Source organism: Alteromonas sp. KS69 (assembly GCF_003989595.1).
In the GTDB taxonomy this organism is placed as follows: domain Bacteria; phylum Pseudomonadota; class Gammaproteobacteria; order Enterobacterales; family Alteromonadaceae; genus Alteromonas; species Alteromonas naphthalenivorans.
The window spans coordinates 1-57,671 of record NZ_PYHU01000005.1 but is presented as its reverse complement, the minus strand read 5'-3'; the positions used below and the strand labels follow the sequence as shown (position 1 = coordinate 57,671).

Below are 57,671 nucleotides of genomic sequence, written 5' to 3'. Positions count from 1 at the left end.
AGGTGCGCTTACCGCCATGAATACGGCATCTGCGCATTTTGGGCGAATAGATAAGCTTATTAATAATGTGGGGGGGACCATTTGGGCCAAACCATACGAGCATTATCAAGCTGACGAAATTGAAAAAGAAGTTCGTCGCTCGTTGTTCCCCACGTTGTGGTGTTGTCGCGCAGTATTACCTGCCATGTTAGACAACGGAAAAGGTGCGATTGTAAACGTGTCTTCGGTAGCCACTCGTGGTGTAAATCGCGCGCCTTATGCCGCTGCAAAAGGGGGTGTGAATGCACTGACAGTGTCACTTGCCTTCGAGTACGCGCAGCACAATATTCGCGTGAACGCCACGGCGCCAGGTGGAACAGATGCACCTCAGCGTATTATTCCGCGCAACGAGTCTACACAAAGTGAGCAGGAAGAGATTTGGTATCAGCAAATTGTCGATCAGACCATTGATACCAGTTTTATGTCTCGTTACGGCACGCTAGATGAACAAGCATCTGCCATATTGTACTTAGCTTCAGATGAAGCCAGCTATATAACGGGAACAATTTTGCCTGTTGCTGGTGGAGATTGTGGGTAAGTAAGCCGCGTTCCCAAGCTGTGCTATTCGTAGGCAATTTCTTTCGGGTAGCATACCAACCATTGGAGTGACTTATGCCAAATCAGTCTACTTTCATTTCTTTTCCACCGTTAAAAGATTGGTCGCTGTCTGCAGCGGTAGCGGGGATCCTTGCATCGACAATGGGCTACGCAGGTCCATTGGTTATCTTGTTTCAAGTTGCTGAATCCGCAAATTTAAGCAATGAAGTGCTCACTTCTTGGATTTGGGGGATGTCTATTGCTAGCGGTTTGCTATGCGGTTGGTTTAGCTTGCGTTATCGCATGCCGTTGCTTTTTGCATGGAACGCACCTGGTTCAGCCTTGCTAGTCACCTTAGTGCCGGGTATGCCATGGAGCGATGTAATAGGTGCCTACATTATGTCTGGTGGCATTTTGTTTTTACTGGGACTAAGCGGGACTTTTGAACGATTAGTGAACCGACTGCCTCTAGCCTTCGCTGCGGCACTGTTGGCAGGAATACTAGTTAACTTTTCTCTCGATCTATTTTCTAAGATGACACAAGCGCCATTATTAGGATTAGTGATGTTTGCCGCGTATATTTTATTGCGTCACAAGCTTCCACGTTACGCCATTATGCTTACAGTTGCCATTGGAGTAGGGGTACTGGCATTTAACTATGATTTATCATTTCAACAAGTTGACTGGGAAATATCGACACCGCATTGGTACATGCCGAGCTTCTCACTAACCGCATTATTTAGTATTTCGATACCGCTAATGTTAGTTGCAGTGAGTGGTCAATTTATCACTGGTATTGCCATACTACGGCAAGACAAGTATTCGCCACCGTCAAATCACATTGTTGCAGGTAGTGGGTTTATGAGCATTCTTTTCGCCCCAACGGCGTGTCATGGGGTGAATTTATCAGCAATAACTGCTGCCATTTGCACCGGGCCAGATGCAAACCCCGATCCTAAAAAACGCTATTTTGGGCCTGCTGTCGCTATGCTGTGGTACATCATGTTTGGTCTGTTTAGTGCTGCTTTGGTCAGTGTTATTCAAGCATTTCCCGCTGCATTTATCGCAATGGTGGCCGGTATTGCTCTATTAGGTGCGTTGGAAGGCTCACTGTCTACAGCATTAAACCAGCCAGCAGACCGAGAAGCGGCGTTATGTACCTTTCTTATTACCGCGTCGGATTTGTCGTTATTGGGGCTTTCTTCCGCTTTTTGGGGACTAGTTATTGGCGGCAGCATTATTGTTATTCAGCGCTACCTTAAAAAGTAAACCAATACCACTGCTATTGTCGAGGCTACTAGAATTAACCATCTCTGACAGCGCAATCTAGCGAGCTTATTTCTACTTTTGTTACACCACTCTCAAGCAATTTTGACCCGCCTGTGCGGGTTTTCAGTTAGCATTTTTTATCTTTAATTTCGCGAAGTTTTAATAATAAGTGAATTAATTCACAAATAATGAATTGTTGATGGCAAGTGAATTTTGTCGTCTGACGGTCTCATTGCTATTTTTTTGTTTATTGAAATTATCTATTAATATCAAGTGCTTATGTGTTTTTAAATACTTACAGGTTCAACTTGCATACCTCAAAGCCATACCCGTTAAGTATTGCGAGCCACTCATTTGGTATTGGTTTGTAATTTATCTTCACAGTAAGTTGCTCACTAGGAAACAATTGTATAACACTAAATTTACAAGTTGGGGTTACCTTAACATCAGTTGTTTCTGTTTATCACATACATGCTTGGCACATTTACAACGGAGAACTGAATGAATACTTTAAAACAAAAAACACTCATCAAGCGCCTACTTGCCTTGTCACTATCGGTTGGTTTAGCCCTTGCTACTGGCGCAGAGGCGGCGAACCTAACTGACACCAAAGTGAAATTCTCTGGTTATATTAAAGTTGACGCGATGTATAGCGACTACTCAAATGGTGAAGGTGTCGGCCCTGGACGTGATATCTACGTGCCATCTTTGGTGCAAACGGGAGCTACCGACGATGGTATAGGTGGTCGATTTGATGCACACGCGAAGCAGTCTCGGTTCAGATTTACTACTAATACGCCATTAGACGGTGAAGACGTCATTACCGGTGTGCTTGAATTTGACTTCCTATTGACATCTGATGGTGATGAGAGAGTGAGCAACTCCTATACGCCACGTATGCGACATGCTTACTTAAAATACAACAACTGGCTTATTGGTCAAACTTGGTCAACCATCATGGACTTAGGCGCTTTGGTTGAATCGGTAGACTTTATTGGTACAACAGACGGTGTAGCCTTTACCCGCCAGCCGCAGATTCGTTATTCAAATAACGGCTTTGAAGTGGCGTTGGAAAACCCAGAGACAACAGTTGGGACTACCACTACCGCGCAAATTACAACGGATGACAACTCTGTACCTGATTTAATTGGTACCTATACGATGAAAGCCAGCTGGGGTCATGTGAAAGTGGGCGGTATCTTGCGTCAGCTTGCTTATGAAACCCAAGGCGAAGATTATTCTGACACGGGTATTGCGCTCTCGCTTTCATCGCGTATTAACTTAAGCAATGGCGATGACATCCGCATTCAAGTAGCAAGTGGCTCGGGCTTAGGCCGTTATGTCGGCGTAAATGCTGCTAATGGCGCCTTCCTTGACGATGAAGGTAACTTCGACGCTATCGACGCTACCGCCGTTACCGTAGCTTACCGCCACTTGTGGAGCGAACGCGCTCGTACCAACCTTATTTTCTCTTCATTAGATGTAGACACCGTTGAAGGAATGGTAAGTTCGCGCACACATGATGTCTACAGCACGCGTATTAACTACATCTACAACATTACTAAGCCACTATCGGTTGGCTTGGAATATACCTATGCGAAGCGTGAAACTGTTGACGGTTTCGATGGCGACATGAGCCGCGTTCAAGCAATGGCGAAGTACGCTTTTTAACAATTACCTACCAAAATGTGAGTAACTTTCCATGATATTTAAAAACAAAACGTTTAGAAAAGTCGTCTTGGCCAGTAGTGTGATGGCGACAAGTGTGTTGACAGGTATATCTGCACATGCCGACGAATTACCCATAAAAGTTGGCGTTATGCTGCCATATAGTGGTGTTTACGCTGGGTTGGGGGAGGCAGCTACTAACGGTCTAAAACAAGCCCTAAAAGAAAAGGGCAATACCATTGCTGGTCGTCCTGTTGAATTCATTATCAGTGATACCGAGGCAAAGCCTGCTCGCGCCCCAGAGTTAACTTCTGCGATGACAGATAAAGACAATGCTGATTTCATTATTGGCCCGGTTCACTCAGGTGTAGCGATGGGAATGATAAAATCGGTTAGAAACAAAGATTCTATTATGATAATTCCCAATGCAGGTGCTAATGCCGCAACCGGTGCTTTCTGTCAGCCGAATGTTTTTCGTACGTCGTTTTCGTCTTGGCAAACCGCTTACCCTATGGGTAATCAAGCAATTGAAATGGGCTATAAAAAGGTAGTGACACTCAGCTGGAACTACGGGTTCGGTAAGGAGTCGCTTGCCGCGTTTTCAGAATCTTTCGAATCTGCGGGCGGCGAAGTGGTTAAAGAAATTTTTGTGCCGTTTCCAAAAACAGAGTTTCAGTCTTACCTAACCGAAATTGCTTCAATAAAACCTGATGCTGTGTTTGTGTTCTTTGCAGGTGGTGGCTCTGTCAAATTTGTTAAAGATTACGACGCAATGGGGCTTAGAGGCAAAATTCCACTTATTGGCTCAGGTTTCCTAACCGAAGGTACCATTGAAGCTCAAGGTGAAGCCGCAGAGGGTTTGTTCACCACATTACATTACGCTGACACACTGGATAACCCTAAAAACAAAGCGTTCAGAGCGGAATATTTGTCAATGTACAAGAAGCCTGCTGATCTTTATGCCGTGCAAGGGTATGACGCTGGCCAGTTAATTATTCAAGCAGTGGAAGCAACCAACGGTAATACCGCTGACAAAGCAGCCTTAATAAGGGCTATGGAAAAAGTTGAAATTGATAGCCCGCGAGGCAACTTTCATTTCTCTAAGGCGCACAACCCTATTCAAAATATCTATTTAAGAAAAGTTGAGAACGGTGAAAACGTAGTTGTTAAAACAGCCGCGGCGAACCTAAATGATCCAGCTCGTGGTTGTCGTTTATAAGTTATTTCAAGTAGGGAAGCCCTTGGGCTTCCCCATAGAGGTATAGAAATGGAAATGTCGCTTTTCCTTGTGCAATTACTAAACGGTATACAGTATGGACTGTTACTTTTTTTGGTTGCATCAGGTCTCACATTAGTTTTTGGCGTTATGGGTATTTTGAATCTTGCTCATGGCTCTATGTATATGATTGGCGCTTATCTTGTGTATTACTTTGCCGCCATTACAGACAGTTTTTGGCTGGCGGTGATCATTGCTTGCAGTATTGCCATGATTATCGGCGTTATTATAGAACGCTTTTTGATAGTGCACCTTTATAAGCGCGATCACCTCGATCAGGTACTGTTAACGGTTGGTTTAATCTTTATTTTTAACGCCGCACAAAGCTTCATTTGGGGTAACGATCCACTAGGTGTTGATGTACCTGAACTGCTGTCATCGTCTATTCAAATTACCGATATTATTGAGTATCCGGTATATCGCTTATTTCTCTCGGTACTGTGCGTGGGTATTGCCGTTGGCATGTATTACGTCATCAACAATACCAAACTTGGCATGATGATACGTGCAGGTGAGTCTAATCGTGAAATGGTTGAGAATTTGGGCGTAAATATCGGTACGTTATTTACCGTTGTTTTCGCGGTTGGCGTTACCTTATCTGCCTTGGCCGGGATTGTTTCTGCACCAGTGGTGAGCTTAGTGCCAGGAATGGGCGAGCGCGTACTGATTTCATGTTTTGTTGTTGTGGTCATAGGAGGAATGGGTTCAATAAAAGGGGCCTTTGTGGCGGCCTTGTTAGTGGGCATTGTTGATACGTTCGCATCTGTGTTGTTGCCCAGCATGTCGAGCATGACAATTTACTTGCTAATGGCACTTATCCTTATTTTTAAACCACAAGGGCTTTTCAAAAGTTAAGGTTGTACGATGACTGTATTTTCTAGCAAAGCTGAAAAGGTATTTATTTTCGCGTTTTTCTTTATTGCCTTGGGTATTCCCTTATTTCTTAATGAGAACACGTTTTACGTAAACAAAATCTCCACTATGCTGATTTTGTCTATTTTTGTTATGTCTTTAGACTACTTGGTAGGAAGAGCTGGCCTCATCACGCTTGGTCATGCCATGTTCTACGGCTTGGGAGGGTACTTATTTGCCATCATGATACCCGAATACGAAGTGGTTAACTTTTGGTTGTATACCTTTTATGTCATGGCCGCCAGCAGTGTTATTGCACTTATTGTTGGCTTTATTGTGCTAAGAACCAGTGGCATTTATATGATCATGATCACATTGGCATTGGCGCAAATGACCTTCTACTTCTTTGCCGACTCAACAGAATATGGCGGCTTAGACGGGTTATTTATTTATCTCAAACCCGAAACCAGCATTTTTGGTTTAAATTTTTTAGATTTAGATAACGAAAACCATTTCTACTACCTGTGTTTGCTGTCGCTATTTAATTGCTACGTATTTTGTAAAGTTAGTTTGCACTCTCGTTTTGGTCGTGTGATTGATGCGATAAAAGCAAATCCTGAGCGAGCCACTGCATTGGGCTACAACATCTTTCACTTCCGTTTAGTGTCGTATGTATTGTCTTCCTCATTAGCTGCGTATGCGGGCTATTTGTTCTCACTTCAATACGGTTTTGTTAATCCAACCATGATGAGCTGGGAAGTCTCCGCTTCTGCGTTAGTGATGGCTATTTTAGGTGGTCTGGGCACTATCTATGGGGCAATCTTAGGTGTGTTCGTTTACGTAAGCTTGCACTACGGTATTGAGCATATAACCCAGTATTGGATGTTCTGGATGGGTTCGCTCATTATTTTAATGGTACTGCTACTAAAAAGCGGCATTGCTGGGCTAATTGAGCAGTTGGTTGTGAGGAAACGTAAATGACTGAATGCATATTACAAGCTGAAAACCTCTCAAAACATTGGGGCGGGTTAAAGGCGCTAAACGAATTTAATATTAAATTCTACGACAAGTCACTACATAGCATAGTGGGCCCTAATGGCGCGGGCAAAAGTACTATGCTGAACATATTGTGTGGTACATATCCGGCAACTAAAGGTGTAATTCTGTATCGTGGTGAAAATATCACGGGACTCAAGAGCCACCAATTTTGCCGTAAAGGAATAGGGCGAAGCTTTCAAAAAACCAATATTTTCAAAGACGCAACATGTTTGGAAAACTGTTGTATCGCCGCCCAGCAACGAGTGGGTAGCAGCTTTAATATGTTTAAGTCAAAGCATTCAAGCAATCATGTAACCTCTATTGCCAAAGAAGCCCTTGAGCAGGTGGGGCTAATGAAACAAGCCAATACCAAAGCCAGAACGATTAGTTACGGCGAGCAACGTCAGCTTGAAATAGCCATGGTATTGGCGACAGACCCTCAAGTGTTATTACTTGATGAGCCAATGGCGGGTATGGGCCATGAAGAATCCCTGGTCATTGTAGATTTGCTTAAGTCGTTAAAACAGCGCTACTGCATTGTGCTGGTGGAACACGATATGGATGCGGTTTTTGAGCTGTCTGACTTAATGACAGTGATGGTGGATGGGAAGCATTTGATAACCGATGTGGTGGACAACATTCGAGCAAACCCTTTAGTTCAAGACGCCTACTTGGGCAACGATGACGAGGTATTTTAACGTGACAGACAATATTTTAGAGGTAAAAGGTATTCACACCTTGTACGGGGATAGCCATATTTTGCACGGGGTATCTTTTGCCATCAAGAAAGGGCAAACCGTAAGTGTTATGGGCCGTAATGGCATGGGTAAGTCCACTACGTTGAAATCTATCTTAGGTATAGTAAAACCACGCAGTGGCGTAGTGCTGTACAAGGGCAATGAAATTGATGCGTTACCCACGTGGAAGCGCATGCGCAACGACATTGCTTACGTGCCCGAAGGGCGGGGCATGTTTCACAATTTAACTGTGAAAGAGCACTTGCAAATGGCCGCGCGCAAAAATTCACGAGGTGAAGCGCACTGGACCTATACCAAAGTACTTGACTTGTTTCCTCGTTTAAAAGAGCGCATAACCAATAAAGGGACTCAACTCTCTGGTGGTGAGCAGCAAATGCTTGCCATAGGCAGGGCGCTCTTAACAAATCCAGATTTGCTAATACTCGATGAAGCCACTGAAGGGTTAGCACCGCTTATTCGTAAGGAAATTTGGGACGTTATTCGAAAAATTAAAGAAACCGGTGTGTCGACCATTATTGTGGATAAAAACATTAAGGTCTTACAGACGCTGTGCGATCAGCACATTCTTATTGTGAAAGGGAAAGTGCAATTTAACGGTGACTCGCAAGCTCTTGAGGAAAATCGCGCATTTATCGAAACTAATCTTGCGGTTTGATTGCGCTGTAATACGTAGGGAAGCTTGGGTACCATAACCCCCACTTGGAAGAGGTAGCAGTACAATGGATGACGACAAAGTAATTGCAACTCGAAAAGGCATTGGCTCCCTAGAATTAGGGCTTGAAGTGTTGGAGTTAATTTCTGAGCACTGCGGCCCTATCTCACTGACCAAGTTATCTGAGCTGGCAAAAATGAGCCCCAGCAGGCTTCATAAATACTTGGTTAGTTTGACCAAGCTTGGCTATGTGTCGCAATTAGACAATTTCAAATATATGCTTTCAAACAGCAGTATACGGTTGGGGATGTCGGCATTGAAACACTCAAACCCCGTTCAAGTGGCCTTTGAATATGCAGACAAACTTCACCAAGAATTAGATAAAACCATTACTGTAACCATCTGGAATGGTGATGCACCGCTAGTGATAAAATGGTTAGATTCTAGCCACTTTTTAGCAGTGAATATCCGTTTGGGCTCAAAGTTGTCACCGTTTACTTCTGCCGCCGGGCGTGTATTTTTGTCTCATCTACCCAAATTGCGCTGTAGGGAGCTAGTTGAACATTATTATGATTCGCCTGCACCTATGCCTCGCCACATGGGAAAGCCAATAAAAAAAGCAGTGTTTTACGAATTACTAAAAGACATTAAACAGAGCAACTTGTGTTGTTTTAAAGAAGACTTCTTGCCCGACATTAATGTAGTAAGTGCTCCTATTTTTAGTTTGGACGGCTCAGTAAGCACAGTTATTAGCTTGTTGGGTAATAGCAAAGTAACGCCGGTAAGTGCGAAAAGCATATACGTCCTAGCGGTGAAGAAGGCCAGCATAGAAGCCTCCCGTAAATAACGGAGTATTCTAATTGCATTATCTATTGATCGTCCTAATTCATGTCCTACTACACATTGATTTCATGTGCCCGAAATTTGAGATAAGCATGCTCGATGCAGCAGATACTCAGGCAACAACCCTAGCACTCAAATTCGCAAACATCTCGCACACGACTATTATGGGCGAACACCCCGTGAGAACGAGTAAGATTCAATCTACGTTGTGGCACCAACGTTGCTAGTTTAGTCACAAAAACCAACGGGCCGAAAAACATGTGAGCTGAGCGGTGACCGCGTGCCATTGCTGTAGAGTATCTTGAGTATATAACGCCCATAAGTAAGTATTAGCCGTTGATAGCTTGACGTTATTGCCGTTCTAACACAGGCGCTTGAGCGGCAGCAATTGACGGTCATACTGTCACACTCTTTTATCCCCCTCGAAACTTAGCCCTAGCTTATACTTTAACGGCTAGTCCACAAGGAGGTGTAGACATGATCATGACAACGTTAAAACAATTCAACCTGCTCCTATGTGCTTTTAATCTCGTTGTTATCAGGAACCCGTTGCAAGATATCACTTACGTCACAATTAAAGTAATCGCAGAGCTTATCAATAATATTAGTGCCAACAGCATAACCTTGTTGATTAGCTATGCGAGTTAGTGTCGCTCGCCCAATCCCTGTTTCTTCTGCCACTTCATTGATCGTAATTTTCCGATTTTCGTTGAATCTCTTGTCATCTAAAAGCTTTACAAATAATACTCTAATCATAGTCATATATGCCCATTAAGTTGCACGAACAATAACATAATAATCAAATATGATTAAATGGAAACTTGACAGCTAATCAGTAAAGATGATCTAATCAATCTAGTGATTAAAAATACTCAAATAAGAGCAGTTAGTCATTGGGGTTGTCTAATACCAGGCAACTTGACACTAGAAAATTTGGAGAACTTTTCATGATAACTTCTGATCTATCAAGCGTTGAACTTGCCAAGGATTATGATAGTAGAGTCGCACTTATGCGGGTGGTTTTTGCAGATGCAGAGCTCAATAAAGACAACATTATTCTTGATGATGGCATGGGATCTAAAAACTTTGATGGAAGTGCGTTGAACCGCAGGTTCATCAAAATGAACAAGCTTTATCAGTTTAACTATGGTGTGGCGATATCGAAGGCGGCTAGTCGGAATAAGGTAAAAAATTGTTGTCAGCCAACTCTGAGACAAGTAGCTGAATTCCACGGCTACGAATTTTCAGGCAAAACGGTTGGAGGAAGCTACAGCCGTTTTTGGGCTGAACCTATCGTCAATATAGAATCAACGGCGCTCTTTGATATGGTTGCTAACATTCAAAAGTTGCTAGCTCATTGCAATAAATTCCTTGAGGACGGGCAGTTTTGCGTTGCTAAACCATCGTTCTTTTGTGACTTTAGCGGTATATTAAACGCGGTAGATAGTACCCAATTCAAGAGCCGCTACGACAAAGATATTGCCATCGCTGGAGCCTATTTATTTTGCATGTATCGTTCATATTTTGCCGTTAGAAGTGAAGGGGGTGACGTCACTAACTTCGATCATGATATCTTACGATTCATCAACGGTAGGTTGAATAAGTTATCAAAGTTGGATACTGTTCTAGGTGAAAAGTTAAGACAGTTCACTAAGATCGCCGAGCTAAATCCAGAAGATAAACTCTCTGAATTCTGCAGCGAAGCGCTACTTGTGAAGGATTTTTACGACGTACTTCAACCCACGCTTGATAAAGAAAGACATATTTGGAGGCAGCGTATCGCGATGGGCTTAGAAGATTATTAATGTTTTTTAACTTCATATGTCTCTCGTATTTTAGATGCTGAGGCATCGGTGGTGTAATATATTATTAAAAGAGACGCATTACGGCTAAAGGTGCCGTAATGCGTAAGATTCTAAAACTGATACATCACTGTAGCACGAAGGGTACGAGGTTCTATCACGTGATAGTGAATATCGTCGGTTTCAGTGTCTTGGGCGTCGGTTGAAAGGCGAGACGCATAATAGTAATCAATGTCGTGAGCATCGCTGTCAGTGAGATTAAGTACATCTAACTGTAAAACCCATTTATTCATTTTGTAGCCTGCGCGTAAATTAAATACGGTACTTGCGTCTGAAGTGATACTGTTATCCTCAATAAGTGGGCGTTCACCAAAATGTCGGGCCCTTAGGCTACCAAATAGGCCGTTGTCGAATTGAGCAGACACCCCAGCTTGTACCACGTTTTTGATCGCACCTGGAATGTGAGCGCCTTCAGAAGATGCATCGGTAAAGGCCGCATCTGTGTAGGCATATTCAAGGTCGATAGACCAATTTTGGTCGAGCTGATAGTAAAGTGCGATTTCCGCCCCCTTACGTTTAGATGCGCGGCTGGCTTCAGTATTGCCTGCATCACCTACAAATAGCAATTCACTGTCTAAGGACAACTGCCACACTGACAACGAGGCATTCAGCTTTTCATCAATAAAGCCCCGCAAACCGGCTTCAATACCCGTTGAACGAACCAGCGGGTCTACCGCGTCAACAGCGTCGCCGGAACTGGGATCTATTTGAATGGTGGTACCTCTAGCATCATTAGAATGTAGCCCTTGCCCAGCGGCTCCATACAATTCCCATTCAGGGGAAATTGTGTATACCACACTCGCTTTTAACGACGTGATGTCATCACTAGACGCACCGCTATTTGGCGATAAATCGATGCTATTTGCATTAACACCGGCTAAGTTTCGGACGTCAAAATCAAAATAATCGTAGCGCAGGCCAAGCACTGTGCGTAAGCGTTGCGTCCAATAGGTTTCGTTGTTCACATAGGCACCCACACTCGACTCTGTTACCTCGTCACTACGAATTACGCCCAAACGCTGACGGGCTTGAGTGTGATATAAACCCACTTCATCGATATCGTCTATACGAAATTGCGTGCCAAACGTGGTGGTAGATAGCTTACCTAACAATGAGTGTTCGTACCTATAACTGGCTTCACCGCCATATACTGTGCGGTCGTCGACTTGTTCAAATTGGTCGCCATTCTCAGGATCATCAAGAAAATAAGTAAAATTGGACCACAAGTTCATACTGTACGACATCACATAAGCGCTTGCGACCAGGTTTTCGGATCGCCAGTTCGCGCTAAGACTATAACGATCAGACTGACCGCCAACTGTGGTATCTAATGACCCTAATTCATCAATTAACCCGCTTTCTATCGCGCGCTTGGGGATTTGATCTGCGCTGTTCCAACTATTGTCATAACCCATAAATGTTAGGCTGAATTCGGCCTTATCTTGCTTATTCACCCATTTAGCTAACACATTGGTTTTATCTAGGTCTTCGCTAATGTCGCTCCAAGGGCCATCGTAGGTATTGTGTTCACCTGCCAAAACTACTCGGTTTGTGTCATTAATTGTGACACCACCTAAACCTACTATTCTTAGAAAGTTATTTTTTCCAACAGTAGCGCTAACTAATGGAGTCGAGGCACTGTTGGTAGTATTTAACATTGCACTACCCGCGCCACTGAAATCGCTTATATCAGCGTAGTACACACCTTTTTTATAGTTCAGAGACTGCACCGATTCTGGGATAACAAAGTTAAGATCGGTGTAGCCTTGCCCATGACCATGGGTGCGCATATTCACCGGCATGCCATCAACAAAAGTGGCAAAGTCAGTACCGTGATCCAAATTGAAACCACGTAAAAAGTATTGGTTCGCTTTGCCCGTCCCACTGTGTTGCGTGACGACCATGCCCGGAATGAATTCCAGTATTTCACCTGTACGTAAAATAGGGCGTAGTCGAATTTCTTCCTGGCCTACTATCCCTTGTGATGCTGAAATAGCTTCTCCTATTAAGCTGACTTGTCTACCAGACACTGTGACTTTTTCAATATCATGGCTGTCGTCTTCTTGAGCGTTAGCTTGTAAAGCGGCTAGAACAAGCAGTGCTATGAGCGTTTTTTTCACAATAGTTCCTTAATAGCTATACGTTAAATGGGCACTTTCTGGTAACGTGCATTTTTGTATTATTAATGCCTTTACTAAAACCTATAAGAGGTCGGTGTTCGTGAAAGAGCTTTATCGGGGATTAAGTCAGTGGCTAGGCGGAAAGCCTTCGCAACAAAATCTCCCTGCATTAGGTGGGCGTGAAATAGAAGTACTTAAGGTGTTGTGGCAACACGGAGAGTTAAGTGCTCAAGAGGTGCTTTCCTTTTTTGCTAATGAGCAACTCTCGCTGAGTACAATGCAAAGTACGCTTGAACGCTTATTCCGTAAAAACATGCTTACCCGTTATAAGCAGGGGCGCTCGTACCAATATGCTCCAGCATTATCTCAAAGCACGGTGGTCAGTCGTTTAATGGGGGAAATTGCCGACCAGTTGGGTGACGGTGAATCCCAAGTTATAGTCAGTGGTTTTATGTCCTATATTGAAGGGAATACGTCAGACAACGAGGCAGAAAAGCTCTCAGATTACCTTCCTCCCCATGAGGAGAAGGATGACTGATACGAGTTTTCTAGCGCTTCTTGCCTCCTGGTTATTGCTGTCATTACTCTTATCTTGGTGCGTGGCCGGATGTTGGCGGGTAGCAAACACACAACGTGTGCCGTTTTCACCAGATGTACAAGTAAAATTGCTTTTTACTTTGGTGTGGCTTCCCTTTGTTTGTGCGGCATTTAGCCTCATTATTAACGAACTTCCCCCTATAAGCCGCTATTTTGTGGGTGAACATTGCCATGAAAGCCATTGTGGGCCTCATGACTTATACATACCTACATCATCTACTTTAGGTGCTGGAGTATTAGCCTTTGCCGTTGGTTTGCTGTGTGTCACTATCGCAATGATAGCGCGCCAATTGTACCTGAATAAACGCTTTCACCAGTTATTACAGCTTGCCAGTGCCAGAGGCCCACAGGCTGATATGAATCAAATTTATCAGCGAGTAAACAGTCAGGTTCCTTCTGCTTGGTGCGCGGGGTTGTTGCGCCCACAAATTTACGTGTCCCAGGGGTTAGTGGAAAATTTGACGAACAATCAGCTTAACTTGGTGCTGTTGCATGAGTTTAATCACGTACGCCATTTAGACAATATTAAGCTAATGTGCGTACGTTATTTTATGATCCTGTGGCCAAAACGCTGGCGCACGGCCTATCGTCATGCCTTAATTAATGGGCTAGAACTTAGATGTGATATGTTCGCTTTAGACAATGCGGGGCACGACACTACCCTTGCCGATTTACCCCTATGTGCTTGCCAACAAACAGGAGAGCAGGGCGCAAGCGGTGAAAGGCGCGAGCGGTTGAATCAGCTATTAACCCAGCCCCAAAGTACGTTGATACAGTATGCGGTAAGTTATATCTCTTTGTTAGTCTTTGGCATGTTACTCACGTTGATTGCTGTCGCCGTGGGTCATCCGCTTATGGAATTTCTATTGCAGTAATTTCATGTTGTTTTAATTGGTGTGAGGAAAGACAGAGGAAAAGCTAAACTAACGCTACTTTTAAGGTTCAAAATACGCAAAATACCCCATTCTTATTACCGCTATATATGTTTATACTGAGATATTAACCTTTAGTATAATCAGCACGTTTAAGTTAGTTGGATGGCGTTTATGTACACGGTGTTAGTTGTTGATGATTCACCCGATTCCTTAAGCTTAATTAACGATATTCTTGAAAAGGAAGGGATAAGTACACTTGTGGCATTAGAGGGTAGCCAAGCTATCACCATTGCTGAACAAATCAAACCAGACATCATTTTACTTGATGCCATGATGCCCAAATTAAATGGGTTCGAAACATGTACAAGGCTGAAGCAAAACAGAGAGTTACAGCATATTCCCGTTATCTTTATGACAGGCTTGACTGACTCTGAAAGCACGTTGAAGGGGTTAAATGCTGGTGGTGTGGACTACATTGTCAAGCCGGTAAACCCCGATGAACTGGTGGCGCGTATAAAAATCCACGCGAATAATGCGCAAATCACATCTAGCGCACAGCAAGCGTTAGATTCTATGGGCCAAAACTTATTCGCTGTTAATCACGCGGGAGAACTTCTTTGGGCTACGCCTCAAACTCACGACTTTTTATCCAATATCCCCTTCGCTGATGACTGGTTTAATGACAGTTTAATTCCTGCGGTGAAGCACGTTTTGCTAACACCTGGGCAGAATGACGTTGTGTACCAGGTATCCTATGAGGGTGGCGAATGTGAACTGGCATTGGTGTCTCAACGGGAAAACGGAGACAGTATATTTCGTGTTAATCATGCTGTAAAAGCCATGTCGGGCGAAGAAAAGCTGAAAGCGACACTTAACTTAACCGGTCGAGAATCAGAAGTACTTTACTGGTTGTCCAACGGTAAGACGAATAAAGAAATAGCACAAATTCTCGATATTGGTCCGCGAACGGTGAATAAACATTTAGAGCAAGTATTCGCTAAGTTAGGGGTAGAAAATAGAACCACAGCCGCAGGGATAGCGATCCGTGCGCTGTCAGTGAACTAGCAAATGACTATGTCAAAGCCTTATACCAGTAGCCCGTTACAACAGGCGTACTCTCATTTTGAAAAGGGTGACGTTAAACAAGCACATAAACAGTGTGTGTCTTTAATTCAAGCGGGCGAAAGGGTCGGTGAAGCGTATCAGTTACTGGCGCAAATCAATGTCAGTGTAGGGCAGCTACATAAAGCGGCAGAGCTCTGTAAGCACGCCATTGCATATAAGAACGTAGTCGAATTTCGTGTTTTGTTGTGCCGGATTTATGCTCTACTGGGGCAAACCGACGGTGTTATTGCTATAGCCAATACAGTGCAAGTCGATGATATTCAAACTCCTATTCAGGCTGATACCCTAGGCGTAGCCCTATCTACGTGTAACGAACATGCTCGGGCGCTGGTGTATTTTTCCGAGGCGGTTAACGCCCTAAATCCTACGCCAAGTTTTCTTTACAACTATGCGGTTTCAAGTAAGTTCTGTGGTGAGCTTGAACAAGCAAAGAAAGCCCTTTGGCGAGTGCTAGATTACGATCCGACCTATTATAAAGCGCATTTTGCGCTGTCTGAATTGACCAAGGGCGATGAAATACGCCGTCATTTAACGCAATTAAAGCAAAAGCTAGACAATGATACTCAATCCCTTGAAGCGCGGCTGCATTTAAGCCACAGCCTAGCGCGGGAATTAGAAAAACAACGCAATTATACCCAATCGTTTGACGTATTAACTCAGGCGAAGCAAGAGAAGCAGAAACACCTACCTTATAACGAGTTTGCCGACAGGCTGCTCTTTGATTATTTAAAAGCGGCCTTTGCGTCAAACGCGCATATTTCGCCCTCGTCACCCTCTTCACAAAGCAGCACTCGACCAATTTTTGTAGTAGGCATGCCGCGGTCTGGCACGACCTTGGTGGAACGAATCTTAAGTAGCCATCAGAAGGTCAGTTCCGGTGGTGAATTGCAGGATTTTAGTACCCTTTTAAAGCAGATGTCGGGTAGCGAAAGCGTTAACGTTTTAGACGTTAACACGTTAAAAAAAGCTGAAAGTATCGACTACAATAAACTTGCGCAGGCATACCTTGCGCGAACACAGCACATAGGTAATAGTGCTCACTTCGTCGATAAGCTCCCGTTTAATTTCTTCTATCTTCCCTACATTCGTCGAGCTTTTCCCAATGCAAAGATTATTTGCTTGCAGAGAAATCCAATGGATACCTGTGTGGGGAATTTTCGGCAGTTATTTAGTATTCACAACCCTCATTATTATTACACCCACAGCCTAGTTTCCTGTGCGTCTTTCTACCGCCAATGCATGGACTGGGTAGAACACTGGCACGTCATAGATGATGATAACTTTATGCTGTTGAACTACGAGGCCTTGGTATGTAATCCAACACGACACATCGCCGATTTACTCGCGTTTTGTGAATTATCGTGGGACGAAAGTTGTTTACACATGCAAGGGAACACCGCACCTGTGTCAACGGCGAGTAAAATGCAGGTGAAAATGCCCATCAACCAGCACTCGATAGGACGTTGGCAACATTACAAGCCCCACACCAATGACTTAGAGGCTATCTTCAATCAATAAGTTAAATTCTGCGACATTTGTTTAACAATAATTTAACTATTTGATTTGGCAGAGAAAGTGCGTCAAATGACGTAGTCGAAATAGGAATAATGCCAGTACTCGTTGCAACCTAGCCAGCACATAATAATCCTGCAAATAAAATAAGAACCCATCGCAAATTGATCATCCAATGCAGCGTCCAGCAGTTTTCTGCATGTCAAACGAGGGTAAAGTTCACAGGCAATTACGAGTACACCACTATGAAAAGCATTGAACGAAATAAAAAGAATCGCATAGCTGCAGCAATCACCGCCGCATTAGTGCCAATGGCATCTGCTATTGTAGTGCCTAGTGTAGCGGCACAAGAAGTGAAAGAGGCGGAAAAAGCTGTTGCACTAGAAACCATAGAAGTCACGGCAACGCGACGCGCAGGATCATTGCAAGAAGTCCCTATTAACATTTCTGCCGTTACAAACGACCTAATGGAGCAACAAGATTTAGAAGAGCTCGAAGATATTGCGCGATGGGTGCCTGGTTTAACGGTAAACGATCAAGGTGGTCGTTCAGAGTCGCCTATTATCGTTCGAGGCCTTAACACCAATTCATCTGGCCCAGGTTCAAATGGTGGAACGGTAGCTACCTACGTTGGCGAAATTCCTTTGTTCATGAATTTACGTTTACTTGATATTGACAGAGTAGAGGTATTGATTGGGCCACAAGGCACCTTGTATGGAGCTGGAACACTCGGTGGCGCAATACGTTATATTCCTAAAAAAGTAGATTTAGACTTTGTTTCTGGGTCGGTAAATGGCGACCTGTATCAAACTAGTGAAAGCGAAAGCATGGGGGGAGAGGCAGGTTTTGTATTTAATGCGCCTATTATGGAAGGCACCCTTGGTTTTCGTGCTGCATTTAACTATTCAGATGACCCCGGTTTTATCGACTACGATTATTTAGTTCGTGAGTCTGGCACATCATTGCCGGACCCAGACTTTACCGATCAATCAGAAGTTGATGCGAACCTTTATAGTGTCGAAGATGGAAACACATTCGAACAAACGGCAGCAAAAGTACAATTGCGCTGGGTGCCCACAGACTGGCTAGATACTACACTTTCATACTTTTACCAAAAAGATGATATCGGTGCTCGTTCTACCGTTCACTATCAGTCTTTAGGTGATGAAAATCCAATTGGCGATCTTGTTGGAAAATACGACGCGGCTTATCGTTTCCTGGAGCCCATGGAGCGTGAAAACGAACTTTTGAGCTTAGAAGTTGAAGCCGACTTGGGCTTTGCTACCTTGGTTTCTGCTACAGGGTCATCGAAAACTACCCGTGATTCTAACTCTGACGTTACCGATTTATTGATTCGATTAAGCTATGGTTATGAAGAGTTCCCTGCATTTTCAGGGTTAACAACCAGTACTAGTGAAGATGAAAATTTAACCCAAGAAATTCGTTTAGTTAGCAATAGTGAAGGCCCTCTAAGTTGGATAGTGGGCGCTTATTACAACAAAAATGACTTCAACCGCAACTACAGGGAAGAGGTTGAAGGTTTTGATGAGTTCGCCATTGATACCTGGGGTGCTTCAGGTTCACTTCGTCCAGATAGTATTGAATACATTTCCTATGGTATTGACCAAATAAAAGAACAGGCATTGTTTGGTGAAATTAGCTATGCGTTTAACGACAAGCTTGATATCACCATAGGCTTACGCCAATACAGTTATGAGGTCGAAACCGAATCAGATACTGATCTTCCTCTCTATTACACGGTTTTTACAGGACGGGATCCCGATTCTATCGTTTTTGAGCCTAATACAGCGGAAGGGGATGATGATGGTAACTTATTTAAGTTTAACGCCAGCTATGCATTTTCGTCAGATATTATGGGATATGTCACTGTCAGCGAAGGTTTTAGAATTGGCGGTGTAAATACTGTGGCAGCTTGTCCGCCTAACGTTGATGACATTACCAATCAGCTTATCTGTGCATTACCTGACGAGGCGATGTACGACGCAGATACAACAACAAACTATGAAGCTGGTGTAAAAACATCATGGTTTAAGAGTCGCTTTACGTTCAATGTTGCTGCCTTCAATGTGGATTGGGAAGATCCTCAAGTATCAGGCATCACTGAAAATGGTGCGGTTGGAATTCTTACTAATGCTGAAGGCGCGAATGCAAAAGGTATAGAAATTAGCTCTCGGGCGACTCTCAGTGACGAGCTTACTATGTACGCGGCGTACTCTTATGCGAAAACTAAAATGACGGATGATGCACTGGGCATTTATGGTAGCACTGGTGACACAGTTTATGAGGGAGATAGGCTTCCTGGTTCTCCAGAGCACCAAATATCCATAGGGCTAAATTACTCGACTGAATTATGGAATCGTTTATTAGATCTTAGTTATGGCTTCACTGCGCAAAGTGATGTGTATTCGACTTTGGGCTTACGCAACTATGGTGAAGCGTTGCCGGGTTACGGGTTAAGTAATATCAGCGCTAAGTTATCTGATGAAGCGTGGAGTGTCACGTTTTATGTAAACAACCTTTTCAATAAATACGCCTTCACATCTACCTCTCGCAATTGGGGCGACATTGAATATGGTAACAGAGGTAGTGACTTACAGCGAAGCTATGCGCACTATATTTTAACGCCTCGTACAGTAGGTCTTAAATTTAGTTACCAGTTTGGAATGTAGTGATTTTGGAATGTAACAATAGGGCTCAGCGTTTAGCTGAGCCCACATAATAAATGTAAGGAAAATAAAGTGATTACACGTTCTTGTATTCTTGGCGCAGTGCTAAGCGGTTTACTTATTTGTTCGCTTGGTGCATCTGTATATGCGGAAGATTCTGACATGCCCATGCCCGATAGCTTTAAAGAAAAAACTAAGGGTATACCCGAGGAAAAGCTAGAGATTCTTGAGTCACCACTCCCTACCATGTTGCTAGGTACTATGGAGCGTTTTTATAAGTCGATGGAAGGAAAGTCGGCTGAAGAAATTGAAGCGTACCTCGACGGAATGATTGAAGTCGCGGAAGCGGGCAAATTTAACCCGGAAACAGACATGGCGTCTATTCCCTTAAATACCGAAGCAAAAGGGTTTAATGCGTGGAAAGCGAAGCGTCCTAAAAGCCTCACCCCTGAAAGAGAGCCTGGCCCAATTCATTTAAGCCGCTATATGAGTGGCCGTTCTGGGGGGGTAAAAACTTTCGCGAACGCTCCTCTCGCTATCTATCCAGATGACCTAATTGCAGGAAATGTAGATATCGCTATAGTGGGGGCTCCTTTGGATATGGGCTCTTACTATCGCGGGCAAAAATTTGGCCCGCAAGCCATGCGTAATGAGTATGGTGCAGGTGGTATTGATATGAGCACTATGGTGAATCCTAGTAAGGTGCTGAGTATCGTAGATTATGGTGATATTGCCATTGATAACATGAGTACCGAACTTTCGGTACAGCATGTGCGCGAGCGAGTAAGAGAAATTGCTGAAACTGGCACCATGCCTTTTATTGTGGGCGGTGATCACAGCTTAGAATACCCAGATATTGCGGCGTTAGCTGATGTTCATGGTAAGGGAAGCTTCGGCGTAGTTCATTTCGACTCGCACTATGATGCGGGTAAAAACCAAGCGCATTGGTTAACACATGGCCAACCTGTTTATCGAGCAGTAAAAGAAGGGCATGTAAAACCAGAAAACTTCATTCAAATAGGTTTGCGTGGGCCTTGGCCTGGTCCAGAAGGCTTCGAATGGATGCGTAATAACGGTATGCGTTATCACACCATGGCTGAAGTAGAGAAAAAAGGTTGGAAGCAGGTGATGGATACGGCGCTTAAAGAAGCCCGTGAAAATGTAGATAAACTCTATATCTCTTTTGACGTTGACGTTATAGACCCTGCATTTATACCGGGTACAGGTACGCCAGTACCTGGCGGTTTAACCATGCGTGAAGCAATTCCTATCGTAAGAGGCTTATGCGCACAAAACGATATTATTGGGTTTGAAATTGTCGAGCTTGATCCCCTACTAGATCCTACGTATCGCTCTGCGCTGAATTCTAACTTTATTCTCCATGCGTGTTTGACAGGTGTGGCAATGAGAAGGGAGGGCATTGAAGACCCGTATTTCCTTTCTGAATTGACTACTGAACATATGCAACCGCAAGCAGGTGAAAAAGCGCGTAAAGAAGGGCTTAGGGAAGAAATAGACACTAACTACGCCAAGCCAAAAAAGTAAAAATCAGAGAATGGGAAGCCGGTAATGCATTTATTACCGGCTTTTTTTGCTTATCAGAATAAGAATGAAGGTGTAGTACAAATGTTGAAGGTATTAATTCGAGACCCACTAGTGATGTTTCTTGGCTTAGGGGTCATTGTTTTTGGCCTTTATTACGGCCTCGAAGAGGATGATAGTGATGCCGTTGAACTGAGTGAATCGAATAGAAACGTATTTGCTGAGCAATTTGAATTACTGACCGGTCGCCAAGCCACGCAAGCCGACTTAGCAAAAATTGAAGACGACTATATTCGCGAAGAAGTACTTTTTCGTGAAGCTATTGATGCAGGTATGCACCTGATCGACCCCGAAGTTCGCGAAAAACTGGTTCAGGAAATGCGTTACCAGATAACCGGCTATTTACCTGACCCAGACGAAGCTAAATTAGTGGCATATTATCTTAAGCATATAGACCGTTACTACGTAGAACCCACCTACAGCTTTCAGCATGTATTTTTTGAACAGCTTCCCGATAACAGTGAGGAAATTTTAGTAAAACTCACCCGTGGTGTGGAAGTGAAAGGGGATGAGTTTTGGCGTGGCAGATTAATGCCTGCCTATGGTGTAAGCATGATAAGAGGCATGTTCGGCAAAGTTTTTTTAGACACCATGGATAAGCATACCTTTAGTGAATGGTATGGCCCTCAGGAATCGCTTTTAGGGTGGCATTTTGTCAAGGTTACGCATTCAACGCCTCGATCGCCACTCACTTTTGACGAAGCAAAAATGCAGGTGACGAACGACTACGTGGTAGACCGGCTCGATAGTGCAGTGAAAGACTACATTGATGATTTAGGCGACAAATACCGCATTATTAAGAACGTTAAGGAGTAGCCACATGCTAAGAAATTCAGCCATTTTTATGTGCTTATTGTTTTGCGTGTTTCCGTTAAGTGCGGATGTATTTTCGGCGGCAGAATTAAGATTATCCGATGGTGAAATGGAAAATACCTACCAATTTACTGCGCAGCTTCCTACCTCGCTTGCCAGCAGTAAAACCCTTCAGTTGCCCAGCTACTGCCAGATAGAAACGGTAAATCAGCAACGGTTAGGCAGCAACACGATACTGAGTTATGAATTTGCCTGTACGGACGAACTCGGTGACGGCGCTGAAATTATTACGCCTTGGTTTTTAGACGGCGCCAATTTAAGAGTGAATACGCAATCGAGCAACTTTAGTCTTACTCTTAAGCGTTCATTGAATACCATGGTGGTGCCCATGGTACAGCCCGGCGCACTGACGTTATCGAAGGGGCAAACCATTAAACGGTATTTGTGGCAAGGTATGCTGCATATTTGGTTTGGATGGGACCACCTCGCTTTTGTGCTTTGCCTATGTTTATTGGCCCGTGGTTATAAACTATTGGGGCTAGTGAGTACATTTACGCTTGCCCACTCTCTTACCCTTGCTCTGTCTTATTTTGAACTTGTCACCCTTCCTATTGCGCCCGTTGAAGTATTAATTGCCTTGTCAATTTGCTTAATGGCGCGCGAAGCAATCCTATGCAATCGAAACGCAAGAAAGGTAGCAATGACAGCCAGTTTGGGCGTTGTCGCCCTATTCGGTTTAATCCACGGGTTGGGTTTTGCCAGTGCGTTAGGCGAGTTAGGGGTGCCGCAAAATGAAATTACATTGGCACTCTTGTTCTTTAATATTGGGGTGGAAGTCGGCCAGGTGGTGTTTATTGGTGTTATCTACGCGGTTGGCGCTTTGTTCACCAAAACCCCGTATGCCGACCAGATGCGTTACAGCGTGTTAATGGGAGTAGGTACCCTGGGCATGTTTTGGGTTATTGAACGCATTAATGGTTTTGGTGGGGGGATTATTTAACCTGTCTTCAAGAGACGGTTAAAGCACTATTAATCAGCCTGATATAGAAAGGGAGAGATGGGGTATTTAACTGGGGGATATGACTTATTGTTTGGTATTTAAGCGACTTTTATAGTGGTACTACGTTCACTTTTAACGTCCTTAATAATGAAATTAAAAACTCTTCTACTCGCTACCAGTTGGGCAGCGTTATCTTCTTTCTCGGTGCAAGCGCTTCAAGAAACCGCCGAGAAAGAGGAGGTGCAACCACCTCCTTCGCTGCCCGGTGAGGTTCATTCAAAAATAGATTCCGCCACGCCAGGCCTTATGCCTGTTAAGCCATTAAAAGACGTACCCGAGGATATTCTTGCGTTACTTGATGCATTGCCCGAAGCCAAGCGAGAGTTTGTGCTAAGTGGAAAAGGCGCGAGCGTACTTAAACCCGACCTTATGTACGAGTTAATGCGAAAAGCCAGTACGCAGGAAATTGAGCAATACGTTGACACTATGCTCACTGTGTATGACCAAGTGCAATATAAGCAAGGCCGAGACACTGACCAAATCACCCTAAATACCGATTCAGAAAACTACAATACGTGGCGAGTGAAGCGGCCAAAAGAGCTTGATCCCGAGCGGGAAGCCGGTCCTATTTCCCTAGGCCGCTATTTAGGTGGTGGCCGCTCTGGCATACCCACTTTTGCGCGCTCTCCAGTGGCCCTTTCTCCTGAGGATTTGGTTGCCGGTGAAGTGGATGTTGCCATTTTAGGTGCGCCTTTAGACATGGGGTCAGGCTGGCGAGATGCCATCCATGGCCCTCGTGCAATGCGTATGTTAGGTAGGGGAACCGGGGGCGCAGACGTGTCCACCATGATTGACCCAGGGAAAGTATTGAACATTGTGGATTATGGCGACGCAGCCATAGATCAACTTAGCACTGAGCGAAGTGTTCAAGAAGTACGAGATCGGGTGCGCGAAATAGCCGAGGCCGGAGCGATACCCTTTATCATAGGCGGTGACCATTCGCTCGAATATCCCAATGTTGCGGCTATTGCCGACGTTTATGGAAAAGGCAAGGTGGGCGTAGTGCACTTTGACGCGCATTTGGACACAGGTCGCGGACGGGTGCATTTATTGGATCATGGCCAGCCTATTTACCGCCTCATGAAAGAAGCGCATGTGCGACCTGAGGACTATATTCAGGTGGGCTTACGGGCGCATTACAGCAAAAGTTACTACGAGTGGGAGCGTGAAATTGGCATGCACTACCACACCATGGCTGAAGTAGAACGGCGTGGATGGGATGCAGTTATGGAGCGAGTTTTACAAGAAGCCTCTGAAAATACGGAATTTTTGTATGTGTCCTTCGATGTTGATGTACTCGACCCAGCATTTCAACCGGGTACGGGAACGCCTGTATCAGGAGGCTTAACAATGCGAGAAGCCATTCCAATTGTTCGTCGATTGTGTGCCGAAACAAACCTAGTCGGGTTTGATATTGTGGAATTAGCCCCTGCGCTAGATGCCACGTACGTGAGTACATTAAACGCCAATAGCTTGATGTTTGCGTGCTTAACCGGTGTGGCGATGCATAAAAAAGGTATTACCCAGAAAGGCTTTATTAGCGAATTATCTTCTGAGCACGGACAAACCGACTACTATGGAGATAAGAAATAATGAAACGCCTTTATACTGACAGAAAATTAAATATATTGAGTGCGGCAGTAGGTGCAGCACTAATGCTATCGGGTTGTGCTTCTACCACAAAGGTTGAGAGCACACCCATGCCAGAAGTGTCGATATCAGCCAATACACAAATGTTGAATGAACAAGAGTTGGCCTTCATCAACGCGCCAGATGAACTGGTTTTGTATAACTTAACCCCCGATAAGCTTTCGGTGAAGTTAGCGGAAAAATCGCCTCAAGAGGCGAAACAGCTAGTACAAGCCCTGATGCAAACCAGTGCGCAAAGGCGTTATCAGGCAAGCAAAACCGCCTCCCAAGCGAAGCCATCAGAAGGAATTGAGGAGCCGCTAGCGTATTTGGCAGACAGCGATATTATTCCTCTTAATCCTGATGCGGGTGGATACAACAAACAACGTGTATTGCAACCTGCTTTGTTCGACCGTTATAAACGCGAGCCAGGCCCTTTTAGTTTAAAGCGTTACCTCAATGAAGAGGGCGGGATTCCTACATTTGCCAATGCGCCCGTGGCAATACGAAAAGCCGATTTAGTCGCTGGCGCCGTGGATGTAGCATTTGTTGGTGTGCCGCTGGCCCTAGGGGCAGGATGGCGAGACGACAAACACGCTCCTACTATATTACGTGGTATGTACGGTTTAAGTGGGTACAGTGTTGAAGGTGGGGTCGATCCAACGTTGGCTATGCAAGTAGCTGATTATGGCAATATTGCCGTGGATAATATGAGTCCAGAGCTAAATATTGAACATATTACTCAGCAACTAACCGACATGTTGGAGGCGGGCACAATCCCCTTCATTGTGGGCGGTGATCATTCCATTATGTTTTCAAGTGTGAGTGCGGTGGCTGGGCATTTTTCAGATACACCTGTGTCTGTACTGCACTTAGATGCCCATTATCGCGGTGAGCGCGACAAAGATCACTTTTATTCTGATGAGCAAAGTGTTGCTAACTTATTAGCGGAAAGCGTCATTGAGGGGGACAAACTCGTTCAAATAGGGCTTAGAGGTGCGTCTCAAAATAAAAATGCCTTGATTTGGCTGCGAGAGAACAGTGTGAAGTATCACACTATGGCGCAAGTGGAACGGGATTCGTGGCCGGTGGTCATGGAGCAAGCATTGACGGAGCTTGGTGCTAGCGGAGGAAAAACTTTTGTGTCTTTCGACATGAGTGTTATTGATCCCGCGTTTGTCAGTGGGTCTGGACAGCCAGTGGCCGGAGGGATTTCGGTTCGCCAAGCCATGACATTAGTACGTCGAGCGTGTGCAGAAACTGACGTGGCGGGATTTGAGATGCTTGGTGTAGCACCGTTTTTAGATTTGAGCTACAACACGGCATTGAGTGCCAACCAAATCATGCATGCCTGTTTAACTGGCATTGCTATGCGTAAATCGGGCATTAGTAACACCAACTACATCGACCCAATGGCTCTTAGCCACCAATAGTGATTACTGCCATTACAGCAATAAAAGACCGGCTTCTTCAGCCGGTTTTTTATGGCGGGCGGTTAAAAGCAGCGCATTAGGCTGTCGAGCTTCTCAACTACCTTCACAAACTGAATTTGAGATGAAAGCTGCTTGAGCTCCTTTTTGGTTTCAGGGGGAATATCATAGTGCTCTGAGATGTCTTCAAGTTTGGCAGTAAAGCCCGACAGATAACCAATTTCAGCCAGCGATTTAAGGGCTTGATATTGGTTGCGCCCTACGAGAGGCCTATTCCCTTCGTTTTTGCCCGCTGGCTCAAGGGCGGTATCATCGTTTTGATTTATCCAACGAATGTTCAACCAGTGGCCCAATTTATCAATGAGGTTAGAAATATCAAAAGGCTTGGTAAGGTAGTCGTTATGATTTTGTCGGGCATTATCTTCCATGTCTAGTTCCCGCACGTTGGCTGACACTACTACAATGGGTAGCTTAAATCCTTCTTGCCTAAACAGCTCAGCCGCTTTCCAGCCGCTTATTTCAGGCATTTTTAAGTCGAGAAACATGAGGTCGATAGCGTGGCTTTTCAACTTACCTAAGCCTTCTTTAGCAGAACTGGCGGTAATCACGGTGAATCCTAGGGGAGTGAGAATGTCGCTCAATAACTGCCGCTGGCTAGCTTCATCATCTATGGTTAAAAGAGTTTTAGATTCACCTTCATAGCCCACAACCTGTTTGTCTTCATCTACAGGTTCTCTGTGAATATGATTAAGTCTGGGTAGCATTAAGCTTAGGCTAAACCTACTGCCTTCGCCGAGGCCGCTAACTAAACTAATATCCCCGCCCATTAACTCCGCAAGCGCACGGGAGATGGTGAGGCCTAAACCCGTACCAGAAACCGCCGTGTTACTGTCAGATACACGCTCGAACGGATGGAACACGGTTTCTTGATCCTGCTCGCTTATCCCCGGGCCGGTGTCTTCAACAATAAACTGTCCTACTTCATTACGGTATCGCACGGTAAATGTCACACTGCCGTGTTCAGTAAATTTAAGAGCATTAGAAATCAAGTTTATTAGAATTTGCCGTAGGCGCTGTTTGTCACCAGACACAAATTGGGGTAAGTGCTGGGGGAAATCAGCGGTAAACTTTAACCCTTTAGATAGTGCTTGCTGCTGAAACATATCAATAAGTTGTTCTAGTAACGGACGTAATTGGATATCTTCACGGTGAACTGATAATCGTCCCGCCTCAATTTTAGAAACTTCTAACACCCCTTCAATTAAATCACTTAGGTATTCCCCATTGCGCTTCATGGTTTGCAAAGGTTCTTTCGCGTGTTTGGGAATTTTGCTATCACTGGAAAGTAACTGCGCATAACCAAGTAGCACATTTAAAGGTGTTCGAAGTTCGTGACTCAAGCCTGCCAAGTATCGACTCTTTGCTTTATTGGCTGACTCCGCCTCTTCCTTTGCTAATTGATACGCCTGTGACGTTTTTTCATGAGCATTGACCTCGGTGGCCAAAGCTTTAGTTTGTTCACGAAGCTCTTCTAATGCTGAACGATTACTTAGCCTCGCAAGGGTAAATAGCCAACTCACCACACCAATAATAATCAGTAAAAAGAAAAATATTTTGAGTAGCGTGGCGGCAAAGACGTCTTTAAGCGCTTCGGTCGCCATGGGAATTTGCCAATAAATCAGCAGCAATATGGTGGCGGAAATACCTGTGAGTAGCAGAGTTAGCCATAAACATTGTGCAATAGGCGTACTAAGTACACGCAAGGTTTTTAAACTAAAATAGCGGTTGAACAATGCGAATGCTTGTGACGATAAGGTGGCGTCTTCCCTGCATTGGTCACCACAGCGAACGTCTAAGCTGCAGCACAAAGAACATATGGGATGATTGTAGGCCGGACAAAAACTCATATCTTCGTTATCAAATGTATTTTCACATAAGCAGCATTGGTGTTCAGCCCCATCTAGATCATCAGTGGTATTGGGTACCAAGTAAAATTTTCCTTTGGTTGCCCAACCCATTGCAGGCACCACAATAAAGGGTAAGAAAAAGGCTAAATAGGAACCAAGTGCGACGCCAATGTCGCCAAACGCGCCCATATGCGCAGCAAAACCAACAACTGAAGAGACAAACATAGACACTGTGCCAACAGGATTAATATCGTACAGTTTGGAACGCTTAAATTCGATTATAGGCGGGCTTAGTTTGAGGGGCTTATTAATAAGCAAATCAGCCGATACAGAACTTAACCATGAAAGTACCAGAACTGAATAGATCTGAAGCATACTTTCGATGGTTTGATAGATACCCAACTCCATCAACAAAATAGCAATTAGGATATTGAAGATCATCCAAACTACTCTACCTGGGTGGTTATGGGTAATACGGCTAAAAAAGTTAGACCACGCCAAGGACCCGGCATAAGCGTTCGCTACATTAATTTTTAGTTGTGAAATAATCACAAACACAGTGGCAATCACAATGGTCAGTGTAGTGTTGTTAAAGAGAAATCCGAAAGCCACTTGGTACATATGTGCAGGGTCACTGGCTAGCTCTCGGGATACCCCTTGTTTGAGGGCTAAGTAAGCTAGAAACGACCCCAGAAATAATTTACCCGCACCAAAAATTATCCATCCTGGCCCAGCCATTATCATAGCGACCCACCATTTTAACGGGCTAGAAGCAGTGGGTTTTGGGGGCAGAAATCGGAGAAAATCGACTTGTTCACCAATTTGCGCGACTAAGGAAAGCAAAACAGCTGATGCTGAACCAAATAAGAGAATGTTAAAGCCGCTGCCCATGTCACTGGCATCACCGGTAAACTCTGTCCATTCCCTTAAACTTGAATCGGGATGATTGAACACGTACAGGAGTGGCATTAGCTGTAAAACAATCCAAACTGGCTGGGTCCACACTTGAAAGCGGCTAATATAAGTAATGCCGTGGGTTACTAGGGGCATGACAATAAGTGCACTAATAGCATATCCAATATAGAGGGGAATACCGAGCAATAGCTCAAGCGCCATACTCATAATTGCCGCTTCAAGTGCAAAGAAAATAAATGTAAAAGAGGCATAGATAAGAGAGGCTACTGTGGAGCCTAAGTAACCAAAGCCAGCCCCTCTACTTAAAAGATCAATGTCAACGCCATACCGAGCAGCATAAAAACTTATAGGGGTACCACTGATAAAGATAACCACCACCAACGCAAGAATGGCCCAAGCTGAATTTACGAACCCATAATTCAATGTAATAGCGCCGCCTATAGCCTCCAATACCATGAAAGACACTATGCCAAGCGCTGTATGTGCAATACGTGAATATGACCACTTTCGAGCGCGCTTGGCGGTAAAGCGAAGGGCGAAATCTTCCATCATTTCGTTCGCAACCAGCTTGTTGTATGAGCGGCGGCTTGAAGAGACTTTTGAATTGTCTGCCATGAGGTGGTGATGATCCTACTGGGAATGTTATTAAAAGATGAGTACGGAACAAGCGCAGATTACTCTGTCTTATATAATGTCAGCATACCGTTAACTCGCCAATACCTGTATAGGAATAAGACGAGTCTAAACTACGTAATTTAACTCATTTTTTTATTTTGCTTATAGAAATACTATACAAGCATTCGTTACAGCATGGTGTCACTGGCATACAGTTTTGTAACCCCATTATGGAAAACGGCCAATTAGCCAGGGTCAACAGTGAACCTTTTCAAGTAGGTTAATGTGGGCTAATCAACAATCTAGAGGATGTTTGATGAAGTTACGTAAATTAATAGTCGCTAGCTCGATGATCGCAGGGTCGATGATTTCAAGTTTATCAATAGCCGAGGAAGATACGATTAAGGTTGGGGTGTTGCACTCGCTTACCGGTACCATGGCCATTAGTGAAACCACGTTAAAAGACACCGTATTAATGATGGTGGAAGAGCAAAACAAGCAAGGTGGTTTGCTTGGAAAGAAACTCGAAGCAGTGGTGGTGGACCCCGCCTCAAACTGGCCGTTATTTGCCGAAAAAGCACGTGAATTAATTGTGCAAGAGAATGTAGACGTTATCTTCGGTGGCTGGACGTCGGTCTCCCGTAAATCTGTGTTGCCTGTAGTTGAAGAGCTAAACGGATTGCTGTTTTATCCAGTACAGTATGAAGGTGAAGAGTCGTCTAAGAATGTATTTTACACAGGAGCTGCGCCCAATCAACAAGCCATTCCTGCTGTAGATTATCTTATGAATGACATTGGTGCGGAGCGATGGGTATTGTTAGGTACCGATTATGTTTACCCTCGTACTACCAATAAAATTTTAGAAGCTTACTTAAAAGCCAATGGCGTGAGTGATGATGACATCATGATTCAATACACACCGTTTGGTCACTCAGATTGGCAAAACATTGTATCTGATGTGAAGAAGTTTGGTTCCAGTGGTAAGAAAACCGCCGTGATTTCAACAATCAATGGCGATGCAAATGTACCTTTCTACAAAGAGTTAGGTAACCAAGGTATATCAGCAGAAGACATTCCCGTTGTAGCGTTTTCTGTGGGAGAAGAAGAGCTATCAGGGTTTGATACCGGTCCTCTAGTAGGTCACTTGGCCGCGTGGAATTATTTTCAGAGTATTTACACCGATGCCAACATTGAATTTATCGATAAGTGGAAGTCCTTCATCGGTGATGAAACTCGAGTAACCAACGATCCAATGGAAGCCACTTATATCGGCTTTACTATGTGGGCTGCCGCCGTGGAACAAACGGGAAGCACTGATGTTAACACAGTGTCAGACGCTTTAATTGGTATGTCGGTACCAAATTTAACTGGCGGAATCGCGGTAATGAATCCTAATCATCACTTGTCGAAGCCAGTATTTATTGGCGAAATCCAAGATGACGGACAAGTAGAAGTGGTGTGGGAAACCCCAGGGACAGTGCGAGGTGATGCATGGTCTGATTTCCTGCCAAGTTCTAAAAATTTGATGTCTGACTGGACGGCACCCATGCTATGCGGCAGTTACGATGTTAAAACAGGCTCTTGTACCAGCAGTAAGTAGTGTGTTGTGGGCGGTATTGCCGTCCATCCAGTGAGTGGCGCTGTTTGCGAAATCGTTGCAGCGCCACGTTTTTTTGCGACACACTAGGGAATAAAGTCATGTTCAAATCTGTGTTGGCATTATTTTTTGTCATTATTCATCTCAGTATTTTTCAGTCGGCTCGAGCCCAAGACGTCGCTTTCGACGATATTGTGAAAGCTTTGCCAGAGGCGTCTTTCCGCACACTACCCGCCACTCTCGATAAAGCCGCTACACTTGACGATGAACGAGTTGCTACGCTACTCGCACGGTTACTGGAGGGCGATGTGTACTTTCATCCGAAAACTCAGCAAGTGATGTATGCAACCAAGACCCAAGGTGAGCGGGCGTGGATAGATACACTCACAGAGAAGAATATTGCGGAGTCTAGCGGCGTTAGGCTAAGAAAGGTACGTGTAAACAACCGTGTACGAAGCCATATTCGACAACTTTTAGCCCAACGTAACTTGAGCCATCGTGATGACACGGTACGTTTACAAGCGTCGGAAAGCCTTTTGGCTGATGTTGATTCAATATCGACTAAGGTTATTTTGTCTAGGTTAGAGCAGGAAGAAAACGCCGATATTATTGAAGTGTTAACCGCCATTACGGCGCTTAAGCGACTTCAAAATGACGACGTGACTGAACAGTTGGGTGCGCTTGAAACCTTGAGAGGAAACTTATACCCAGAAGTTAGAGTTGCGCTTTTATCTTTGCAACGTGACAGTGAAGTTGCTGACACAGTAAAGGCTAATGTTGATGCTGTCTTGGCGGGAATAGAGGTGAAGCGCAAGTGGTTTGGTTGGGCTGAAACGGCCTTTTTCGGTATCAGCATGGGGTCGGTGCTTTTATTAGCCGCTATTGGCCTATCCATCACTTTTGGGGTGATGGGTGTTATCAACATGGCCCATGGTGAAATGATTATGTTGGGGGCATATACCACTTATGTTATTCAACAAACTTTCCCCAATCTTATTGAGTATTCGTTGCTTATGGCAGTGCCTGCGGCCTTCTTAGTCTCTGGCTTGATGGGTGTACTCATTGAGCGCAGTGTTATTCAGTTTTTAAAAGGGCGACCTCTTGAAACATTACTCGCCACCTTTGGTATTTCTCTGATTTTACAGCAGTTGGTACGTACTGTGTTTTCACCACTAAATCGTCAGGTAGCAAGCCCAGAATGGATGAGTGGTTCATGGCAAATTAATCCGGTGTTTTCTGTCACGTTTAACAGATTGTATATCATTATATTTTCTTTGGCGGTGTTCTTTTCCTTGCTGCTATTTTTGAAAAAGTCCTCCCTTGGTTTACATGTTCGCGCCGTGGCACAAAATCGCGAGATGGCACGGGCGCTCAGTGTAAAGAGCAATTGGGTTGACGCCGCTACCTTTGGGCTAGGTTCTGGAATAGCCGGCGTGGCAGGGGTGGTGTTAAGTCAATTAACCAATGTGGGGCCCAATTTAGGCCAGGCGTACATTATCGATTCATTTTTGGTTGTGGTATTTGGTGGCGTAGCAAATTTGTGGGGCACCCTGGTGTCAGCCATGACCCTAGGCGTCTTAAATAAATTCCTAGAACCTGTTACAGGCCCGGTATTGGCCACTATTATCGTATTAGTCGGTTTGGTTTTATTTATTCAAAAGCGCCCAATGGGGCTGTTCCCGCAAAAGGGGAGGGCTGAATAATGATGAACTTTTTCTTTCAACTAAGTAGCGTGCAGCGCGTCGTCTCCGTATTGTTAGTCATGGCTGTGTACGTAGTGTTGGCGAACCAGTTATTTTCCCCAGAGTCATTTTTTTACGTCAGCAGCTATTCAGTGAACCTATTGGGCAAATATCTGTGTTACGCCTTGCTAGCGTTGGCACTAGATCTGGTGTGGGGCTATTGCGGCATTTTAAGCCTAGGCCACGGTGCATTCTTTGCCCTTGGTGGGTATGCCATGGGTATGTACCTGATGCGTCAAATTGGGGATAGAGGCGTATATGGCAACCCGGATTTACCTGATTTCATGGTGTTCTTAAACTGGGAAAGTTTACCTTGGTTTTGGGTGGGATCAGATAGCTTTTTTTGGGTGATTGCAATGGTGGTACTTGCCCCAGGAGTACTGGCGTATGTCTTTGGTGCCATGGCGTTTCGTTCTAGAGTTAGCGGCGTGTACCTTTCTATTATGACGCAAGCGATGACGTACGCACTCATGCTGGCCTTTTTCCGCAATGAGATGGGATTTGGTGGCAACAACGGTATGACTGATTTCAAAGACATTTTAGGGTTTTCATTGCAATCAGATACTACCCGGTTGGTGTTGTTTATTATCACTGTATGCGTATTGGCGGCCGCTTATTATGTGAGTGATCGCATTGTTTCTTCGAAAGCCGGTAAAGTGATCACCGCCATTCGAGATGCAGAAAATAGGGTGCGTTTTGTGGGGTACAACAGTGCCAGTTATAAGGTGTTTCTGTTCACCTTTTCTGCCGTGCTTGCCGGCATCGCAGGCGCACTCTACGTACCTCAAGTGGGCATCATTAATCCTGGAGAATTCTCGCCCATAAATTCCATCGAAATCGTTATTTGGGTGGCTATTGGGGGCAGAGGCACCTTATACGGAGCCATTATTGGTGCCATAGTGGTGAGCTTTGCAAAAACAAGGCTGACAGGGATTATGCCTGAGGCCTGGTTATTTGCACTTGGCGGTCTATTTGTCTTAGTCACCTTGTTGTTGCCCAAGGGCTTGGTTGGACTGATTGATCATCGTTTTCCTGTCAAGCGTAAGGTGAATAAGCAGGAGGCAGCCTCATGAAAAGTGCGTTACTGACAGAGAAAAGCCCCGCGCCAGATACGCGCCACGGTATGATTTTATACATGGAAAATGTGGGTGTTAGTTTTGATGGTTTCAAAGCACTTAACGATTTGAATTTGTATATCAAAAAAGGTGAGTTGCGTTGTCTTATTGGTGCAAATGGTGCGGGTAAAACTACCCTTATGGATGTCATTACCGGTAAAACCCGCCCCGATACTGGGACGGTAAGTTATGGGCAGCAAATTAATCTGCTACAGCATAACGAAGAGCAAATTGCCCGTTTAGGGATAGGTAGAAAATTCCAAAAACCGACGGTATTTGAGGCCTTAAGCGTAAAAGAAAACTTATATCTCAGCCTAAAAATGGACAAGGGCATTTGGACATCGTTATGGCACGCATTAAGTGCAGAAGAACGAGATGATATAGACCAAATTCTGCATACCATCGGCCTTCTTGCCATGCAGCATCGTCAGGCCAGTGAGTTATCCCACGGGCAAAAACAGTGGCTGGAAATTGGTATGTTGCTGGCGGCCAAACCTCAGTTGTTGCTGGTGGATGAACCCGTCGCAGGCATGACAGTGTCGGAAGCGGAGCGCACCGCTGAGCTTTTAACTTCGTTGGCCGGAGAGCACTCAGTGGTGGTCGTAGAACATGACATGGGATTTGTGCGTTCAATTGCACGCACGGTCACGGTGTTGCATCAAGGTAGCGTATTAGCAGAAGGCACCATGGACGCCATTCAAAGTAATCCGGAAGTGAAAAAGGTATATTTGGGGGAGGAGGGTCATGATTAACGTATCCCAACTGAACCAGCGTTACGGTGGTAGCCAAATATTGTGGGATTTGAATATGGACATAGCGGCCGGTTCCCGCACATGTATTATGGGGCGTAATGGAGTGGGGAAAACCACGCTACTAAAATGCCTCATGGGCATGTTACCCGCAGCCTCTGGCAGTATTACTATCAATCAACAAGACGTAACGCGCGCAAGTATAGAAAGCCGTGCCAATATAGGCGTGGGCTATGTACCACAAGGCCGTCATATTTTCGGTCAGCTTACCGTTGAAGAGAATTTAAAAGTGTCGCTTAATTGTAAGCGCCAAACGTCACGCAGCCTGCCAGAAGACATTTTCGAATACTTCCCTGTGTTAAAAGAAATGTTGCAACGCAGAGGCGGAGATTTATCAGGTGGTCAGCAGCAGCAACTTGCTATTGCCCGTGCCTTAGTGCTTAATCCTAATATGCTTATTTTAGATGAGCCGAATGAAGGCATTCAGCCCAACATTGTTCAGCTGATTCGCGATGTACTATTGCGCTTAAATAAAGAAAAGAGCATGACGATTGTTCTGGTTGAGCAAAAACTGCCCTTTGCTCGCGCGGTAGGCGAACAATTCTACTTAATGGAACGAGGAAAAGTGGTGTCTCATGGCGCGATGCCAGAGCTTAACGATGATTTGGTTAAGCAGTATTTGTCGGTTTAGCAAGGAGTGATAATGACGGCAAGGCCCGCAGTAGCTTACGAACAGTGGCTGGCGCGACTAGAAATGACATTTGCTTACCGGCAACAAAAAACAAAGCTGGTGAATACACTGCGGGAAGGCCCGCTCAGTGTACAGCGGGCTTTTTACCCAGAAACCACTGGCGCGGCGCATTTATATTTATTGCATCCACCAGCCGGTATTGTGTCTGGTGATGAATTGCATGTTGCGGCCACCTTAGAAGAAGATTGCCAAGTACTGCTAACCACCCCGGGGGCCAATCGGTTTTACCGTGCCCGAGAGGCAAAACAAATGGCCAGTAAGCAGTGTCAGTTCAACCGTTTTACTGTTGCAGACAACGCTCACCTCGAATATCTACCCCATGAGACACTGGTTTATACCAACGCCAATGCGTTTAGTCATACTCAGGTGTATTTAGATAAAGGCGCAAGCTACGTAGGCTGGGATGTTGCGTGTTTGGGCTTACCCCATATCGACCAACCCTTTTCCAAAGGGCAGTTCACACAAACCTTCAGTCTTTATCACAACCAAGGTATTCGTTTTCACGAACGTCTTGCCTTGCACGCTAAAGACAATCTTCATCAATCTCGCATTGGGTTAGCGGGGCACCATGTGGTGGGCACCATGGTGTTATTCAATGGCAATGAAGCGTCATCAAACGAATGGGCAAAAAGTGTGTGTAGCTTAATTCGAACCTGTATTGATGAACTTAACCTGTGTAGTTTTATGTCAGTCACGCAGTTGCAAGGCGTTGTTGTGGTGCGTTATTTAGGCGAGGACAGCGAAGTTTGTCGTGAGGGTTTTGTGCATGTTTGGAAGCAGACAAGGCCACAGGTGTCTGGTCATTTAGCAGTACAACCACGAATTTGGTACACATAACTGATTAAATAAAGTGGGAGCAGCTTTTGGAACTATTACCCAGAGAGAAAGACAAGCTATTGTTATTTACCGCCGGACTACTTGCCGAGCGGCGCTTAAATAGAGGGTTAAAACTGAATTACCCCGAAGCGATTGCATTTATTTCAATGGCCATTTTAGAAGGTGCACGAGATGGAAGGTCTGTCGCTGAACTGATGGATTATGGGCGTACAGTATTAAGCGCCGAGCAAGTGATGGAAGGTGTACCTGAGATGATCCACGATGTTCAGGTAGAAGCCACATTTGCAGATGGCACCAAATTGGTGACAGTTCACGACCCCATAGTTTAGGAGAATGCGATGATTCCTGGCGAGATATTCACAGACGAAAGTGATATAGAACTCAATCAAGGTTTACCTGAAACCAGTGTTGTTGTCGTTAATCATGGCGATAGGCCAATACAAGTGGGATCCCATTATCATTTCTATGAAGTGAATCCGGCGCTGCATTTTGACCGCCCATCCACCAAAGGTTTGAGATTAAATATTACCGCTGGCACTGCTGTGCGTTTTGAACCTGGTCAGAAACGTACGGTAAGTTTAGTGCCTTTTGGTGGCTCAAAATCCATTTATGGGTTTCGTGGTGATGTGATGGGAAAATTGGAGCAAGAGCATGACTAAAATAGACCGTAACGCCTATGCACACATGTTTGGCCCAACCACAGGCGATAGGGTTCGCTTAGCGGACACCGACATTATTATCGAGGTAGAAAAGGACTGTACCTGCTATGGCGATGAAGTGAAGTTTGGTGGAGGTAAAGTTATTCGCGATGGCATGGGGCAGGGGCAGCTCAGCTGCGCAGAAACCCCAGATTTAGTCATTACCAATGCGCTCATTTTAGATTATTGGGGCATTGTGAAAGCCGATGTGGCGATTAACGATGGCCGTATTCAAGCCATTGGCAAAGCCGGTAATCCCGACGTACAAGACTACGTAACTATTCCTATTGGCGCGGGCACGGAGATTATAGCAGGAGAAGGGCAAATACTGACGGCAGGTGGCATCGATGCACACGTACACTTCATTTGCCCTCAGCAGGTAGATGAAGCCTTAATGTCAGGGGTAACCACCATGATAGGCGGTGGCACAGGCCCGGCCACCGGGACGAAAGCTACCACATGCACCCCGGGGCCATGGAATATTGAAAAAATGATGCTTTCAACTCAGGACATGCCAATGAACTTTGGCTTCTTGGGTAAAGGAAACGCGAGTTTACCGATGGCGTTGGAAGAGCAAATTGAAGCGGGTGTCTGTGGCCTTAAATTGCATGAGGATTGGGGAACGACCCCTGCATCGATAGATAACTGCTTGACCGTAGCCGACCGTTACGATGTGCAAATTGCCATTCACACCGATACTTTGAATGAAGCAGGATTTATGGAAGATACCTTGGCGGCATTTAAAGGCAGAACTATTCATACTTATCACACCGAGGGTGCGGGTGGCGGGCATTCCCCAGATATTATTCGTGCTTGTGGTGAAGCCAATGTTTTGCCGTCATCCACAAATCCAACACGGCCTTACACTGTCAATACCGTTGACGAGCACTTAGACATGCTAATGGTCTGTCACCACCTCGACCCTTCTATCCCTGAAGATGTGGCGTTTGCTGACTCACGAATTCGCAAGGAAAGTATCGCGGCCGAAGATATTCTACAAGACCTAGGCGCAATAAGTATGATTGCTTCTGACAGTCAGGCCATGGGACGCATAGGTGAAATGATTTGCCGAACATGGCAAACCGCCCACAAAATGAAAGTGCAACGGGGTCCGCTGCCACAAGACTCTGACAGAAATGACAATTATCGTGCGCGTCGTTACGTGGCTAAATACACCATTAATCCGGCTATAAGTCATGGTATCGATAGTGAAGTGGGTTCTATTGAAGTAGGTAAATTGGCCGACGTTGTGCTGTGGAAGCCCGCCTTCTTTGGAATTAAGCCAAGTTTGATTCTTAAGTCAGGCTTTATTGCTGCCGCGCCTATGGGCGATCCCAACGCCTCTATTCCTACACCACAACCCGTCTATTATCGGCCAATGTTCGGTAGCCTTGGCGGCGCCGCAGCCTCATTGTCTGTTACTTTTGTTTCACAGGCATCGATCGATAACAACATTGCTGAAAAATACGGGATACGCCGGCCACTCGTGGCATGTAAAAATACAAGGAATATTGGTAAAGGGGATATGAAACTCAACGATTGGCAGCCATACATTGAGGTGGATGCACAAACCTATGAAGTACGCGCTAATGGTGAGTTACTTACCTGTGAACCTATGGAAGTACTGCCTTTAGCACAGCGCTATAGTTTGTTTTAAGAGAATTGTATGTTAACGATTTCAGAAAGGTTGGGTCATTATCATGGTGATGCCGACGATACCATAACCCTAGATTTTGATACGCGTCAAAAGGCGCGAATCAAAGTGACAACCGACAAGGGCGAGCAGGTCGGCATTTTTATAGAGCGAGGGAAGCCCTTACGCGTGGGTGAGCACTTGCGAAGCGAATGCGGCAAAGTAATTAAGGTGATAGGAGCCCTTGAACCAGTTACCACAGCAAGTACAGACGACTGGCACACCTTTTCAAAAGTGTGCTATCACTTGGGTAACCGCCATACTCGCTTACAAGTAGGTGAACGTTGGCTAAGATTTAAACCCGATCATGTGCTTAGCGAATTAGTGCAGCGTTACCATCTAAGTGTGAGTCACGCACCTGCGGTATTTGACCCTGAAAGTGGCGCCTATCAAAGTGGCGAACATCACCACCATCATGACTGATCTTTCGATGCTTCAGTGCGCAAGGTTGCTGCAATTATGCAGTGCGAATTTGCCGGTGGGAGGATTCTCCTTTTCGCAAGGTTTAGAGCAAGCGGTGGAGCGTGGGTGGGTAACTACATCTGATGCACTAGAGAATTGGGTAGCTGTGTTGCTAGAAGGCAGCGTCGCCAATGCCGATGTCCCTTTGTTGATGCAGCAATTTAGCGCAATAGAAGAAGGTGACCAAACACTATTTTTAGACACCGACGATTGGATTGCGGCTACCCGAGAAAGTGAAGAAATTTTACTGGCCGAGCAAGCCATGGGAAAAGCACTACGCAGGCTGTTGCGCAATTTAGTTAATAAGGAAGACAGTACGGCCGCTCAATGGGTTAATCAGCTAAATGCCCATTGTTTTATTAGTCAATTTGCCTTGGCCTCCCATGTTTTCGGCTTACTACTTGATGCCTGTTTAAGCGGCTATGTGTGGACCCTTATTGATAATCAGGTGGCCGCGGGCACAAAACTCATCCCGTTAGGACAAACCGATGGCCAAAATTTATTGTTTCGCTTAACCACAAAAATTACACCATGTATTGAGAGCGCCAAACACGTGCAGCAAGACCATATTGGTCAATCTATGCCGTCGTTGGCCATGGCAAGTGCATGGCATGAACAACAATATTCAAGATTATTCCGTTCTTAGAGGAAACCTTATGCAAAAACAAACACTGCGTGTTGGTGTGGGTGGCCCAGTGGGGTCTGGAAAGACAGCGCTACTGCGTTCGTTATGCCTCGCTATGCGTGAAAAGTACAACATGGCCGTAGTTACCAACGATATTTATACTCACGAAGATGCACAGTTTCTAACCAAACATGACGCACTAGAAGCCGATCGTATTATCGGTGTAGAAACCGGTGGTTGCCCCCATACGGCTATTCGAGAAGACGCCTCAATGAACCTTGCTGCCATTGACGAACTACAATCTCGGCATGAGAATTTAGACTTTGTCTTAGTAGAAAGTGGTGGTGACAATCTCAGTGCCACCTTTAGCCCAGAACTCTCCGACTTAACTCTTTATGTGATTGACGTTTCAGCAGGGGATAAAATTCCCCGCAAAGGTGGGCCGGGTATTACCAAGTCTGATTTACTTATCATCAATAAGATAGACATTGCTGACATGGTGGGAGCCTCACTAGACGTGATGGATACGGACACTAAGCGTATGCGTGGCGATAAACCTTTTGTATTCACTAATTTAAAAGCAGGTGAAGGTTTGGCTGAAATCATCAACTTTATTGAAGTTGAAGGCATGTTGGCTAAATCTTAATTAAGGAAAGACAATGAAAAAACAGTTACTACTTATTGCATCGCTATTCTCTTCGGCTACATTTGCGCATGAAGATCATTTTCTAAATACCACGGTACATGAGTACTATCATATCGCTTTTTATGTATTGTCGATGCTGGTTGTTATCAAAGCAGTACATTGGGTGTCCAATAAACTGAGGAAACGTTCGCAATAAAAATAGAGTGCGATAGCCTTATAAAATTGCCAAGTTGTTATGTATTACAAGAACAGCTTGGCGATAATCAATCATTCTGATGGTTAAAATTTAGGTTATTAGGGCATAAAGTTTCGCTGGCTAAGACGGTTACTTGAGCATAAATATTTATAGTATTCAGCGCTAATAATAGCAAAACTATAGCAATAAACTTCTTACGGGTAACGGTTCTACCTTGCAAAATCATTGTTCTTTTGTGACTCTAACGGGATTTTAAACGACGTAGCAGTATCCAATTCAACAGCCGATGCGATAAAGAGATTGCCATCGCTGGAGCCTATTTATTTTGCATGTAGTGCCCATTCCTTGCCGTAAGAAGCGAAGGGAATGACGTTACTAGTTTCGATCACGGCATCTTACGATTCATCAAAAGTAGGTTAGGTGAGCTCCCCAAGATAGAACCTTTTCTAGGTGAAATGTTACGACAGTTTATTACGGGCGCCGAGTTTAATTCGGAAGGTAACCGTTCAAATTTCTACCGCGAAACGCTTTTAGCGGAGAACTTTTATTATGAACTCTAGCCCAAGTTCGATCTGGAAAGTGCTGTTTGGAGACAGCTTATCGCGATGGATTTAGAAGGTTACCGATGCAGTTTAACTTCCAATGTTTCGCGTATTTTAAAGGCTGGGGCATCGGTAGTAATATAAGATTATCTATAGTAAATACACCTGACAACTGTAGTCAAAATGAGTAAAACAGCTTACTTAATGCAATCATTTACGTCACAATAAATACTTACTAAAGTAATATAACTTCCTCTAGATACGTTGCTGGCTATCGTAGTTTGAGTAACGCTTCTACCGTTTAATCTTCTTAGATATCACCTGAAAAGCAACGAAGTTTGATGATAAAGACTCAATAATATGGCGTCTAAACACGTCTTTTGTACCTATGTATATCAGGTTAAGAACAAGCAATCATTGCATTAAGCCGACGTTAATAATGTAGTTTGAAGCAGATTAACCAGTTTTAAAAAAGCAAAATTGTTGGTTTTATTGGTCTAAATATTTGGTGTGGATGAATTAACATTTCATCGTAAAGAAACTGAATCAGCTGCAAATTTTACCGCTAAGGACTACCTCATCAAAAGCGTTACTGGAAAGCTTTTAAAAGCGTTACTGGAAGTTTTGACGAAAGCGTTACTGGAAAAAAATTTTTTTTCCAGTAACGTATGGTAGGGTACCAAAAATCCCAAAACTAAAAACTTCCAGTAACGCTTTTTTTTAAGTCGAGCGATTGAGGTTCCTAGAACCGATTTCAAGGCGCTTTTTACTATAGTTCGTCTAACTCTCCAGCACGAATAACCTAACTTGCTCTAGCATAATATTTACAGAATATTGGGCTCAGTAATTTTAAGTGGACTATAAAATAAATAGAATGCCAATGTTCATTGGCATCAGGCGAGATGTAAGAACGTCAAGCAATGTCCAACTTCTGTTTGCTTAAGATAAAAAGTTTTTAAACATTTAGCTAAGCAAGCAATACATTCAACCACTCAAAGAAGATTAAATTAGATGTCGCCAACATCACGACTAGTTTGGAAAGTTCTTATTAGAGGGCGGGCTCGCTAACGGTTGCCTCACTCTTTGCGACTATTGTTAAGTATAGGACATGAACTTAGTGCTGCATGAAGTTGTAAAAAAAGTGTAGACCTGAGTCTACATTTTTTGGGAAGTCGGAGTGTAGACCTGAGTCTACACTTTTTTGGAAAGTCGAAAGTGTAGACCTGAGTCTAGATGCGATGAACAAAGTGAGTTCGTAAACTGTTGGGCCACACGATTTGTTCTTACCGAAATAGATCGGTGTTAGTAGGTACCATCGATCGCGATAGATTGTGCAACGATGTGAAAATATATTTTTAAGTGTTGGTCATAGTCTCATTCATTTGAGATCTGTAGGTACAGCTATATGATATTGGAACAGCAATCCTATCCATAACCATTCTATTAAAAACGAGCTGATAATTAAGACATGTAATGACAACCGCTTTAACCTCTCTCGAAAAAGCACGTTAGCACCAACACAATGTTTGCTATCGATACTGCTGTTACTTAGGTCTTGCGCAATCGTATTTAACGATATAGAGTCTTGTAATATATACTGTTTTATTGCAGTTAAAGTTACTCAAGGATAGATGTGACGTATTACCCGTAATATTCATGTTAATAACCTTGTTGAAAAAGGCATTAGTATGAACGGGCAACACTTAGAGAGTCGTTATTGGTTTATAGAACTTCACGCTTTTTGGCAAGGTTTAGTAAACAGTCGTCATATCACTGAGTATTTTCAGATTAGTCGCACTCAAGCGCAAAAATATATTACTGCTTACCAGCAAATACATCCTCTTAACCTAGTATATGACAAAAGCTCGAAGGGCTTTTGTATAACGCACCATTTCGCCCCTCACTATATCACTGGTAATGCCAACGAATATCTTGAGTGGTTGCACACTCAAACGAATGAGGTATTCACCTCAACCCACAGCCAGTTAACTAATGCCTCGCTTAACTTACCTAAACGTTGTGTTCACCCTGATGTCATACGAGGGCTGTCTAAAGCAATCAAGCTAAGGCGCCGGTTGGAGGTGGATTATGTGTCATTAAAAAATCCAGATGGTGAAGGGCGCATTATCCAACCACACGTTTTTGTAAAAACAGGATTACGATGGCACTTGAGGGCATTCGATGAAAAGCATCAACAGTTCAGAGACTTTGTGCTCAGTCGTTTTAACGGTGCGCCTGAAATACTTGAGGGTGAAACAGTAAGCCCAAGTAATGATGAAGCGTGGCAAACCTTCATTGATTTAAGGTTTGTTGCTGATCTTCGGCTGTCTCCAGCGCAAAAATACGTTATTGAGCAAGACTATCAAATGCTAAACGGTGAGCTCACCATCTCGACAAGAGCTGCATTGGCACAGTATGTATTACAAGAAATGCAGGTAAACACGAAATTCATTGATGAATACCCTGAAGCGCAGCAATTGGTACTAGCCAACAAAGAATACATACAGAAGTGGTTATTCAATGGATAGTTGTGCCACGTAGCTAAAACCTACCAATAAAGTTTACTGGTTTTATTTCAGGGATTGTCGGAATGATAAATAAGCGTAAATTTTATTTCGAGGGGTTAACTGTATTTAAGGAAGAACATTAATTATGTCGGCAACACCAAGTTATTTTAAATATTGGGGTAAGGCTAGGAAGGTTTCCGATGGCGATGGTCACGACTATCATTTGTTGCCTTACCATTGTTTAGACGTGGGGGCCGTTGGTAAAGTTCTTTTAGATGTAGACAAACCACTGACTAAGGATTTCGCCCAACTATTAGATGTAACGCCTAAACAAATTCAGGACCTCGTCGTCTTCTTTTTAGTACTTCATGACTTGGGTAAGTTTGCTTCTGCTTTTCAGCAGCTTTACTCCGCACCTGATAACACTTTAATAAAAGTTGATTCTTGCTTTCAATATAATGGCAAAGAATATCGTCACGACAGAATGGGATTTTATTTTTGGCTATACCTACAAGACGATATTTTTTCTTTGTTATTAGATATTGAGGAATTCAATAAACGCGATCGCGATCACTTAAATTCATCGAAGAGCTTTATGGTGTTAATGGACTGTATGTTGGGTCACCATGGTCAACCCATCAAGAAAACAGATCCGCCATCCATTTCCGATTATACAGAAGATCAGAATTTAAGCGCGGCTCGTTCATTTCTCAAAGAAATCACTGGTTTGTTAAACTTTGACTTCCCCTATGACAAATTAGCCTCTAAATCGTGGCGTAAAAACTTAGAGTTAGTTAGTTGGCAAATAGCAGGCGTAGCTGTACTTGCTGATTGGATCGGGTCTGATCAATGTTATTTCAAATATAAATCGAATCCCACACCATTAAGCGAATACTGGCAATCTATTCAATCAATAGCTGAACGAGCAGTAATTGCGACAGATTTAGACAAGGCACCAACGGTAAAATCATTTGAGTCAATTCAACAGCATTTTGGGTATTCGCCAACACCACTGCAAAGTTGGGCGGAGATCATTGATATTGACGACAAGCCACAACTCTTTATTTTGGAAGATGTTACAGGTGCCGGTAAAACTGAAGCTGCACTTGCACTAACACATCGCTTAATGCAAGCGGGGGCTGCTGAAGGTTTTTATTTTGGTTTGCCCACCATGGCAACGTCGAATGCCATGTTTTCGCGAGTATCTAAGCATTATCAGCAAATGTTGGCGGGTAGTGGCGGTAAACATCCCAGCATCGCATTAGCTCACGGTGCGAGAGAAATGAACGAGATATTCCGTGAGGCTGTTTTTGCAAGCGGAGGCGAAGAACATAACTACCACAAGCGAGATAGTACCGTTACTGCACAATGTAATCAGTGGCTTGCTGATTCACGTAAAAAAGCGCTGTTAGCTCCGGTAGGTGTCGGCACAATTGATCAAGCTTTATTGGCTGTTTTACCGAGACGTCATCAATCGTTACGTTTGCTTGGTTTAAATAGAAAAGTGCTTATTTTTGATGAAGTGCACGCCGCTGACGAGTATATGTTTGAATTGCTCGAAAGCTTACTGGCATTACATTTACATCAAGGTGGCTCTGCTATTTTGCTAACAGCTACATTGTCACTGAAACAACGGCAGCGACTCACTAATATTTGGTTAAAAGAGGCGGCTATTCCGTTAAAGCAGTTGCAAGAAAATGCTTTCCCCCTGGCTACTAGAGTCAAGCTTGATTCGCATGCACCAGTATTAGAGCAGCCACTAAAAAGCAGACAAGATGTAAGCCGCTCTGTTCAAGTTAAGCAGTTAACAAGTATTGATGAATGTATCACTACAATTGTAAGTGCCGTCGCTAAAAATCAATGTGTTGTATGGGTTCGAAATTCAGTTAATGACGCATTAGATGCTTTTCAAATATTGCGACAACACCTTAATGACCCGGAACAATGTTTGTTATTTCACAGTCGCTTTGTTTTATCGGATAGAAAAACTATTGAAAATAGTGTTCTAGATATTTTCGGTAAGGATGGAGGCAACACTGATCGAGCGGGTAAAGTACTAATTGCCACACAAGTATTTCAAGAAAGCTTAGATGCGGATGCTGACGTGATGATTTCTGATATTTGTCCGATTGATGATTTAATTCAGCGTGCAGGGCGTTTACATCGTCACACTCGAGATAACCAAGGAAGATACCAAGCCGGTATTACAGATAGTCGAAACAATCCAATGCTGTATGTACACGCCCCTACTTACACAGATGTCCCAAAAGGCGATTGGTTAAGCCAAGATTTTCGCAATACTCAATACGTCTATCGCTCAGCTGGTCGTTTATGGTTAGGTTTGAGAAAGTTGCTAGAGTTGAAGGCTATACGCATGCCATCAGAAGCCAGAGAGTTGATAGAGGCAGTTTATAGTGACGAGGCGTTAGCGCAAATACCGCAAAGTTTAATAAATCAAGAAAGTGAGCTGTTTGCAGAAGAACGATTGAAAGCAGCTAAAGCTAAATCTAATTTATTACAATGGCAAACATATGGATATTGTGATCGAAGTGCTAAAGCTTGGCATGAAGATAATAGTGATATCAGCACTCGTTATAGCGATATTGAAACAATAGAAGTGTTGTTGTTAACACAAAACGATAACGGAGATCTTCAGCCATGGATTCAAGACGAAAAGTTTGCGGTGCAACTCAGTACTGTCAAATTAGCTAAGGATAAATATGCCGACAAACTGGTGTCAATCCCTGAACACCTAACACCAGCCATAGATCAGCTTAAAGAACAACACAAATATATTGATTACCTACAACTATGGTTACCTGAACTTGATCCGAACTTTACTTATCATGGAAAGACTGGATTCTGTGAAAGGAAATCCCCGCAATAGCGGGGAACATGATTATAGCACTGCTTGAACGTTTGTGCTTATCGGTTCATCTCAAAGAGTTTTGAGAACTAAGGGATTATACAAGAATTTAGTAAGTTAAATAAATTACATCTTTAATATGGATTATATTGATGAACCTTAGTTCTTATCTTTTTTTTTGACATTTCGAACTTGTTCGGTTAATTTGTGAACTGTTGAGTAGGTGGGCGCAAATAGAGGCAGCGAACCACCCCCTTAAGCGCACCGGTCGCTCAGAGGTTTTATGTGGTATCGACACTGTTAGCAAACAATTGCTGTAGTTTAAATGCCTCCTCAAATTAGAGGACTTGAAAGTGTCTAACAACTTAATTGTTACATATGATTTAAACTTCGCCGGTCAAAATTATCAAGGTGTTATTGAGACCATACAGTTACTGGATAGTTAGGCGAAAGTTCAGCAGTCAGTTTGGTACGTAAAGTCTCCTCATAGTGCTGAGCAGGCTGCGAAAATTGTCAGCTATTATATGGACAAAAATGATTCATTGTTTGTAATGGATTCTACTAATAATGAATCGTATTGGTACAACCTATCAAACGAGGTTGCCGATCATATCCGCGGAAATTGGAACTAACTATAGAAATTATTAAAGCAAGGATGCTTTATTTTTCTCGATTAATGTAAGGAATATTAATGAACATAGTGAAGGATTGTTGGTTACCGTTTCGACTGAAAGATGGCACCGAGCAAACTTTACCTATATCAGCCGTTTGTCGAGCTGATGTCGTAGACTTTGCTTTACCTAGAGCCGACTTTCAAGGCGCTGCATATCAGTTTGCAATTGGTTTACTGCAAACTGTGTTTGCGGCAGAGGATGAGCTTGAATGGCATGAATATTATGAGCAACCTCCAACAGAAAATGCTTTAAACAATGCATTCAATAAAGTTGCACATGCCTTCAATGTGGAAGGCGAAGGTCCTTTATTTATGCAAGATTATGATGAGCTTGATAATGCGAAACCCACTACGGTAGCAGGACTTTTAATAGAAGCGCCAGGGGCAAATGGTCTTAAATTAAATACCGATCATTTCATCAAACGAGGTATCGGAGAAGAGATGTCATTGGGGATGGCAGTCCTTGCTTTGTTTACTCTACAAACAAATGCTCCATCGGGAGGCTCAGGCCATAGAGTTGGACTGCGTGGAGGCGGGCCATTGACTACCCTAGTGGTGCCAGCACAGCCAGAGTCAGCCTTATGGGAAAAGTTGTGGCTCAACGTTATTCACCGTGAAAAGTGGCGATACTCTGACCCTGACTTTAAAGATGGAAGCGTTTTTCCTTGGCTGGTGGCGACTAAAAATAGTCAAACGAAAGGTAGTGAAATTTATTTGAATGATGTGCACCCATTACACATGTTTTGGGCTATGCCCAGACGTATTCGTCTTGATGTCGAAAAACGCAAAGCTGTTTGTAAAGTGTCTGGATTTGAAATAAATAAAACGGTGAGTACATATCGTACTCAAAACTATGGAGGGAACTATTCAGGTACCTGGTCACACCCATTAACTCCCTATAAATGGGATCCTAAAAAGCCAAACGAAGAACATTTATCAGCCAAAGGGCAACCAGGAGGGATAACTTACAAAACTTGGGATCAATTAACATTTAGTAGTGATACTGATGGGCAACATTGTGCGGCCGTGGTTGATCATTTTTATGATATTTGTGGCATGTTCGCCAAACAACAAAATCAAATTCCCCACTTATGGGTTTTTGGTTATGACATGGATAATATGAAAGCGCGCTGTTGGTACTCCAATCATTTCCCTTTGTTCGATATTCCAAATGAAAAGCAAGATCAGGTGTTACGACAAATTAAGCAACTCCAAACGCTAAGCACTAATATTTTGTGGCATTGTCGCACCCAAATTAAATCCGCATGGTTCGATAAGCCTGCTGATGCGAAAGGCGATATGTCGTTTGTTGACATAGCTTACTGGCAACGATCGCACAATCTATTCTTTACCGCCGTTTCTGGTTTGCTAGAAAACAGTAAGGGCCAAATATGTGAGCTAACCCAAGAGCAGGCTAAAGAATGGCTGACGTCAGTTCGTAACCTTTGCGTAGATTTATTTGATGAATTTGCACTGTCGGAGCTCGGCAATCAAAAGTCCATGTCTAAGCGCATTAGAGCACGCCAACAATTAACGGGTTGGTTATTTGGTAGCAAGGAAATTAAAACATTTATCGTTAATCATAAGATCGAATTTACAAAGGAAGTAGCTTAATGGAGCACAAAATAGAAACGCTTATTCTACGCTGGTGGCAGAGTATGTTTTTGTCTACTGAACAATTAAAAGAAAAAGGAATCATGCCAGCTCCTAGCTCACATAAGGCGCAATTGAGAAGGGCGGATAGTTTAGATGCCGTTATGTTAACAGCAGGGTTCAGGGCGTTATGGTTAAGCCTGCCCGATGAGTTAACAACAATAGCAAAACCTGAAAAAATGGAAATTTTTGCTGCGATAGCAGCCGCATTAGTCCAGGTTAAGAATAATTCCGCCGACAAACTTGCAACTGTTGCAGGTAAAAAAAGTGAGGGTGATAAGTCTGTTGTTAGTGAGCTACGTTTCTCGCAACTTCAGAATGCTAAAACCACCGATGATTTTATTAGGCGCTTACGCCGAATATTACAACAGGTCAAAGGGAAAGTGTCAGTGACCAAACTAGCTAAGGATATTGAAGGATGGTTTTTAGAATTTTATGACACCCGCCCTAATCAAGCTAGCAAACGAATTAGTGTTCAGTGGGCTATGGATTACTATCGAGCTGCATCAAATAAAATTAAATAATTGAACAACATCAAATTTATATAAAGGACTAAATCATGAGCCAATTTATACAACTACATTTATTAACTTCTTACCCACCATCAAACTTAAACCGTGATGATCTTGGCAGACCCAAAACGGCCAAAATGGGTGGGTTTGACAGGTTGCGCATTAGCTCGCAAAGTTTAAAGCGTAATTGGCGCGTGTCTGAGCTATTTGAAAGTGCAATGGCTGCGCATATTGGTACCCGTACTAAACGTTTTGGTATTGATATCTTTAATGCGCTTGTTGAAGCCAATATTGCTGAAAAACAGGCGAAAGAATGGGCTGTAAGTATCGCTGGTGTCTTTGGCAAAAATAAAAAGGCTGATAAAAATAAGCCAATGGAAGACTTAGAAATTGAACAACTGGCTCATATTAGCCCTACAGAAAAAGAAGCAGCTCTGGCTTTAGTAGCACAATTGGTTGAAGAAAATAGAGAGCCAACTAAGGACGAATTGAAGTTATTGAAACATCAAAGTACAGCGGTTGATATTGCGTTGTTTGGCAGAATGCTAGCTTCCAGTCCTGAATTTAACACTGACGCTGCTTGCCAAGTTGCTCACGCCCTTAGTGTACATAGTGTAGTTGTTGAAGATGATTATTTTACTGCTGTCGATGATTTGAATGATGGTAATACAGATTCAGGTTCTGCGCATATTGGGGAATCTGGATTTGCCGCGGCTCTTTTCTATAGCAATATTAATATTAATAAAACTCAGCTAATTGATAATCTTAATGGTGATGAGACTTTAGCTAATCGCGCGATTCAAGCCTTAGTTGAAGCAGCTGTAAAAGTTAGTCCTAAAGGGAAGCAAAATAGTTTTGCATCCAGCGCTTACGCTAGCTTTGCTTTAGCCGAAAAAGGCGAGCAACAACCTCGCAATTTGTCAGTGGCATTTTTAAGACCTGTGAATGATGAAGATCAAATTAGTGCTGCAATCCAGGTACTTCAAGAGCAAGTTACCCGCTTTGACGATGTTTACGGTAAATGTGCTGATAGCCGCTACCACTTTGACACGAATAAAGGTGAAGGCTCTGTAGCTGAGCTTCTTGAATTTGTTGCAAGTTAGAGGGGGCGTTATGAAAGAGTACTTAACCTTTCGGTTGTATGGCCCTTTAGCTAGCTGGGGGCAAGCTGCGGTTGGCGGAGATAGGCCTACTGGCTTGTGCCCAACTCGTTCAGCTGTTTTGGGTTTATTAGGTGCGGCGCTTGGCATTAAACGAGAAGAGGAGTTGCGACTATCTGAGCTACAAGAAAGCGTAACAGTTGCAATTAAACAAACTGTGCCAACAAGCTTATTGCGAGACTACCATACAACCCAAGTACCAAGTCATAGTAATAAGATTATTCACCGGACACGCAAAAGTGAACTTGGCGAAGATAAGTTAAATACAATTTTATCTAGCCGAGATTATCGTTGCGATGGTTTGTGGATTGTCGCGCTATCGCTAACTAATGCAGCTAAATTTGCATTGCACGAATTGAAGCAGGCATTAAACAAACCTGTCTATACATTGAGTTTAGGGCGTAAGTCGTGCCCTTTAGCCTTACCCTTATCACCTAGAATTGTTCAAACCGAAAAGTTGAAACAAGCTTTAGATACTGAGTTTCCGCCACTCATGCGTTCGCATAAAGAAGATAGCTTGAGATTAAACGCAAACGATTGGGTAAGCTATTTTTGGGAAGGTGATAAGAATGAATTTGATGAAAGTGGCGTATTAACCACTCAACCGTGGGATGAACCCGTTAATAGAGAACGTTGGCAATTTAAACAAAGAGTCATGCATCAAATATCAATCAGGGAAGGTAAACATGTTTCTGTCTAAAGTAACGTTGGCTTCATCAGCACAGTCGGCTATCGAGTTAGCTAAGCTTTCAAAAAATGGTGTTTACGCTTCCCATCAATTGTTGTGGCGTTTATTTCCTAACGAAGAACAACGTAATTTTATGTACAGGGAAGAGCAAGGAAGCGACGGAAGACCCAAGTACTTTGTATTGTCTAATAAGCCGCCAGAACAATCAGATACTTTATTTGAAATTAATTCTAAACAGTTTAATCCTCAATTAGGTGTAGGCACTAGGTTGGCGTTCAAACTTAGAGTTAACCCCACAATATGTGTGAGCGACCATGAAGGTAAAAGTCGCCGTCATGATGTAATGATGCACGCTAAAAAGAAGGCAAAGGATGCAAGTATTGATAGCGTTAGTGATATTAATACCTTAATGGAACAAGCTGCGATTGATTGGATAAGTGATTCAAAACGCCTGGAACTATGGGGAGTGTCTTTAGACTGCATACCTGACATTGAAAGTTATGAACAACACTCAAGCGAAAAAAAACGCTCTCAAAAAATCAGATTTTCCAGTGTTAACTTTCAAGGTTTATTGACGCTCACTGATCCAGAGCGGTTTATGAATCAATACGAAAAAGGTTTCGGAAGAGCAAAAGCAATGGGTTGTGGGTTGATGCTAATTCGACTTGTTTAAAAGTACTAGAGCATAATCATGCCTTTTATTCCTCTAAAACCCATTCCAATTAAAGATAGAAACTCAATGATTTTTGTTGGAATGGGGCAAATCGATGTAAAAGATGGTGCCTTTGTCGTCATTGATAAAAATGGTGAGCGTATGCATATTCCCGTTGGATCGGTGGTGTGTATTATGCTTGAACCAGGAACCAGAGTTAGCCATGCAGCGGTTAAATTAGCGGCAACTACGGGGACATTGCTTATATGGGTCGGTGAAGCAGGTGTTCGCTTATATTCTGTCGGCCAACCAGGAGGCGCTAGATCTGACCATTTGCTCTATCAAGCAAAATTAGCGTTAGATGAAAATTTAAGGCTAAAGGTTGTGCGTAAAATGTTTGAGTTAAGGTTCGGTGAACCTGCCCCTGAACGGCGAAGCGTTGAGCAGTTACGAGGCATTGAAGGTGCAAGAGTTCGTAAAACTTACCAGCTATTGGCTAAGCAGCATAATGTAGACTGGCAAGGTCGCAGATATGATCCCAAAGATTGGGAAAAAGGGGATGTCGTTAATCGTTGTATTAGTGCTGCTACGTCTTGTTTGTATGGCGTTACCGAAGCAGCAATACTAGCAGCAGGCTATGCGCCAGCTATAGGATTTATTCACACAGGTAAGCCCTTGTCATTTGTTTACGACATTGCCGACATTTGTAAATTCGAAACTGTAGTACCTCTAGCATTTAAAATTGCTGCCAAGAAGCCATATGCACCTGACAAAGAAGTGCGACTTGCGTGTCGAGAGTTATTTCGCTCCGATAAAGTGCTGAAAAAGTTGATTCCGTTGATTGAAGAAGTATTAGCTGCTGGCGAAATCCTACCGCCAGCGCCCGCAAAAGATGCACAACCGCCCGCAATACCAGAGCCAGACTCTATCGGTGATAAAGGCCATAGGAGTAAATAGATTGAGTATGTTAATGGTCGTAACAGAAACAGTTCCGGCTAGACTTAGGGGGCGTTTGGCGGTGTGGTTGCTCGAGGTCAGAGCAGGAGTATACGTAGGTGATGTATCTCGGAAAGTACGCGAGATGATATGGTTACAGATCACAGAATTGGCGGAAGATGGCAATGTTGTTATGGCCTGGGCAACTAATACGGAGTCAGGATATGACTTTCAAACGTATGGTGAAAATCGGAGATCTCCAGTAGATTTTGATGGCTTAAGGTTAGTTAAATTCGCTCCAATAGAATCTGAGACTTGACCTAGTTTGCTCTTTAAAAGTTTGGTAGAATTTTAAAGCTCTTACATTGTTATATAAAACAAGTGTATACGTTTAGAGTGTTCCCCGTACCCACGGGGCTGAACCGCATGTACTCTTTAATAGCGTTAAAATAGCTATGTGTTCCCCGTACCCACGGGGCTGAACCGTCGCCACCCACTACGGCGGTGTAGTCATCGTAGTGTTCCCCGTACCCACGGGGCTGAACCGTAATGGTTCGTTTTTACTAGCGTGTGATTGATGTGTTCCCCGTACCCACGGGGCTGAACCGGTGACTTGGTTAAATCTGGCTTACTTCACCCTGTGTTCCCCGTACCCACGGGGCTGAACCGCGCTGGCAACGCGTTTGAAAGGTATTGTTTAAGTGTTCCCCGTACCCACGGGGCTGAACCGCTTCTATGTGAACAACCCACCCACCCAAAACCGTGTTCCCCGTACCCACGGGGCTGAACCGGACTCTGTACTAGGTGACTTATCCGAATGGCAGTGTTCCCCGTACCCACGGGGCTGAACCGCGGTTTAATCACATCTTGTCTAACTAACCCCTTCGTGTTCCCCGTACCCACGGGGCTGAACCGCCAGTGTGAAATGATTCGTTCATGCGTTCTCTGTGTTCCCCGTACCCACGGGGCTGAACCGATTGTGTTATCACTATCGAATCTACTGCCGAAGTGTTCCCCGTACCCACGGGGCTGAACCGGGTAATTCATAATGGCTACTCAAAACATTGTTGTGTTCCCCGTACCCACGGGGCTGAACCGAAACCGTCCCAGTTTAACCTTACCTAATGAGGGTGTTCCCCGTACCCACGGGGCTGAACCGCCTTGAGCCACACTATCAAGCGCGCTTATACCGTGTTCCCCGTACCCACGGGGCTGAACCGTCCGTTAGCTATTCTCGGAACACCCCTACACCCGTGTTCCCCGTACCCACGGGGCTGAACCTACAGCAAATTCCGCTCTGAAACCTCTGTTAGCGTGTTCCCCGTACCCACGGGGCTGAACCGTTAGTGCGGGTGATGAGCTACTGCTATTATCAGTGTTCCCCGTACCCACGGGGCTGAACCGCCTTTGATTGTGCCGTACCGCCTTAACTTGACGTGTTCCCCGTACCCACGGGGCTGAACCGCACCGCTACCATTGCCCGAACCTTGTGCCATGGTGTTCCCCGTACCCACGGGGCTGAACCGGGGGTGAGTGATGAAACGTTATGCCTTTACACCGTGTTCCCCGTACCCACGGGGCTGAACCGGTGGAATTGAGTGCGGGATTGTAATTGGCTACGTGTTCCCCGTACCCACGGGGCTGAACCGCCTTTAGTTACCATAACCTCATTGCCGTATGCGTGTTCCCCGTACCCACGGGGCTGAACCGATAACAGCGGGTGGCTTAAGTTAACGCAAGAGGTGTTCCCCGTACCCACGGGGCTGAACCGTCCCATCAGGCAAATGGGCAGGTTTACGTTACGTGTTCCCCGTACCCACGGGGCTGAACCGGCATTAAACCATGACAGAGACAGTGACGCTACGTGTTCCCCGTACCCACGGGGCTGAACCGTTTACTTGCTGCTCAATATCGTAACGCTCTATGTGTTCCCCGTACCCACGGGGCTGAACCGCCGATTAAACGAAAAGACCACTATGCACAGATGTGTTCCCCGTACCCACGGGGCTGAACCGGCATAGAAAAGCTAGCGTTGCTGTTGCTGTGGGTGTTCCCCGTACCCACGGGGCTGAACCGGCATTCAGAATAAAAAATAAACTTAGCACCTAGTGTTCCCCGTACCCACGGGGCTGAACCGACGCTGCAATGTAGCCTGCCAATGGGCGCATAGTGTTCCCCGTACCCACGGGGCTGAACCGCGCCAAAACCACGTCTTTAGCACCAAAAAACAGTGTTCCCCGTACCCACGGGGCTGAACCGTTATGAATTTCGTCTTCAGTATCGAAAAGCTTGTGTTCCCCGTACCCACGGGGCTGAACCGCCAATGCCCATTCGCTACGTTTGACGCTGAAAGTGTTCCCCGTACCCACGGGGCTGAACCGCCTAGCGATTGAAGCGTATCAACGACTCCAACGTGTTCCCCGTACCCACGGGGCTGAACCGAGGCCCCGCCGCCGCCAGGGGCGTAAAGATAAGTGTTCCCCGTACCCACGGGGCTGAACCGCTTATTTTCATCCTCGAACATACGTTCAAGCAGTGTTCCCCGTACCCACGGGGCTGAACCAGAGGAGAGCGTTTTTAACGTAATCCGAACCACGTGTTCCCCGTACCCACGGGGCTGAACCGCTTTCTTCTGCTGTTGGCGCGCTTTCTGAAAAGTGTTCCCCGTACCCACGGGGCTGAACCGCCCACGGTTACTAATGATTACGCTGATTCAATGTGTTCCCCGTACCCACGGGGCTGAACCGCTGGCGTTATGTGTATGATGCTGGAAAAGGAAGTGTTCCCCGTACCCACGGGGCTGAACCGTTGTCAGACCCAGAATTTATAAAAAAATTCTTGTGTTCCCCGTACCCACGGGGCTGAACCGGGCACCGGCTTTCATGACGTTCGCACAACTGGGTGTTCCCCGTACCCACGGGGCTGAACCGGGCAAGAAGACGCGTTAACTGAGGTTCGTTGGGTGTTCCCCGTACCCACGGGGCTGAACCTGCCGAGCGTTAATTCAGCGACAGCGGGTAGACGTGTTCCCCGTACCCACGGGGCTGAACCGCCAGCTGGGGCTTAATTAATGGCCTGTGTTGAGTGTTCCCCGTACCCACGGGGCTGAACCGACATTGGAATTAGAACAAAAAATTTCAGAAGTGTGTTCCCCGTACCCACGGGGCTGAACCGCTAGGGTCTTGGCTGCGCTGTTGAGCTTCACGGTGTTCCCCGTACCCACGGGGCTGAACCGAAACTGAAACCATGGCGAATATTGCCGGGTTAGTGTTCCCCGTACCCACGGGGCTGAACCGACCCCGAAACATACGATCCTACAGATGATTTAGTGTTCCCCGTACCCACGGGGCTGAACCGTTTGAGAAATCAGCCGAAGTCTGATACCCAAGGTGTTCCCCGTACCCACGGGGCTGAACCGCGCTGACCTCTGGTAATAAATTCAGCGATTACGTGTTCCCCGTACCCACGGGGCTGAACCGCAGGTTTTAAGAAAATAAGTCGTTCATAGAACGTGTTCCCCGTACCCACGGGGCTGAACCGAAATAAAGCTAGAAGAACAACTTTTAGCTGAAGTGTTCCCCGTACCCACGGGGCTGAACCGCCATTGCATTTCACTTTGGCTTTGTAGGTTTTGTGTTCCCCGTACCCACGGGGCTGAACCGCTCACGCCACCACCCTAAAAGAAAAGCTAACAGTGTTCCCCGTACCCACGGGGCTGAACCGTTTCAGCGGGGCTCGTAAAAGTCTGGTGGGCAGTGTTCCCCGTACCCACGGGGCTGAACCGGCGTTTGTTAACCGCCGAGAATTGTTCTTGATGTGTTCCCCGTACCCACGGGGCTGAACCGTCCCTGTAGCGTGACCATCACCGCGAGGTTTTGTGTTCCCCGTACCCACGGGGCTGAACCGACGTATTTTGGGGTGTATAAGATACGTGAAACGTGTTCCCCGTACCCACGGGGCTGAACCGTTTTCAGGAAGCAAGACAATCGGCAAAACCCGCGTGTTCCCCGTACCCACGGGGCTGAACCGGTTTTTATAACTGCGTTCACTGTTCTCAATGAGTGTTCCCCGTACCCACGGGGCTGAACCGGCCAAGCTCACGACCCATTTCAATGGCTTCGAGTGTTCCCCGTACCCACGGGGCTGAACCGGATTAATGGCGCTCACTGCGGGATGCGCGTAGGTGTTCCCCGTACCCACGGGGCTGAACCGGTAAAACGCTGCAGTGTGTCCGTAATTAAACGGTGTTCCCCGTACCCACGGGGCTGAACCGTCAATGCGACGAATATTGATTTTTGCATGGGGGTGTTCCCCGTACCCACGGGGCTGAACCGGCGCCGTTAAAACATCGGCATCGGATCTGGTAGTGTTCCCCGTACCCACGGGGCTGAACCGCAATCAGACTTAGCTAGGTTGTTATCAATCAAGTGTTCCCCGTACCCACGGGGCTGAACCGCATGTACAGCGGTATGTAACAATTCCCACTTGGTGTTCCCCGTACCCACGGGGCTGAACCGCATGTACAGCGGTATGTAACAATTCCCACTTGGTGTTCCCCGTACCCACGGGGCTGAACCGCTGGAGTGGTTAACCTCAGTGCGTTTCTTTGTGTGTTCCCCGTACCCACGGGGCTGAACCGCGGTGGCACGCTGAACGCAAAATGCCAAAGGAGTGTTCCCCGTACCCACGG

General features: G+C 44.7%; 46 protein-coding genes and 1 CRISPR repeat array (1 of these 47 running past the window's edge). Of the genes, 42 read left to right on the top strand and 4 right to left on the bottom strand.

The genetic code is table 11. The features are described 5' to 3' along the window. The 9 genes from C7Y69_RS03590 to C7Y69_RS03550 form a co-directional block, all read left to right on the top strand. Positions 1-577, top strand: partial view of a 1,6-dihydroxycyclohexa-2,4-diene-1-carboxylate dehydrogenase gene (locus C7Y69_RS03590; protein ID WP_126871844.1) — the 3' portion only. The gene continues 203 nt to the left of window position 1, outside the view; only the last 577 of its 780 coding nucleotides appear in the window; its start codon lies beyond the left edge, outside the window; it ends in the stop codon at positions 575-577. Between the two features lie 74 nt (positions 578-651). After that, entirely contained in the window at positions 652-1,845 is a 1,194-nt protein-coding gene (locus tag C7Y69_RS03585) for a benzoate/H(+) symporter BenE family transporter (RefSeq protein ID WP_126871843.1), read from the top strand. A gap of 501 nt (positions 1,846-2,346) precedes the next feature. Next, positions 2,347-3,516 (top strand): DcaP family trimeric outer membrane transporter, encoded by a 1,170-nt coding sequence (locus tag C7Y69_RS03580; protein WP_126871842.1) that lies wholly within the window; start codon positions 2,347-2,349, stop codon positions 3,514-3,516. A 31-nt stretch (positions 3,517-3,547) separates the two neighbouring features. Continuing rightward, a complete protein-coding gene (locus C7Y69_RS03575) occupies positions 3,548-4,732 on the top strand; it encodes an ABC transporter substrate-binding protein (RefSeq protein ID WP_126871841.1) in 1,185 nt (394 codons plus the stop codon). Positions 4,733-4,780: 48 nt separating this feature from the next. Beyond that, positions 4,781-5,644: a branched-chain amino acid ABC transporter permease gene (locus C7Y69_RS03570; protein WP_126871840.1), complete on the top strand. Its 864-nt coding sequence runs from the start codon at positions 4,781-4,783 to the stop codon at positions 5,642-5,644. Between the two features lie 9 nt (positions 5,645-5,653). After that, complete coding sequence (locus tag C7Y69_RS03565; protein WP_126871839.1) at positions 5,654-6,622, top strand: branched-chain amino acid ABC transporter permease; 969 nt, start codon at positions 5,654-5,656, stop codon at positions 6,620-6,622. Then, entirely contained in the window at positions 6,619-7,377 is a 759-nt protein-coding gene (locus C7Y69_RS03560) for an ABC transporter ATP-binding protein (RefSeq protein ID WP_126871838.1), read from the top strand. The genes C7Y69_RS03565 and C7Y69_RS03560 overlap by 4 nt, the downstream gene beginning before the upstream one ends. Position 7,378: 1 nt before the next feature. After that, positions 7,379-8,092: an ABC transporter ATP-binding protein gene (locus C7Y69_RS03555; RefSeq protein WP_126871837.1), complete on the top strand. Its 714-nt coding sequence runs from the start codon at positions 7,379-7,381 to the stop codon at positions 8,090-8,092. 64 nt (positions 8,093-8,156) lie between these two features. After that, positions 8,157-8,936: an IclR family transcriptional regulator gene (locus C7Y69_RS03550; protein ID WP_126871836.1), complete on the top strand. Its 780-nt coding sequence runs from the start codon at positions 8,157-8,159 to the stop codon at positions 8,934-8,936. Between the two features lie 121 nt (positions 8,937-9,057). Here C7Y69_RS03550 and C7Y69_RS03545 read toward each other — a convergent pair whose 3' ends face one another. Continuing rightward, on the bottom strand, positions 9,058-9,219 hold the full coding sequence (locus C7Y69_RS03545; RefSeq protein ID WP_185864135.1) for a transposase: 162 nt from the start codon (positions 9,217-9,219) through the stop codon (positions 9,058-9,060). A gap of 226 nt (positions 9,220-9,445) precedes the next feature. Beyond that, positions 9,446-9,688, bottom strand: a complete 243-nt coding sequence (locus C7Y69_RS03540) for a helix-turn-helix domain-containing protein (protein ID WP_126871834.1) — start codon at positions 9,686-9,688, stop codon at positions 9,446-9,448. Between the two features lie 191 nt (positions 9,689-9,879). On the opposite strand from C7Y69_RS03540, the gene C7Y69_RS03535 reads away from it, so the two are divergent. Further along, the gene (locus C7Y69_RS03535) at positions 9,880-10,737 is read left to right on the top strand and encodes a hypothetical protein (RefSeq protein ID WP_126871833.1); all 858 of its coding nucleotides are present in this window, start codon (positions 9,880-9,882) and stop codon (positions 10,735-10,737) included. 110 nt (positions 10,738-10,847) lie between these two features. On the opposite strand, the gene C7Y69_RS03530 is transcribed toward C7Y69_RS03535, so the two are convergent. Next, a complete protein-coding gene (locus C7Y69_RS03530; RefSeq protein WP_126871832.1) occupies positions 10,848-12,914 on the bottom strand; it encodes a TonB-dependent receptor in 2,067 nt (688 codons plus the stop codon). A 100-nt stretch (positions 12,915-13,014) separates the two neighbouring features. On the opposite strand from C7Y69_RS03530, the gene C7Y69_RS03525 reads away from it, so the two are divergent. The 10 genes from C7Y69_RS03525 to C7Y69_RS03480 all read left to right on the top strand — a co-directional run bounded on the left by C7Y69_RS03525 (position 13,015) and on the right by C7Y69_RS03480 (position 26,247). Further along, positions 13,015-13,452: a BlaI/MecI/CopY family transcriptional regulator gene (locus C7Y69_RS03525; protein ID WP_185864134.1), complete on the top strand. Its 438-nt coding sequence runs from the start codon at positions 13,015-13,017 to the stop codon at positions 13,450-13,452. Beyond that, positions 13,445-14,386, top strand: coding sequence for a M56 family metallopeptidase (locus C7Y69_RS03520; RefSeq protein WP_185864133.1), 942 nt, complete (start codon positions 13,445-13,447; stop codon positions 14,384-14,386). Before C7Y69_RS03525 ends, C7Y69_RS03520 begins: the two co-directional genes overlap by 8 nt. 171 nt (positions 14,387-14,557) lie before the next feature. Beyond that, positions 14,558-15,451, top strand: a complete 894-nt coding sequence (locus tag C7Y69_RS03515) for a response regulator (protein ID WP_126871829.1) — start codon at positions 14,558-14,560, stop codon at positions 15,449-15,451. A 3-nt stretch (positions 15,452-15,454) separates the two neighbouring features. After that, positions 15,455-17,029: a tetratricopeptide repeat-containing sulfotransferase family protein gene (locus C7Y69_RS03510; RefSeq protein ID WP_260563417.1), complete on the top strand. Its 1,575-nt coding sequence runs from the start codon at positions 15,455-15,457 to the stop codon at positions 17,027-17,029. Between the two features lie 239 nt (positions 17,030-17,268). Then, complete coding sequence (locus C7Y69_RS03505; RefSeq protein WP_126871828.1) at positions 17,269-19,713, top strand: TonB-dependent receptor; 2,445 nt, start codon at positions 17,269-17,271, stop codon at positions 19,711-19,713. A 69-nt stretch (positions 19,714-19,782) separates the two neighbouring features. Then, positions 19,783-21,255, top strand: coding sequence for an agmatinase family protein (locus tag C7Y69_RS03500; protein WP_260563416.1), 1,473 nt, complete (start codon positions 19,783-19,785; stop codon positions 21,253-21,255). Positions 21,256-21,279: 24 nt separating this feature from the next. Continuing rightward, positions 21,280-22,128, top strand: a complete 849-nt coding sequence (locus C7Y69_RS03495) for a peptidylprolyl isomerase (RefSeq protein WP_244360045.1) — start codon at positions 21,280-21,282, stop codon at positions 22,126-22,128. Positions 22,129-22,132: 4 nt separating this feature from the next. Then, on the top strand, positions 22,133-23,125 hold the full coding sequence (locus tag C7Y69_RS03490) for a HupE/UreJ family protein (protein ID WP_126871827.1): 993 nt from the start codon (positions 22,133-22,135) through the stop codon (positions 23,123-23,125). Positions 23,126-23,272: 147 nt separating this feature from the next. Further along, positions 23,273-24,778 carry an agmatinase family protein gene (locus tag C7Y69_RS03485; RefSeq protein ID WP_126871826.1) on the top strand — a complete coding sequence of 502 codons (1,506 nt, stop codon included), beginning with the start codon at positions 23,273-23,275 and terminating at the stop codon, positions 24,776-24,778. Beyond that, a complete protein-coding gene (locus tag C7Y69_RS03480) occupies positions 24,778-26,247 on the top strand; it encodes an agmatinase family protein (RefSeq protein WP_126871825.1) in 1,470 nt (489 codons plus the stop codon). Before C7Y69_RS03485 ends, C7Y69_RS03480 begins: the two co-directional genes overlap by 1 nt. 62 nt (positions 26,248-26,309) lie before the next feature. Here C7Y69_RS03480 and C7Y69_RS03475 read toward each other — a convergent pair whose 3' ends face one another. Then, positions 26,310-29,681: an ATP-binding protein gene (locus C7Y69_RS03475; RefSeq protein ID WP_244360049.1), complete on the bottom strand. Its 3,372-nt coding sequence runs from the start codon at positions 29,679-29,681 to the stop codon at positions 26,310-26,312. A gap of 316 nt (positions 29,682-29,997) precedes the next feature. On the opposite strand from C7Y69_RS03475, the gene urtA reads away from it, so the two are divergent. From urtA to cas2e, 22 genes are all read left to right on the top strand, one after another. Next, positions 29,998-31,281: an urea ABC transporter substrate-binding protein gene (urtA, locus tag C7Y69_RS03470; protein WP_126871824.1), complete on the top strand. Its 1,284-nt coding sequence runs from the start codon at positions 29,998-30,000 to the stop codon at positions 31,279-31,281. Positions 31,282-31,379: 98 nt separating this feature from the next. Further along, positions 31,380-32,981 (top strand): urea ABC transporter permease subunit UrtB, encoded by a 1,602-nt coding sequence (urtB, locus tag C7Y69_RS03465; RefSeq protein ID WP_126871823.1) that lies wholly within the window; start codon positions 31,380-31,382, stop codon positions 32,979-32,981. Further along, positions 32,981-34,093 carry an urea ABC transporter permease subunit UrtC gene (urtC, locus tag C7Y69_RS03460; protein ID WP_126871822.1) on the top strand — a complete coding sequence of 371 codons (1,113 nt, stop codon included), beginning with the start codon at positions 32,981-32,983 and terminating at the stop codon, positions 34,091-34,093. Before urtB ends, urtC begins: the two co-directional genes overlap by 1 nt. Further along, the gene (urtD, locus tag C7Y69_RS03455; protein WP_126871821.1) at positions 34,090-34,887 is read left to right on the top strand and encodes an urea ABC transporter ATP-binding protein UrtD; all 798 of its coding nucleotides are present in this window, start codon (positions 34,090-34,092) and stop codon (positions 34,885-34,887) included. Before urtC ends, urtD begins: the two co-directional genes overlap by 4 nt. Further along, complete coding sequence (urtE, locus tag C7Y69_RS03450; RefSeq protein ID WP_126871820.1) at positions 34,880-35,575, top strand: urea ABC transporter ATP-binding subunit UrtE; 696 nt, start codon at positions 34,880-34,882, stop codon at positions 35,573-35,575. The genes urtD and urtE overlap by 8 nt, the downstream gene beginning before the upstream one ends. A gap of 12 nt (positions 35,576-35,587) precedes the next feature. Continuing rightward, entirely contained in the window at positions 35,588-36,472 is an 885-nt protein-coding gene (locus C7Y69_RS03445; RefSeq protein ID WP_126871819.1) for an urease accessory protein UreD, read from the top strand. 26 nt (positions 36,473-36,498) lie between these two features. Beyond that, the gene (gene ureA / locus C7Y69_RS03440; RefSeq protein ID WP_126871818.1) at positions 36,499-36,801 is read left to right on the top strand and encodes an urease subunit gamma; all 303 of its coding nucleotides are present in this window, start codon (positions 36,499-36,501) and stop codon (positions 36,799-36,801) included. A 9-nt stretch (positions 36,802-36,810) separates the two neighbouring features. After that, a complete protein-coding gene (locus C7Y69_RS03435; RefSeq protein WP_126871817.1) occupies positions 36,811-37,131 on the top strand; it encodes an urease subunit beta in 321 nt (106 codons plus the stop codon). Next, entirely contained in the window at positions 37,124-38,827 is a 1,704-nt protein-coding gene (ureC, locus tag C7Y69_RS03430; RefSeq protein WP_126871816.1) for an urease subunit alpha, read from the top strand. The genes C7Y69_RS03435 and ureC overlap by 8 nt, the downstream gene beginning before the upstream one ends. 9 nt (positions 38,828-38,836) lie before the next feature. Then, on the top strand, positions 38,837-39,286 hold the full coding sequence (gene ureE, locus C7Y69_RS03425; protein ID WP_126871815.1) for an urease accessory protein UreE: 450 nt from the start codon (positions 38,837-38,839) through the stop codon (positions 39,284-39,286). Next, positions 39,258-39,971, top strand: a complete 714-nt coding sequence (locus C7Y69_RS03420; protein ID WP_260563415.1) for an urease accessory protein UreF — start codon at positions 39,258-39,260, stop codon at positions 39,969-39,971. The genes ureE and C7Y69_RS03420 overlap by 29 nt, the downstream gene beginning before the upstream one ends. A 10-nt stretch (positions 39,972-39,981) precedes the next feature. After that, positions 39,982-40,596 (top strand): urease accessory protein UreG, encoded by a 615-nt coding sequence (gene ureG, locus C7Y69_RS03415; protein WP_126871813.1) that lies wholly within the window; start codon positions 39,982-39,984, stop codon positions 40,594-40,596. A gap of 13 nt (positions 40,597-40,609) precedes the next feature. Then, positions 40,610-40,792 carry a hypothetical protein gene (locus C7Y69_RS03410; protein ID WP_126871812.1) on the top strand — a complete coding sequence of 61 codons (183 nt, stop codon included), beginning with the start codon at positions 40,610-40,612 and terminating at the stop codon, positions 40,790-40,792. 2,230 nt (positions 40,793-43,022) lie between these two features. After that, positions 43,023-43,862 carry a WYL domain-containing protein gene (locus C7Y69_RS03405; RefSeq protein WP_126871811.1) on the top strand — a complete coding sequence of 280 codons (840 nt, stop codon included), beginning with the start codon at positions 43,023-43,025 and terminating at the stop codon, positions 43,860-43,862. Positions 43,863-43,986: 124 nt separating this feature from the next. After that, positions 43,987-46,728: a CRISPR-associated helicase Cas3' gene (cas3, locus tag C7Y69_RS03400; protein ID WP_126871810.1), complete on the top strand. Its 2,742-nt coding sequence runs from the start codon at positions 43,987-43,989 to the stop codon at positions 46,726-46,728. 670 nt (positions 46,729-47,398) lie between these two features. Beyond that, positions 47,399-48,994, top strand: a complete 1,596-nt coding sequence (casA, locus tag C7Y69_RS03390; RefSeq protein ID WP_126871809.1) for a type I-E CRISPR-associated protein Cse1/CasA — start codon at positions 47,399-47,401, stop codon at positions 48,992-48,994. Then, positions 48,994-49,557, top strand: a complete 564-nt coding sequence (casB, locus tag C7Y69_RS03385) for a type I-E CRISPR-associated protein Cse2/CasB (RefSeq protein ID WP_126871808.1) — start codon at positions 48,994-48,996, stop codon at positions 49,555-49,557. Before casA ends, casB begins: the two co-directional genes overlap by 1 nt. A 35-nt stretch (positions 49,558-49,592) precedes the next feature. Continuing rightward, on the top strand, positions 49,593-50,648 hold the full coding sequence (cas7e, locus tag C7Y69_RS03380; RefSeq protein ID WP_126871807.1) for a type I-E CRISPR-associated protein Cas7/Cse4/CasC: 1,056 nt from the start codon (positions 49,593-49,595) through the stop codon (positions 50,646-50,648). A gap of 10 nt (positions 50,649-50,658) precedes the next feature. Continuing rightward, positions 50,659-51,405: a type I-E CRISPR-associated protein Cas5/CasD gene (cas5e, locus tag C7Y69_RS03375; RefSeq protein ID WP_126871806.1), complete on the top strand. Its 747-nt coding sequence runs from the start codon at positions 50,659-50,661 to the stop codon at positions 51,403-51,405. After that, entirely contained in the window at positions 51,392-52,066 is a 675-nt protein-coding gene (gene cas6e, locus C7Y69_RS03370) for a type I-E CRISPR-associated protein Cas6/Cse3/CasE (protein ID WP_126871805.1), read from the top strand. The genes cas5e and cas6e overlap by 14 nt, the downstream gene beginning before the upstream one ends. 18 nt (positions 52,067-52,084) lie before the next feature. Further along, positions 52,085-53,002 carry a type I-E CRISPR-associated endonuclease Cas1e gene (gene cas1e / locus C7Y69_RS03365; protein ID WP_126871804.1) on the top strand — a complete coding sequence of 306 codons (918 nt, stop codon included), beginning with the start codon at positions 52,085-52,087 and terminating at the stop codon, positions 53,000-53,002. Beyond that, positions 52,938-53,300 carry a type I-E CRISPR-associated endoribonuclease Cas2e gene (gene cas2e / locus C7Y69_RS03360; RefSeq protein ID WP_409513414.1) on the top strand — a complete coding sequence of 121 codons (363 nt, stop codon included), beginning with the start codon at positions 52,938-52,940 and terminating at the stop codon, positions 53,298-53,300. Before cas1e ends, cas2e begins: the two co-directional genes overlap by 65 nt. A gap of 77 nt (positions 53,301-53,377) precedes the next feature. After that, a CRISPR array of direct repeats spans positions 53,378-57,620; the repeat unit is 29 nt; unit sequence GTGTTCCCCGTACCCACGGGGCTGAACCG. Between the last annotated feature and the right edge of the window lie 51 nt (positions 57,621-57,671).

Bases quoted from the DNA above. Each gene is read 5' to 3' on its own strand.
- C7Y69_RS03585 (WP_126871843.1), top strand. From the start codon at position 652: ATGCCAAATCAGTCTACTTTCATTTCTTTTCCACCGTTAAAAGATTGG.
- C7Y69_RS03575 (WP_126871841.1), top strand. From the start codon at position 3,548: ATGATATTTAAAAACAAAACGTTTAGAAAAGTCGTCTTGGCCAGTAGT.
- C7Y69_RS03515 (WP_126871829.1), top strand. From the start codon at position 14,558: ATGTACACGGTGTTAGTTGTTGATGATTCACCCGATTCCTTAAGCTTA.
- C7Y69_RS03550 (WP_126871836.1), top strand. From the start codon at position 8,157: ATGGATGACGACAAAGTAATTGCAACTCGAAAAGGCATTGGCTCCCTA.
- C7Y69_RS03475 (WP_244360049.1), bottom strand. From the start codon at position 29,681: ATGGCAGACAATTCAAAAGTCTCTTCAAGCCGCCGCTCATACAACAAG.
- cas2e (WP_409513414.1), top strand. From the start codon at position 52,938: ATGCACAACCGCCCGCAATACCAGAGCCAGACTCTATCGGTGATAAAG.
- C7Y69_RS03520 (WP_185864133.1), top strand. From the start codon at position 13,445: ATGACTGATACGAGTTTTCTAGCGCTTCTTGCCTCCTGGTTATTGCTG.
- C7Y69_RS03490 (WP_126871827.1), top strand. From the start codon at position 22,133: ATGCTAAGAAATTCAGCCATTTTTATGTGCTTATTGTTTTGCGTGTTT.
- cas3 (WP_126871810.1), top strand. From the start codon at position 43,987: ATGTCGGCAACACCAAGTTATTTTAAATATTGGGGTAAGGCTAGGAAG.
- C7Y69_RS03535 (WP_126871833.1), top strand. From the start codon at position 9,880: ATGATAACTTCTGATCTATCAAGCGTTGAACTTGCCAAGGATTATGAT.
- C7Y69_RS03445 (WP_126871819.1), top strand. From the start codon at position 35,588: ATGACGGCAAGGCCCGCAGTAGCTTACGAACAGTGGCTGGCGCGACTA.
- urtA (WP_126871824.1), top strand. From the start codon at position 29,998: ATGAAGTTACGTAAATTAATAGTCGCTAGCTCGATGATCGCAGGGTCG.
- C7Y69_RS03540 (WP_126871834.1), bottom strand. From the start codon at position 9,688: ATGATTAGAGTATTATTTGTAAAGCTTTTAGATGACAAGAGATTCAAC.
- C7Y69_RS03510 (WP_260563417.1), top strand. From the start codon at position 15,455: ATGACTATGTCAAAGCCTTATACCAGTAGCCCGTTACAACAGGCGTAC.
- cas5e (WP_126871806.1), top strand. From the start codon at position 50,659: ATGAAAGAGTACTTAACCTTTCGGTTGTATGGCCCTTTAGCTAGCTGG.
- cas6e (WP_126871805.1), top strand. From the start codon at position 51,392: ATGTTTCTGTCTAAAGTAACGTTGGCTTCATCAGCACAGTCGGCTATC.
- urtC (WP_126871822.1), top strand. From the start codon at position 32,981: ATGATGAACTTTTTCTTTCAACTAAGTAGCGTGCAGCGCGTCGTCTCC.
- urtE (WP_126871820.1), top strand. From the start codon at position 34,880: ATGATTAACGTATCCCAACTGAACCAGCGTTACGGTGGTAGCCAAATA.
- C7Y69_RS03570 (WP_126871840.1), top strand. From the start codon at position 4,781: ATGGAAATGTCGCTTTTCCTTGTGCAATTACTAAACGGTATACAGTAT.
- C7Y69_RS03405 (WP_126871811.1), top strand. From the start codon at position 43,023: ATGAACGGGCAACACTTAGAGAGTCGTTATTGGTTTATAGAACTTCAC.
- urtB (WP_126871823.1), top strand. From the start codon at position 31,380: ATGTTCAAATCTGTGTTGGCATTATTTTTTGTCATTATTCATCTCAGT.
- cas7e (WP_126871807.1), top strand. From the start codon at position 49,593: ATGAGCCAATTTATACAACTACATTTATTAACTTCTTACCCACCATCA.
- C7Y69_RS03545 (WP_185864135.1), bottom strand. From the start codon at position 9,219: ATGGCACGCGGTCACCGCTCAGCTCACATGTTTTTCGGCCCGTTGGTT.
- C7Y69_RS03495 (WP_244360045.1), top strand. From the start codon at position 21,280: ATGCATTTATTACCGGCTTTTTTTGCTTATCAGAATAAGAATGAAGGT.
- C7Y69_RS03480 (WP_126871825.1), top strand. From the start codon at position 24,778: ATGAAACGCCTTTATACTGACAGAAAATTAAATATATTGAGTGCGGCA.
- C7Y69_RS03505 (WP_126871828.1), top strand. From the start codon at position 17,269: ATGAAAAGCATTGAACGAAATAAAAAGAATCGCATAGCTGCAGCAATC.
- urtD (WP_126871821.1), top strand. From the start codon at position 34,090: ATGAAAAGTGCGTTACTGACAGAGAAAAGCCCCGCGCCAGATACGCGC.
- C7Y69_RS03410 (WP_126871812.1), top strand. From the start codon at position 40,610: ATGAAAAAACAGTTACTACTTATTGCATCGCTATTCTCTTCGGCTACA.
- cas1e (WP_126871804.1), top strand. From the start codon at position 52,085: ATGCCTTTTATTCCTCTAAAACCCATTCCAATTAAAGATAGAAACTCA.
- ureG (WP_126871813.1), top strand. From the start codon at position 39,982: ATGCAAAAACAAACACTGCGTGTTGGTGTGGGTGGCCCAGTGGGGTCT.
- casB (WP_126871808.1), top strand. From the start codon at position 48,994: ATGGAGCACAAAATAGAAACGCTTATTCTACGCTGGTGGCAGAGTATG.
- C7Y69_RS03435 (WP_126871817.1), top strand. From the start codon at position 36,811: ATGATTCCTGGCGAGATATTCACAGACGAAAGTGATATAGAACTCAAT.
- ureE (WP_126871815.1), top strand. From the start codon at position 38,837: ATGTTAACGATTTCAGAAAGGTTGGGTCATTATCATGGTGATGCCGAC.
- C7Y69_RS03580 (WP_126871842.1), top strand. From the start codon at position 2,347: ATGAATACTTTAAAACAAAAAACACTCATCAAGCGCCTACTTGCCTTG.
- C7Y69_RS03565 (WP_126871839.1), top strand. From the start codon at position 5,654: ATGACTGTATTTTCTAGCAAAGCTGAAAAGGTATTTATTTTCGCGTTT.
- ureC (WP_126871816.1), top strand. From the start codon at position 37,124: ATGACTAAAATAGACCGTAACGCCTATGCACACATGTTTGGCCCAACC.
- C7Y69_RS03485 (WP_126871826.1), top strand. From the start codon at position 23,273: ATGAAATTAAAAACTCTTCTACTCGCTACCAGTTGGGCAGCGTTATCT.
- casA (WP_126871809.1), top strand. From the start codon at position 47,399: ATGAACATAGTGAAGGATTGTTGGTTACCGTTTCGACTGAAAGATGGC.
- C7Y69_RS03560 (WP_126871838.1), top strand. From the start codon at position 6,619: ATGACTGAATGCATATTACAAGCTGAAAACCTCTCAAAACATTGGGGC.